Here is a 55,966-nt window from a genome sequence, read left to right on the forward strand (position 1 = left end):
CATTCCCGCTCCAGCCGCCGGCTCGACGGCACCCGATTGAGATAGCCGTAGATGTACAGCTTGAGCATAGTGCTGGGATGGTAACTCGGTCGGCCAGTGTCGAGTGGCTGGACACCGACGAACCCCAGCTTGCCGAGATCGAGACCGTCGACGAACACGTCGACCGCGCGGACCGGATTGTCCTCGCTCACATAGTCATCGAGCGACGACGGAAACAGCGTGCTCTGCCCCCGATCCACCCCTTCAACAAAGCGCTTCATCAGATGCCCCGCAAAATCGCAGGAAATCTTATCGCCCGAATCACAGCAAACAGAGCCTTTTCACACGGCCTGGGCCAAACCCGGAAGTACGCGTCACTTATTCGATCGGCACGCCGCGACAATCGCGTACAGCAGTTTCGCGACGCTGTACCCAATATCTTCCCGCGTTAAACCCATGCGCAGGATCACCAGCTTACGCGAGGGGATGATCGCGATCACCTGGCGGAGGTGTCCTTGCAACATGAAGCTGTCGTCCGGGAGGTTGAATCCTTGGCCCCGCGCCAACCAAACCCCTCCACGACCGTAGACCGGGCCATGCCCCTGGTCGGACGCTGGCACGGGTGAACGCATGTAGTCGACGAATCGCAGCGGCAAAAGCTGTTGGTCGTTCCATTCTCCACCCAAGCGTAAGAATTCGCCGAAACGCACCCAATCATGCGCATTGGCGTAGAGAAAGCCTTCGCCGAGGAATGTGCCTGACGGGTCAGATTCGAGAACGGCGCTGGTCATGCCCAAAGGCTTGAACAATCGCTCCCGCGGATAAGCGCGCGCGTCCGCGCCAATCGCGTTCTGCCAGAGCCGCGCCAATAGGACGGATGAACCGCCGGAATAATTGAACTTCGTTCCGGGTGCGGCAACGAGCGGGCGGTCCCTCGCGAAAGCGGCCGCGTCCCGCGCAAGACTCTCCAATCGTCCAGGGTCGGGAGAATCACCCTGATCTTCATTCCATTCCAATCCGCTTGTCATGGCCATCAGATCAGCCACCGAGATTTCCGCGCGCGCGTCGCCGGCCCATTGCGGAAACAGATTCTTCTTATCCAGCGAAAGTTTTCCGTCCTTGACCGCCACGGCCAAGGCGGCGTTCACGGTCTTCGTCATCGACCAGCCGAGTAAGGGGGTCGAAGCGTTGAAGCCTTCACCATAGGTCTCGCCAACAATGCGTCCGTCATGGACCACGACGATTGCGCGCATGCCAGGTCCCTGGAGCGCTGGATCGTTCAGCGCCGCCAGCAAACGCTTGTCATTGGACAATTCTACCCTCTCGCCGGCCGGCCAGAGCGCAGCGGACGTTGCTGGGGCCAAAGGCGGCGCGGTGCGGTCGGGGAGCTCGTCCTTTGAGACCAATGTGCAACCACGTCCCTCCTCATATTGGGCGTAGCGTTTGGCAAACAGGCCTCGATATGCCACCTCCACGCGCTGTTTGGCCGTGTCCACTCTGATTTTCATACTTTTGACGACACGAGGAAGCGCAAACTCCACGTCGGTTCCGATGACCGCAGCCGCGTCGCGTTTGCCCATCGGGCGGGATGAAGGTTAGCCAGACGCTGAATGCCAAAACGCCGAGAAGCACAATCGCGACAAGAACTTTTAGTTTTTTCAGAGCAAGACGCATGCTTCCCCGACTAGTCTCAAGCGGACGTTGACCACACGCATCATGGACGCCTTCTAAAAAACCTCAACTCAAAGTAGGACGGCTTCCAGTCGACCTTTCGCGGTGTCGAAGTTGGGTCAATTGCGTCGGTTCGGCCTGGGCCAAAGTGGCGTCCCGTTTACCACCCACGGCCGACATCAAAGCGTTGGCGGTAGTTGTCGCGATGGGCCTGAAACTGTTGCCTAATGGAAATCGGCCGGGGCAATCCGGACGAACGAAATCAAATCCTTGCCGGACACCCCGACTGACGAAGCAAAGCTCCGGCAAAACATGGCGCGGCAATGCAAGGCCATGGCCGCTGTCGGCCAGCCGATTGGCGCCGCGGGATGGGAACTCTAATGCGCAAGACGAGGTCCGATGGCGCCGGCCTTCGCTGTTGCGGAACCTCGATCTCGACAGAACATCGGATGAGCGAAACGTGGGGCCGCCATGGAACGAACGCGCCGCAGGCCCGATTCAAGCCACATCCTCTCCGGATTTGCGGCTCATTGCCACCCAAGTCTTTGATGACAAAGGGCTGGTTGAGAGTTGCGTCATGCGTAACCGGGAGACCAGGATGGGCAACCGCGCCGCAAAGTTCATTTCGACCCTCGTCGCCAGCATCATTGCCGGCGCGCCCTTGGCCGCGGTGTCGCAGAACGCGCCCACCGCATCGAGCACGGCCAATGCGGCTGCCGACTGCCTGGCAGCGCCGAAGGACGCCGCGCCGCAGGGGCAGCACTGGTACTATCGCCTCGATCGCACGACCAAGCGGAAATGCTGGTATCTGCGCGCCGCCGGCGACAAGGACAGCGCGAGGACCGCGCAGACCACACAGGCCACGAGCGATACACCGGCGGCAGATGCGCCGGCCCCGCAGCAGCAGCATGCGGTGCAGGACGCGCGCGCCGAATATCTGACGCCGCGGAGCGGCGTCGCCCCCAATACGCCGAACGCTCCTGCGCAAGCCGCCGCCGCGACACCGGTACAACAATCCGGGGACCAGGTCGCCGACGGCAACGCGCAGCAACCCGCGGGCGCCGCGCCCTGGCCCGATGTCTCCACAGCGTCCGCTCCACCCGCGCCGCCGCCGGCACCGACCGTTGTCGCGGCAGCCGCTCAGCCGAGCGCAAAGCCGTCAAAATCCCCGTCGCCCGTGGCGCTCGCTACGGCAGACAGCGCGACCGACAAGCCGACCGGTTCGGTCCAGATGCTGATGCTCGTGATCGGCGGCGCGCTGGCGCTCGCCGGGATCCTCGCCAGCCTCATCTACCGCTTCGCCGGCGCGCGCGTCCGCCTCCAGTCCGCCGACCGTCACGCACATTGGGGCGATTGGGAGGCGCAGAACCAGGACGGAAGCCGTGCGCCCTGGCTCGCTTCACAGCCGGCCGACGTCCGGCCGCCGCGCCCCGTCGACTTCGATGCGGCACGTCCGCAACCGACAAGACAGGTGACGAAACTTGCCGCGATCGGCCGCGAGATCGATCTGATCGAAGCACGCAAGCGGCGCGCTGCAGTCCCTGCCGCAGAACCTGTCGAGATCAAGCCGGCCGAGGTCGAGATCAAGTTGTTCGATCGGGCTGCTGCACCCAAGCTAGCCGCCGACGAAATTGGTGCGGATCGCGATGAGGCGCCGGCAGGCCGCGATCAGGATGCCGTCGACGTCGACCTCATCACGACGATGCTGGAGCAGCTGGCGAAGGAAGGGCCGCGCCTCTCGCGGCCTAACCTTGAAGCTGACCTTGCAAACTTCGCACGAAGCCTACGAGGCCAATCCGCCGCTCGCGCTTGAGGCGTTCGGCCTTCAGGATCGACTGCACCTCGGCGAAAGCCTCGTCGACGTCGCGGTTGATGACGATGTAGTCGTACTCGGCCCAGTGGCTCATCTCGTGGCTGGCGCGGCTCATGCGCTTGCGGATCACCTCGTCGGAATCCTGCGCGCGCGAGTGCAGGCGCTTCTCGAGATCGGCCGCCGAGGGCGGCAGGATGAAGACGCGAACCACGTCGACGCTCGCTTTCTGGTGCAGTTGCTGTGTACCCTGCCAGTCGATGTCGAACAGCACGTCCTGCCCGGCCGACAGTGCCGCCTCCACCGGAGCACGCGGCGTCCCGTAGAGATTGTCAAACACGGTGGCCCATTCGAGCAGTTCGCCCTGCTCCACCATCGTCTCGAATCTGGGCTTGCTGACGAAGAAATAGTCGCGCCCCTCGACCTCTCCCGGCCGCATCGCACGCGTGGTCGCCGATACTGACATCTTCAGGCCAGGCTCCCGCTCGAGCAACATCCGCGACAGCGTCGTCTTGCCCGCGCCCGAGGGCGAGGACAGCACGAACATCAATCCGCGCCGCTCGACACCGTCAGTTCCGTGACCGCCCGTCGTCATCGATCACTCCAGATTCTGGACCTGCTCGCGGAATTGCTCGACCACGTTCTTCATGGCCAGCCCCGTGTTGGTCAGCTCGATGTCGTTCGACTTCGAGCAGCAGGTGTTGACCTCGCGGTGAAACTCCTGCGCCAGGAAGTCGAGCTTGCGCCCGATCGGGCCGCCCTTGCCCATCAGCTCGCGCGCCTGCGCGATATGCGAGGCGATGCGGTCGAGCTCCTCGCGGATGTCGGCTTTAGTCGCGATCAGGATCGCCTCCTGCATCAGGCGATCGGCATCGAAACGATCAGAGGTGTCGAGCAGGGTTGCGATCTGCTCGGTGAGCCTGGCCTTGATCGCCTCCGGCTTGCGGCCGGGTGCGGCCTCGGCTTTCTTCGCCAGCTGCTCGATCTCGTCGACGCGCTGGGTCAGGATCTGCCCGAGCGACGTGCCCTCGCGCTTGCGCATCTCGACGAGATCGGCGAGCGCCTTGTCGAAGGCGTCGGCCGCAGCGGCCCGCGCGGCCTTGTCCTCCTCCTCGTCGCCGTCGGGCTCGGCGATCTCGACGACGCCCTTGATGGCGAGCAGGCCGTCGATGCTCGGTGCCACCGCGTCGACCCTGCCGGAGATCAGCGCAGCGGCCTTCAGGACCGCGTTGAGCACGTCCTCGTTGACGCGCACCGTGGCGGCGGCATTGGTGCGCTTGACGTTGAGATTGGCGTAGACGGTGCCGCGCGAGAGCAGCTCGCCGGCACGCTTCTTGGCATGGGCCTCGAGCTCGTCAAACCCCTGCGGCAGCCGCACCCTGAGGTCAAAGCCCTTGGCGTTGACCGACTTCAATTCCCATTCGAACGTGTACGGCCCGCTCGCGCCGTGGCTTCGGGCAAAGCCGGTCATGGACGACAGCGCCATCAGTTCAGATTCTCCAGGAACACGGGATTCGCGAGGCTATCAAGCCACGCGAATCTTAAGACTATTTTGCCGGAAAGTGGAATCCGCAATGTCCGCAGGCATGGTCTGCGAGACCTAGCGCTGGACCACCGGCGGCGAGGACTGCACCGCGCCCTGCCGGGCCGGCGCGGGATTGGCCGGGCGCGCCGCCGGCGGCTTCTTCTGCTGATTGGGCCGTGCCGGCGTGGTCGCAGTCGGCGTGTCGGCAGGTCCGGGCGCGGCGGCGGCCGGGGGCTGCGCGTCCTCGGCCGGCTCGACCGTGTCGTTCTGGATCTGCTTTTCCATCGCGCGCAGCTTCGCGACGTTCTTCTGGTGCGCGTCGTAGGTCTCGGTGAAGGCGTGCCCGCCGGTGCCGTCCGCGACGAAATAGAGGTCGCGGGTGCGGGCCGGGTTGGCGGCGGCCTCGAGCGAGGCGCGGCCCGGATTGGAGATTGGGCCCGGCGGCAGGCCCTCGATCACATAGGTGTTGTACGGCGAGGGCTGCGTGATCTCGCTGCGCTTGATTGGCCGGCCCAACGTGCCCTTGCCGCCGACGAGCCCGTAGATGATCGTGGGATCGGACTGCAGCTTGATCCGCTGCTTCAGGCGGTTGACAAACACCGCGGCGACGCGGCTGCGCTCGTCGGGCTTGCCGGTTTCCTTCTCGATGATGGACGCCAGCGTGACCAGCTGCTCCGGCGTCTTCACCGGAATGTCCTGATTGCGGCGCTCCCAGATCTCGGCCAGCACGCGCTTGTGCGCCTGCTGCATGCGCTGGATCACCTGCTCGCGCGTGGTGCCGCGTGGGAATTTGTAAGTCTCCGGCAACAGCGTGCCTTCGCGCGGCAGCTCGCGCACGCTGCCGGTGAAGATGTCGTTGTCGGACAGCCGCGCCACGATCTGCTCGGACGTCAGGCCCTCCGGAATCGTGACAGCATGCTGCACCACCTTGCCCTCGACGATGGTGGCGATGACGTCGCGCAGCGACGCGTTCTTCTGGAAGGAATACTCGCCGGGCTTGAGGTCCGAGCTCGCCTTCAACGCGGCGACGCTGGCGATGAACACCCAGGGATTGACGTCGGTCACGCCTTCCCGGTTCAGCGTCTCGGCGATGTCGCGCTTGCCCGCACGCTGCGGGATGTTGACGATCTTGTCTTCCCTTAGCGGCCCGGGTGCTTCCAACACCTGCCGGCCGTAATAATACACGCCGCCGGCGCCGAGCATGGCGATCAGCAGAAGCGTGATGATGGCGTTGCCGACGATCACGATCGGATTGCGCGCGCGGTCCGATCGCTTGGGCGGCGGCGGGAGCTGCTCGGGCTCGAGCGCGGCCCGCGGACTCCGGGGTGAAATGGGCGGCCTTTCACTCATCGAAACAACCTGAATCCTGCCGGTTCAATCGCGGCCCGACAATCGCTTGCCCTGCCAAAATGCACGCGCCCACGTCCATGACTATCGCCGAATACGGCAAAACGGTGGATTCGTCTCAAACGCAAACTAACTGGCCAAACGCCGGACGATTACCGACGCATTGGTACCGCCAAAACCAAAAGAGTTCGACAATGCGACGTTGACCTCACGCTGCTTCGCCTTGTGCGGCACGAGATCGATCGCAGTCTCGACCGACGGATTGTCGAGATTGATCGTCGGCGGCACGACATTATCGCGAATCGCCAGAATGGCGAAGATCGCTTCGATCGCACCGGCCGCGCCGAGCAGATGGCCGGTCGACGACTTGGTCGAGGACATCGCAACCTTGGAGGCGGCATTGCCAAGCAGACGCTCGACCGCGCCGAGCTCGATCTCGTCGCCGAGCGGCGTCGAGGTGCCGTGCGCGTTGATGTAGTCGAGATCGGACGGCGTCAGGCCGGCGCGCTTCAGCGCCGCTGACATGCTGCGGAAACCGCCATCGCCATCGGGCGACGGCGAGGTGATGTGGTAGGCGTCGCCGGAGAGGCCATAGCCGATCACCTCGGCGTAGATCCTGGCGCCGCGGCGCCTCGCGTGCTCGAGCTCTTCCAGCACGAGGACGCCGGCGCCCTCGCCCATCACGAAGCCATCGCGGTCCTTGTCATAGGGACGCGAGGCCTTCTCGGGCGTCTCGTTGAAACCGGTCGAGAGCGCACGCGCGGCGTTGAAGCCGGCAATACCGATGCGGCTGATCGGCGACTCGGCGCCGCCTGCGACCATCACGTCGGCATCGCCGAGCGCGATCAGGCGGGCGGCATCGCCGACCGCATGCGCGCCGGTCGAGCAGGCCGTGACCACCGAATGGTTCGGCCCCTTCAACCCGTGCGCGATCGAGACGTAGCCGGAGGCGAGATTGATCAGGCGGCCCGGAATGAAGAACGGCGACACCCGGCGCGGTCCGCGCTCCTTCAACAGGATCGCGGTATCGGCGATGCCGTTGAGGCCACCGATACCGGACCCGATCATGGTGCCGGTCGCGCACTTGTCCTCTTCGGTCTCGGGATGCCAGTTGGCATCGTCGAGCGCCTGGCCGGCCGCGGCCATGCCGAAGATGATGAAGTCGTCGACCTTGCGCTGGTCCTTCGGCTCCATCCACTTGTCGGGATTGAAGCTGTCGTTCGACCCGTCGCCGCGCACAACCGTGCAGGCGATCTTGGTCTGCAGATCGGAGACATCGAAGCTCTCGATCCTGCGCGCACCGCTTTCGCCGTTGAGGATGCGTTTCCAGGTCGGCTCGACGCCACAGCCGAGTGGCGAGACCATGCCGAGACCCGTGACGACGACCCGCCTCATATCCGAAAACTCCGCATCGAAAGATTCACGGCCAATAACAAGAAACCGGCTGACCGCTGCGAAGCGGCCCGTCCGGTTTCAATGTTGTCCCCGCGAAAATGAAGAGCCTTAGCTCTTCGCGTTCTTCTCGAGAAACTTCGTGGCGTCGCCGACGGTGAGAATCGTTTCCGCAGCGTCGTCCGGAATCTCGCAACCGAATTCCTCTTCGAACGCCATCACCAGCTCGACGGTGTCCAGACTGTCGGCGCCGAGGTCGTCGATGAAGCTCGCGTTGTCGACAACCTTCTCGGGTTCAACACCAAGGTGTTCGACCACGATCTTCTTAACCCGCTCGCCAATGTCACTCATTGCTTAACCTCGTGTTGTTCCCTGTAGACCCGACCCCCCGGGACGATACGAGCCGTCGTGGTCGTTTGACTGCCTTCGCTTACGAACTTTGAATTGGCCCATCCTAACCGATAAAGGCCCCGGCGAACGACGGCCAAAGGCTCCGCATCGCCAATATACAGGGTTTCAAAAACCTGCAATGGCGTTCTTTGCCCATCCGTTGAAGGTCCGGTTATCATACTTCAATTGCCTTGACTACAAGCCTCATTTCGCTCCGGAAACGGCCGTTTGCCGCATGCGGCACCGCCGTGACGGGCGGCGCGGCACGAGGCGTCAGATCATGGCCATGCCGCCGTTGACGTGGATGGTCTGCCCGGTGACATAGGATGCTTCGTTCGAGCTTAGGTAGACAGCGGCCGCAGCGATGTCCTCGGGTGTCCCCAGGCGGGCGGCCGGAACCTTGGTCAGAATCGTTTCGCGCTGCTTGTCGTTGAGCGCGTCCGTCATCGGCGTCTTGATGAAGCCGGGCGCGATGCAGTTCGCGGTGACGCCACGCTTGGCGTATTCGGCCCCTAACGTCTTGATCATGCCGATCAGGCCTGCCTTCGACGCAGTATAATTGCCCTGGCCGGGATTGCCGGTGACGCCGACCACCGAGGTGATGGCGATGATGCGGCCGAAGCGCTTGCGCATCATCAGCTTGGTCGCGGCGCGCGCCAGGCGGAAGGTCGCGGTCAGATTGACGTTGATGACCTCGTCCCAGTCCTCGTCACGGAGTTGCACGAAGAGATTGTCGCGCGTGATGCCGGCATTGGCGACGAGGATGTCGACCTGGCCCATCGCCGCTTCCGCAGCCGGCACCAGCGCCTCGACCTCGTCGGCCTTGGAAAGATTGCATGGCAGCACATGGGCGCGCTCGCCGAGCTTGCCGGCAAGCTCGTCCAGCACCTCTTTCCGCGTCCCCGATATCGCGACGGTGGCGCCCTGCGCGTGCAGCGCCTGCGCGATCGCGCCGCCGATGCCGCCGGTCGCGCCGGTGACGAGCGCCTTTCGGCCAGTCAGATCGAACATTGATGACTCCTCCAAAGCACGATCCGGAAAAGTGCGCAGCGGTTTTCCGGAAAGATCGTGCGTCAACTCAAGAACTCAAGCGCGATGACCATTCATCGCGCTTCAAGCCTGCTTCGCAGCGGCCAATGCATCCTTGGCGGCGGCAATATCGTTCGGACCGCCGACCGCAATGCCGACGGCACCGTCCGCAATGCGCTTGACGAGACCCGTCAGCACCTTGCCGGCGCCGATCTCGAAGAAGCGGGTGACGCCCTGCCCGGCCATATAGGCGACCGACTCGCGCCAGCGCACCGTGCCGGTGACCTGCTCGACCAGGCGGCGGCGGATCTCGTCGGGATCGCTGATGGCGCTCGCCAGAACGTTCGACACCAGCGGCGCCGCCGGCGCCTTGATCGTGACCTTCGCCAGCGCCTCCGCCATGGCGTCCGCAGCCGGCTGCATCAGCTTGCAATGGAACGGCGCGGACACCGGCAGCAGCATCGCGCGCTTGGCGCCCTTCGCCTTGGCAATCTCGACGGCGCGATCGACCGCGGCCTTGTCGCCTGAAACCACCACCTGCCCGCCGCCATTGTCGTTGGCGGCCTGGCAGACCTGCCCCTGTGCCGCCTCGCCCGCGACCTCCATGGCGGCCTCATAGTCGAGACCGAGCAGCGCAGCCATCGCGCCGGCGCCGACCGGGACGGCCTTTTGCATTGCGAGACCGCGCGTGCGAAGCAAGCGGGCGGTATCCGAAATCGTCAGGCTGCCGGCCGCGGCCAACGCCGAATATTCACCAAGCGAGTGGCCGGCAACGAAGGCCGCGTCTCGTCCCACGGAAAAACCAGCCTCAGCCTCTAGCACGCGCAGGGTGGCGATAGACACCGCCATCAGCGCCGGCTGGGCGTTCTCGGTGAGCTGGAGGGTTTCGGCCGGACCTTCCCAGATGATCGCCGTCAGCTTCTCCCCAAGCGCGGCATCGACCTCGTCGAACACGGCGCGTGCCACCGGAAAGGCGTCGGCCAGGGCCTTGCCCATGCCGACCGCCTGGGAACCCTGCCCAGGAAATGTGAATGCTGCCGTCATCGGCGCTCCCTGCTTGTCAGGCATGATCCCTCTCGAGAACCGGCAGCCGATTACGCACGGCCTTGGGCCATGGTTCCGGATCATGCTCCAAAGGGGGCCGTAGACACCGTCCGGGGCCGCACTGTCAAGCCGAGACGGGAACCTGAACCAGCATTCAACGGGGAATGCGCCCCTTAGAACCCGCCGGCAGTCTGGTTGGCATCGACCTCCGCCCCGGCCCGGGCGCGGCGCGCACTGTTGACCAGTTGCCCCGGCCGATCCTCGCGGTTCGGCTTTGCCGTCGCCAGCCGCAGCACCGCTGCGTAATTCGGCTGCACTTCCGTGCGGCCGGCGTACCGGCTCGCGCTCAGCAGGCGATGCACCTTCGGCAGATTGTAGCAAGGCACGTAAAACAACAGATGATGCTCGAGGTGATAGTTCACGTAGTACGGCGCGATGAACAGGCGCTCGAGAAAATTGGCATGCGTGGTGCGGGTGTTGCGCAAGGGGTCGTTGCTATCGGGGACGACAGCGTGCTCGGCGATGTTGCGGATGCGGGTGATGACCATCATCCAGGTCAGCAGCGGCACCAGCCAGAGCAGCGGATAGGCCCACCACACGCCAGCCGCAGCGAGCGCCGCAAACATGATCGCATTGACCACACATTGCGGGCCAAGCATCTCCCAGAAATGCGCCGCACGCTGCCGCCATGACCAGTCCTTTGGCCCGAGCGCGTTGAGCAGCTGTGCCTTGCGCTGCTGGTAGCCGGTCTGCCCGGTGATGTCGCGAATGAACTTGCGGCGATAGCTCAGCCTGGTGATCGGAAACGGCGCCGACAGCACGAGATCGGGATCGTCCTCCTGCTGGGTGCGCGCATGATGCTGAAGGTGGTAGCGCCGGTAGCTGCGCGTCTCCGCAAACAGCGGATAGGCGCAGAACCACTGGCTCAGCGCCAGATTGGTTTTCTCGTCGGCGGACAGGCAGCCATGTGCACCGTCGTGCATCAGGATCGCTAGCCCAAGCTGGCGCGAGCCGATGATGGCGACGGCAAGAATATAGGTCACCGGATTGGGCCACCAGGCGACCAGAGCGATGGCTCCAATGATCAACGCCCAGGCGTGCGCGATCAGTGCAGCGCCTTTCCAGGTCAGGCGCTGGCGCACCTCGGCCAATTGATCATCGGTCAGGAAATCGCGGGCACGAATGCGAAGCGCGGTCATGGCCTAATCCTCTCCATTCGAATTACTGGATGCGTCGCGCTCCTCGACGAGACGCAGGCGCCCGGTGTCTTCAGTGGATTTCGCCTGCTCGCCCAGCACGCGCAGCATCTCGGCGCAGAGCTCCTCGGGCGAACGGCCCATCGCATAGCCTTCGAGGATGACGCCGATGGCGACGGCCCAGAAGCGCCGCGAGCTTTCGTCGGGCGCGCGCAGGGAACGCCAGCCGTGCCGCTCGACCTGGCCCGCATAGGCGCGTGCGCCCTCGCTGTGCAGGCGCTCGATGGTCCGCTCGACCAGCGGTGCGAGATCCTGGCGACGACGCGTCAATGCCAGCGCTTCGGCGAAGAAAGCGACCGAATCGCTCGCCGTCACGGTCTCGGCCAGTGCGTGGGTGTAATCCCGGGGCGTGCGCGCCTTCAGCGCCGCCTGCTCGGTGGCGCGCGCCAGGTACAAGAGATCGCGGCAGGCGCATTCGACGAACAGCGCCTCCTTGGTGCGGAAGTAATAGGTGATCTGGCTCGGGAACGCGTCCGCGGCGGCCGCAATGTCGGTGATCGCCGTGCCAGATAGCCCCCGCTCCCGAAACAGCGGGCTCGCAGCATCCAAGAGCAGCGACCGCATCTTGCGGCCGGCCGAGCGCGTCGCGCGCACAGCGTGCTTGGGGTCGCCTGCTGCCTCTAGCGGCGCATCAGCCGACGTTTTCGCCATGGAGGTCCTCTTTGCTACTTATTTGTATGACATACAAACAAATAGATCAAGCCGGATGTGGTATGGGAGGATGAGTCTGACCTCGTCGCGCCGAGAGGATCTGGGTCGAAAATGCCCCCTCCACCTTGCAAAGCCGGCCAAAATCCGTATAAGGCGCGCATCCGCAGACCCCGGCCGGGAGCTGAACGGACGGTCTCAGCAAATCATTCGTGATTTTGGTGTGGCAGGGCCAGTCGGCCCGTCGTCCCGTGTTTCCGCCTTCTGAGCTTGATCCCAGAGTCCTTTCCGAAGGTCTCTTAAGGGTTTGACGCCGGGCGATGCGCCAACATGAGGAAAGGACGTCCATGCCTCTTTACGAGCATGTTTTTCTCGCGCGTCAGGACGCGAGCCCGCAGCAGGTCGAAGAGCTGACTGCGCAGATGACCGGTATCGTCGAAGGTCTCGGCGGCAAGATCACCAAGACCGAGAATTGGGGCGTGCGCTCCCTCACCTACCGCATGAACAAGAACCGCAAGGCGCACTTCGTGCTGCTCAACATCGACGCGCCGTCCGCGGCGATCGCCGAGATCGAGCGCCAGGAGCGCATCAGCGAGGACGTGATCCGCTATCTCAGCGTCCGCGTCGAGGAGCTCGAGGAAGGCCCGTCCGCGATGATGCGCAAGGCCGACCGTGATCGCGAGCGTGACGACCGCGGCGGTGGCTTCCGCGGCGAGCGTGAAGGCGGCTTCCGTGGCGACCGCGAGGGCGGTTTCCGCGGTGATCGCGGTCCGCGCCGTCCGCGCGATGAAGCTGAAACCACGGATGGGGAGTAAGACCAATGGCTGAAGCTGGTGCACGTCGCCCGTTTTTCCGTCGTCGCAAGAGCTGCCCGTTCACGGGCGCCAATGCTCCGAAGATCGACTACAAGGACTCCAAGCTCCTGATGCGTTACGTCTCCGAGCGCGGCAAGATCGTGCCGAGCCGCATCACCGCGGTGTCCGCGAAGAAGCAGCGTGAGCTCGCCCGCGCCATCAAGCGCGCGCGCTTCCTGGGTCTCTTGCCCTACGTCATTCGCTAACACGACCAATTCGATCGGCGGCCGCTGCGCCGCCGGTCGCTACGTTCTGATTCTGAACTCATAAGGCTTCCGGGCCGTCCGGTCGCCGATGGTTGGGGCAAACGACGCCTCTAACCGCTCGAAGGGAGCGGGACAGCTGATGATGGCCTTTGGACTGATAGCCCTGATCGCCGGCGCCGCGTCGGCCCTGATGTTCGCCTCGATCATCTCGGGCGCGCTGATCTCGCTCGTCCTGTTCTATCTCGCACCGCTGCCGCTGATGGTCGCCGCAATCGGCTGGGGACCGCTTTGCGCGAGCCTCGGCGGCATTGCCGCCGCGATCGGCCTCGGCGCTCTGTTCGGCCTGCCCTACTGCATCGCCTTCGCCGTCACGGTCGCATTGCCGGCCTGGTGGCTCGGCCATCTCGTCCTGCTCGGCCGGCAGGTCGGAAGTGTCGCGCCGGACGCCACCGCCACCGAACCACCGGCCGCGCCCGAGATCGAGTGGTACCCGGTCGGCCGCGTCCTGCTCTGGATCGCGGGCTTCGCCATGCTGACCACGATCGCCGCTCTGCTCACGCTCGGCACCGACGCCGAAACCATCACCGGCACGCTGCGGCGCGGCCTGATGCGCCTCCTCCGCGCCACCGACCCGCAGACCTCGGGCGAAGCCAGTCAGTTCGTCGACGCGCTGGTGCGCATCGCGCCAGCCGCCGCCACCATCATCGCGATGATGACGCTGACTCTCAACCTCTGGCTCAGCGCCAAGGTGACCGCGACGTCAGGCCGGCTTCGCCGTCCCTGGCCGGATCTGATGACGGCCGAGCTGCCGCCGATGACGCTGGTGGCGCTCTGCATCGCCCTCGCCCTCTGCTTCACTGGCGGGCTGCTCGCCATCGTCGCGCAGATCGCCACGGCCGCGCTGATGATGGGCTATGCGCTGACCGGTTTTGCCGTGCTGCATACGCTCACGCTCGCGCTGAAGAGCCGCACGTTCTGGCTCGGCTCGACCTACGCCATCGTCGTCGTGTTCGGATGGCCGGTGATCGCGATGGTGATCCTCGGCCTTGCGGATGCCGTGTTCGGCTTCCGCGAGCGCTTCCTGCGCAGCCGGCAGCCGCCACCACTGCCAACCCCCTAAGTCACCCGAAACTGAAACCTACAGAGCACTTCAAGAGGAGAACGAATATGGAAGTCATTTTGCTGGAACGCGTCAACAAGCTCGGCCAGATGGGCGAAGTCGTGAAGGTTCGCGACGGCTACGCCCGCAATTTCCTGCTCAAGCGCGGCAAGGCGCTGCGCGCCACCGCCGACAACCGGGCCAAGTATGACGGCATGAAGGCCGAGCTCGAAGCCCGCAATCTCAAGGCCAAGGGCGAAGCGTCCAAGGTCGCCGAGAAGATCGAGGGCAAGAACATCATCGTGATCCGCCAGGCCTCCGAGGCCGGCCAGCTGTTCGGCTCGGTCACGGTGCGCGACATCGTCATCGCCTTCGAGACCGACGGCGTCCATCTCGACCGCCCGCAGGTGCAGCTCGACGCACCGATCAAGACCATCGGCAAGCACACGGTCACCGTTGCCGTTCATCCCGAGGTCGAGGTCGAGATCACCGTCACGGTTGCCCGCAGCCAGGACGAGGCCGAGCGCATCAACCGCGGCGAGGACATCTCGACCCGCAACGAGGATCGCGATGCGGCCGCCGAGGCGATCGCCGCCGCCGGCGAGTTCTTCGATCCGGAAGCCCAGCACGAGGAGGTCGCACCGGCCCCGGCTGCGGAAGAGAAGTAAGCGAGGCATGTCGTTCCGGGGCGGTCCGCAGGACCGAACCCGGAACCTCGAGATTCTCAGGTGCGCAATTGCGCACCGGAGTTCTCGCTTCGCGAGCCCCGGAATGACGAAGATGATCAAAAGCCCGGCCGATTACGCGGCCGGGCTTTTCGTTTTGGCGGCGACGTCTTCGCTCAGCATCGCGATCGAGGCGAGCGCGGTGGCCGTATGCTTCTCGACACCGTCGCTGACGCAGAACACGTCGGCCGCGACCACGGAGACCTGACGGCCCGGCTTGATCACCCTGGCGCGGCAGATCAGCTTCTCGCCGACCGCGGGCGACAACAGATTGAGCTTGTATTCCGCCGTCAGCGCCGGCTGGCCGCGCGAGGTGGCGGCTGCGATCGTCGTGGCGTTGTCGACCAGGAAGGCGGTCACGCCGCCATGAAAGAAGCCGTGCTGCTGCAGTAGCTCCGGCCGGCGCTCCACGGCGATGGTGCAGGTGCCGCGCGACAATTCGGACAGCTCGGCGCCGACCAGGTTCATAAAGCCCTGCCGGCCGACATTGGTGTGGATGCGCTCGGCAATTGGCGCGAATTCCGGATCAGCGTCGGCTCGCATGCAGTCCTCTCCTCACTGCTTGTTGATGCGGTCGCATGGCCTTAGCGCACGATTGGCGCAGGCGATCAGCGTGTCGGCCTCAATTCGCGGATCGGTGCGGTCGCGCCCCGACAGGAAGGCGCGGCAGAATATCTGCGCCGGACCGATCAGCTGGCTGACGAACATCACCGGCGTCATCGGCAGAAGTTCGCCGCTTGCAACCAGCGGCGCGCGCCAGCGTTCAATACCTTCCGCAAGCCGTGCATTCTGTGCGCGCTGGGCGTCGCGCACATCCTCGCCCCATTCGCTGCGCGAGATCTCGAAGAGGTAGCGCGCCTCGCGCCGGCTGGTGACGACCCAGTCGAGATGCGCCCGGATCAGGCGATCGATGCCCTGCTCCGCGTCGGGGACGGGATCGAGCGCGGCCAGCACCGCGGCGTGATAGTGTCGCAAGACCTCCAGAAACAGCGCACCGGCGAGCTCCTTCTTCGAGCCGAAGACGTGAAAGAAGCTGCCATTGGAGGCGCGCGCCCGGGTGCGGATCGCGGCTACCGTCGCGGCTTCGAAGCCGACGCGGTCGAACACCATCAGCCCGGCTGCCAACAGATCGTCTCGCACGCTCGTCGCCATCGACGCCTCCTAGATCGCTACTCTAGAGTGTTACTCTAACCCTGGTCAATACGATGCGGAGGCCGCGATGAAGGCGGCCTCCGCATGTCGGTCCAAAGAACGTGGCGGGCTTTAGCGCGAGATCGGCGGTGCCGGCGGACCGGATGACTCGGCTGGCGCAGCGGGCGTGGCTGCAGCAGCGGCCGCGGGGGGTGCCGGCTCCTGCGGCGGCTTGGCCGCCGGTTCGGAGCTGGCCGCAGACGCGGCCGGCCTGGAAGCAGCCTCTTCCGCCGGCTTGGGCGCCGCCGGCTCGGCGGGCTTCGCGGCTACAGGTGCAGGCGGCGTCACCTGCGGGACGGGGTCGGATCGCAATGCCGGGGCGTCGCCGCCGCGCTGTTCGACCTTCGCGCTATCAGGCTTGGTCTCGACGGGCTTCTCGGATGCCTTGCCGCTATCGGGCTCGGTCTTGGCGGTGTCAGGCTTGACGGTCTCAGGCTTCGGCGCGCTCTTCTTGTCTTCGGCAGCCGGGGCGGCGGCATCGACCTTCGGGGCTTCCTCAGTCCCGGGCTTAGCGCGCCGCTTGCCTTTGCGTGCCTCGGGCGCGGCCTGTCCCTCCGGCTTCGCGCCGTCCTCGCTGGGCCGCGCAGCGCGCTTCTGGCGCGCGCCCTCCGCGGCCGGAGCGGTGCCCTCGCCCTCGGGCTTGGCGGCCTCTTGCGAGCGCTGGCGGCGGCCCTGATGCTCAGGCGACTGGCCCGGAGCGGTGCTCGCTTCCTTCTCCTTGGCGCCGTCCTTCTTGCCGTCCTTGGCCTGATAGCGGGTGTCGGTGGCACCATTCGAAACCAGGTAGGAGGCGAGGACGCCCGCCATGTCCGAACTCGTGGTGTAGTGCTGGCGCAGGAATCCCGGCAGCGAGCCCGGCGCCACGGATTTCAAAAGTCCGCGCGGGCTCTTGTGGCAGGCATTGCAGGTCTGCGCGAATAGCTGGGACGGGGTCTTGCCGGCCTCGAGGTTCGTCGCCTGCGCAAGAACGGAATCGGCCGCACCGAAGCCGATCAGAAGCAATACCGTCGCGAGGCTGAGCGCTCGGCTCGACATTTCCCATCATCTCCGTTGAATTTACGCGAATGCAGCCGGCATCCGGCGCGGCGGCGGCCACCTTTTAACCGATTGGGCCGCGAATGGAAGCAGGCTCCATGCGCAAGGATGTGGTTAAGCGGTTTTCGAATATCGGCTTTGAATACAGCGCAATACCGCAACCGGAACCGCCTCGCTAAATTTGAATGCAAACGCATAGGAACCGCTGCGGCGCCTGGGCGTCAGATATGAAGGCCGGGTTAGTCGCATCTTTCGGGTTCGCTCGAGAGGAAATGCCGATGGACCGTTTGTTGCGTCGATTCCTGTCTCAATTCATCCGCCGTGGGTCGCTGACGGTGACCAGCGCAAGCGGATCGAGGTTCACCGTCGGCGACGGCTCCGGCGAGCCGGTCGCGGTGCGCTTCATCACCACGGAGGCGGAACGGAAGATCCTCATCAATCCCGAGTTGGGGCTTGGCGAGGCCTATATGAACGGCGAGTTTGTGGTCGAGCGCGGCACCATAGCTGATGCCCTCGCGATCCTGCTCGATCAACCCGACCTATTGCCGCAGTGGGCAAAACCGTGGTGGCACCTGCGCTACCTGACGCGGCACCTGAAGCAGTTCAATCCGCGCTCGCGAGCCCGCAGCAACGTGGCGCACCACTACGATCTCGACGGCCGGCTCTATTCGCTCTTTCTCGATGCCGACAAGCAATATAGCTGCGCCTATTTTGAGACGCCCGAGATGTCGCTGGACGACGCGCAGCTTGCCAAGAAACGGCACATTGCGGCGAAGCTTCTCGTCAAGGACGGCCAGCGGGTGCTCGACATCGGCTCCGGCTGGGGCGGCCTCGGGCTCTATCTCGCCGAGATCGCGGGCGCCGATGTCACCGGCGTCACGCTGTCGACCGAGCAGTTGCAGGTCGCCAATGCACGCTCAGCCGAAAAGGGCCTGACGGGCTCGGCCAGATTTCTGCTCCAGGATTACCGCGACATTGACGGCAAGTTCGACCGCATCGTCTCGGTCGGCATGTTCGAACATGTCGGGGCAAGGTTCTACGAGGCCTACTTCCGGCGCTGTGCCGAACTGCTGAACGAGGACGGCGTCATGCTGCTGCACTCGATCGGCCGTTCGCAGGGCCCGGATTCGACCAATCCCTGGATTGCCAAATACATCTTCCCCGGCGGCTACATCCCCGCCCTCTCGGAGGTGCTGCCGGCGATCGAGCGCGCCGGCCTCTTGGTCTGCGACATCGAGATTCTGCGCCTGCACTACGCTGAGACGCTGAAGGCCTGGCGGGAGCGCTTCATGGCGCGGCGCGAGGAGGCCGTGCAGCTCTACGACGAGCGCTTTGCCCTGATGTGGGAATTTTATCTGGCGGCCTGCGAGATGACATTCCGCAAGCAAGCCATGATGAACTTCCAGATCCAGCTCACCCGTCGCCAGGGCGTGGTGCCGATGATCCGCGACTACATCCCGCGGGAGGAAGCCCGGCTGCGGGCTCGCGAAGGGGCGACCAAGCCCAGGCTCAAGCTGGCTGGTGAATAGGGCCGAGTCCCCCTCGTCAGAGGTCCTAGTGACGCAGGGTCGAAATCCGAAACGTCCGGAAAGAGGCCGTTAACGCCAGTTTTGCCCGCAGTTCCAGCAGGATCTCGGGTGCGACCGGCTGGCGGCGCACGTCAGGCCGTTCAGCGTGCTTCATGGCCGCGATCAACCCGGACAGCCAAAGGCGGCTGCCTGCCTCGCTTCGCCAATTCTGGTGCTGCCGTTCTGGCCGCATCGTTCGCCTCGTGTCCCTGTTGGCGGGGAATGGGACAATCGCCCGCCTGCTTGCCTGTTCCGGCATGACCCCGAAAGAATCCGGGGAGATGTGATCTGCTTCACATAAGTCAGGTCGGGCCTGGCTTAGACCGTCGCCATGAGCAAAGAGACCCGAACCTCATTTGACGTGCAGGACGACCTCCGCACCGATTACGCCCTGATCGCCACCGGCGTCGGGGCGGCCCTGGTTGCGCTGGTCTACCTCCTGCTGGTCTGAACCCGAGCCGAAGCCGGCGTGCGTCAATTTCGCGCGCTCCTCGATGAGTCTGCGCGCCAGTCGACTGGGTTCATGGGTTTCCGGATTTTTCCGTGGCGCGACCGCGGCCGCTTCCAGACGCACCGATTCCGCGAAAATCCCGTCAAGCGCGGCGCGTGCCGCAGCTGCCAATCATCCACCATTTTAACTGAGCGGTTGATAGCGGCCAGCTTTCGCTTCCGCTTTGGCTTGAGGCGGCGCTTTATCCCGGCCCCGCATCCGCCCAAGAAAATTGCTAAGCACGTCCGACCATGGCCCTGACTGATTCGAACGTTCTCAAACTCGCGCCCGATGCCGGAACTCCCGCCTACCGGAGCGCGCCGCACAATATCGAGGCGGAACAGAGCCTTCTGGGCGCGATCCTGGTCAACAACGACGCCTTCTACCGCGTCTCCGACTTCCTGGAGGCGAAGCATTTCTTCGAGCCGCTGCACCAGACCATCTTCGAGACCGCCGGCAGCCTGATCCGGATGGGCAAGATCGCGACGCCCGTCACGCTGAAGACGTTCCTGCCCGCCGATACCGATGTCGGCGGCATGACCATCGGACAGTATCTGGCGCGGCTTGCGGCCGAAGCGACCACCATCATCAACGCCCAGGACTACGGGCGCACCATCTACGACCTGTCATTGCGGCGGGACCTGATCGGCATCGGCGAGGACATGGTCAACGTCGCCTATGACGCGCCGGTCGATTTCGCGCCACGGGCGCAGATCGAGGACGCCGAGCGCCGGCTCTACGAGCTCGCCGAGTCCGGCCGCTATGACGGCGGCTTCCAGAAATTCTCGCAGGCGCTGACGGTCGCGGTCGATCTCGCTGCAAAGGCGTTTCAGCGCGACGGAAAGCTGTCGGGCATCTCGACCGGCCTGCGCGACCTCGACACCAAAATGGGCGGCCTGCAGCATTCCGACCTCATCATCGTCGCGGGACGTCCAGGCATGGGCAAAACGTCGCTGGCGACCAACATCGCCTACAACGTTGCCCAGGCCTATGTGCCGGAACTGCAGGCCGACGGCACCATGAAGGCCGCCAATGGCGGCGTCATCGGCTTCTTCTCCTGCGAAATGTCGGCCGACCAGCTCGCCACGCGTATCGTGGCCGAGCGCACCGGCATCCCCTCCTCCCACATCCGCCGCGGCGGCATCACGGAAGCCGATTTCGAGAAGATCCGGCAGGTCTCGATCGAGCTGCAGTCGCTGCCGTTCTATGTCGATGCCACCGGCGGCCTCTCGATCGCGCAGCTGATGGCGCGCGCCCGCCGGCTCAAGCGCCAGAAGGGCCTCGATCTCCTGGTGATCGACTACATCCAGCTCTTGTCCGGCTCGGGCAAGCGCGCCAGCGACAGCCGCGTGCAGGAAATCACGGAAATCACGACCAGCCTGAAGGCACTGGCCAAGGAGCTCAACGTTCCCGTGATTGCGCTGTCGCAGCTCTCGCGTCAGGTGGAATCGCGCGACGACAAACGGCCACAGCTCTCGGACCTGCGCGAATCCGGCTCGATCGAGCAGGACGCCGACGTCGTGCTGTTCGTGTTCCGCGAGGAATATTATCTCGCCATGAAGGAGCCGCGTCCCGGCACCGAGGAGCACGCCAAATGGCAGGCCGACATGGAACGCACGGTCGGCCGCGCCGAAGTCATCATCGGCAAACAGCGCCACGGCCCGACCGGCACCGTCGAGCTGCACTTCGATTCCTCGGTCACGCGCTTCGGCGACCTCGCGCATGACGGCCAGCTGCCGGATCGCAGCGACTACTAGAGTGTGCCCCGGGTTGAACGGCGCGGGCCTCTTGCGTAAAACGGCGCCATGACAATGGCGTCCGACCCGAAATCGATCCCGCAATCCGGCCCTCTCTCCGCGGAGGCCAATCAGGCTGCCGTGCTCGCGGCGTATGGCGGCGTGCTCACCGTCGATCTCGACGCGATCATCGCCAACTGGCGCAAGCTCGAGAAGACGGCGGTGCCGGCCGAATGCGCGGCGGTAGTCAAGGCCGACGCCTATGGCTGCGGCGCCGAGCAGGTCGCACGCGCGCTGAGCAAGGCCGGCTGCAAGACTTTCTTCGTCGCCACAATCGAGGAAGCACGCAAGGTGCGCGCAGCCGTTCCAGAGCCCACGATCTACGTGCTCGGCGGCTATTTCCAGAACACCGGCGAGCATTACGCCAAGATCAACTGCCGGCCCGTGATCGGCGATCTCAACGAGCTCGCCGAATGGGACGTGTTCTGCCGCCGCAGCGGCTGGACCGGGGGCGCGGCTGTTCACATCGACACCGGCATGAACCGACTCGGCCTGACGTTATCGGATGCGCAGGCCATCATCCCCCGCATCAATGCCGGCGATCACGGCATCACGCTGGTGATGAGCCATCTGGTCTCGGCCGAGCAGCTCAACAGCCCGGTCAATGCAAGACAGCTCGCGGCCTTCCGCAGCATCGCCAGTGAGTTCTCAGGCGTCCCGGCGGCCCTCGCCAATTCCTCCGGCATCTTCCTCGGCGCGCCCTTCCAGTTCGACCTGGTGCGGCCAGGAGCTGCGCTCTACGGCGTCAACCCGACGCCGGAGGCCGACAATCCCATGCAGCAGGTGGTCGACCTCAAGGCGCGCATCGTGCAGATCCGCAATGTCGAGCGCGGCGAGACCGTCGGCTATGGCGGCACCTGGACCGCGCGGCGGCCGACCAAGCTTGCGATCATCGCGGTCGGCTATGCCGACGGCTATTTCCGTGCCGCGAGCTCCAATGACGGCACCCGCGGCGCCGAGGTCATCGTTGCCGGCAAGCGCTGCCCTGTCGCGGGCCGCATCTCGATGGACCTGATCGCGATCGACATCACCGATCTGCCGCCGAACGCGGCACGGCGCGGCCATATGGTGACGTTGCTCGGCGACGGCATCACCGTCGACGAGCTCGCGCACCATTTCGGCACGATCGGATATGAAGTGCTGACCAGCCTCGGCCACCGCTATGCCCGTATCTACAAGGGCGGCAATGTGGAGGAGCCGGTGGTCAAGCCCGAACCCGTGCAAGCGGCCGCGCCCCCGCCGGTCGAGCAGCCCGCAAACCCACCACCACTGCCGAGCTAAGCGGCTCGTGCCCCGGACGCAGCGCAGTGCGCCGCGTTTCGCGGCGTAATGCGCTGCAGAGCCAGGGCCCATTTCTCCGCATCGTGCCGTGTCGCCTGGGTCCCGGCTCGGCGCCCGCATCGCATTCGCGCCGCGGCTTGTCCGGGACACGAGGTCTACTGCTTCTTCCTGCTGTCGATCGCCGTCTTGCAGGCAGCGCTGAGCTGGTCGCGCTTGCCGTTGAGGCAGGCAACGACGCGGCCGCCGCCCGGCGCGATGCCGGCGCAGAATTTGTCATAGTCCGCCTTGCACGCGCCGCGCGGATCGGACGATTGTGCCGATACGCCTCCGGAGAACGCGACGATGAGTGCGATGGCAACAAAGCTCAACTTGGACATTGTATCTCCGGTGACGGAAGGCAGGAGCCGCTAGCTCTACATGAAGATCGCGACATTCAACATCAACAACATCAACCGCCGCCTGCCCAATCTGTTGGCATGGCTGCGCGCAGCAAAGCCCGATGTCGTCGCACTTCAGGAGTTGAAGGCAAGTGATGGCGAATTTCCGGCGGGCGCCATCGAGAAGGCCGGCTACGGCGCAGTGTGGTGTGGACAAAAGACGTGGAACGGCGTCGCCATCCTCGCCCGCAACGTCGAGCCGGTGCTGACCCGCGATCGTTTGCCGGGAAAGCCTGACGATCTCGAAGCTCGCTACATCGAAGCTGCCGTGCGCGGCATCATCGTCACCAGCATCTATCTGCCGAACGGCAATCCGCAGCCGGGGCCGAAATTCGACTACAAGCTCGACTGGTTCGCGCGGCTGAGGCGCCACGCGAGAACCTTGATCAAGCAGGACCTGCCCGTGGTGCTCGCCGGCGACTACAACGTCGCGCCGACGGAAATTGACATCTACCCGACGCGCTCGTGGGACAAGGATGCGCTGATCCAGCCGAAGAGCCGCGCCGCCTTTGCCTCGCTGGTCGAACAAGGCTGGTGCGACGCGATCCGCGAGCTGCATCCGGGCCGGCGCATCTACACGTTCTGGGACTACAAGCGAAACCGCTGGCTGCGCGATGCGGGCCTGCGGCTCGATCATCTCCTTCTCAGTCCCGCCCTGGCCCCGCGTCTGGCGAGAGCCGGCGTCGACAAGAATATCCGCGGCGAGGACGGCGCCAGCGATCACGCGCCGGCGTGGGCGGTGCTTCGATGACGCTCACCACAAATTCCTGCCGTCGATCACGTTCACCGGCACGGCGTCGAGATCGAAATCGTCGAACAGGCGCGCATTGACGGCGACCTTGGGATTGTCGAAATCGGGCTTGCCGCTCGACCAGTCCGGCGACTCCGAATAGGTGCCGCAGCCGCAATTGGCGCAGAAATGATGTTTGACGGTGCGGCTGCCCCAGAGATAGGTCGCGACGTTCTCCGCCGGTGACAGCAACCGAAACTGCGCCGGTGTGTAATAGGCCCACAGTGCGCCGCGCTTCGCGCAGAGCGTGCAGGTGCAGCGCGTCACGCTCGAAGGCGCCTCCGTCACCTCGAACACCGTCTCACCGCAATGGCAGCTCGCCTCGATCGGCATGACCTACTCTCCCCGTTTTCAGGAGAGCTTCGTAGCCGGCACCTGCTGCCAACATGCTGTCAGCAGCATGGTTCGTCCCCGCACCTCGACATGGCTTCCGGGGCGGACCAACAAAAACACGAAAAACAACCCCATGCACAGTAGCCGGCCCTAGTCGATTCAATGCCTTAGCTGGCGCGTTATTGAAGCCGCCTTGCCCGCTTGCCGGCGAGGCGACCCGAACCCCTTGACCTCCGCGCCCTGGTCAGCATACTGGTCTGACCAAGATCAGACCAAGCGAGACGGGATGGAGCTCAAGCGAGGCACCGATGGCGAGAAGGGGTTCGAGAAGGTGTTCGCCTTCTTGCGCGAACGCCTGCTTGCGGGCTCCCTCAAGCCCGGCGACCGCCTGATCTCCGAGCGCGAGCTTGCCACCCTGCTCGGTGTCAGCCGGCCGATCGTCCGCGAGGCGCTGCGCGCCCTCACCGTGCTCGGCATTGTCGAGATTCGCGACCGCATCGGCACCGTGGTGACGCGGCCGGACGTCTCGGTGCTGAATGACTTCTTCACCTTCGCGCTGGCCCAGCAGGCCGACATGCTCGACGACGTCATGCAGGCGCGCGTCGCGATCGAATGCCAGGCGATCCGGCTCGCTTGCGAGCGTGCCAACATTGCCGATTTCGAGCGGCTCCAGCGCGCCCTCGCAAAGATCGGCGAGACGATCGACGAGGCCGATGCCGGCGGCTTGGCCGATTTCGACTTCCATCGCGCCATCGTCGTCGCCTCCCATTCCGAGACGCTGACGGTGCTGCACTCTTCGATGGCGGGCCTGCTGACGCATTCGCATCGCAGCCGCCGCGAACTGGTGCAGGCCTTCCCGTCAATGAAGACCTATCTGATCGACGATCACCGCCGCATCTTCGAAGCTATCATCGCGCGCGATCCGGAGCGCGCGGATGCGACGCTGCGCAAGCATTTTGCCATCGGCGACGAATACCGACGGCGCGCCGTCGTCGGCGATGTCGACAAGACCAGCGCCTCGGGCTGATCGCGGACGGCCAATCGATCAAGAAGCCATTCAAATAAGAAACGGACTGACAACATGGGACGGAACGACAAGGGCAATGTCGGCTTCATCGGCATCGGCACGATGGGACGGGAGATGGTGCGCAATCTCCTGCTGGCCGGCCACGCGGTCCGCGTCTTCGATCTGAACGACGCCGCGCTGGCCGACAGCATCAAGGAAGGCGCGACCCGCGCCAAGAGCCCTGCCGATGCCGCGCAAGGTGCCGACATCGTCATCACCGTGCTGCCCGACACGCCTCATGTCGAGGCGACCGTTTACGACGAGCACGGACTGCTGAAGTCCCCGCCTCCTGGCAAGCTGATCGTCGACATGAGCACGATCTCGCCGGTCGCCGTTCGCCGCATCCATGCCGACCTGCAAAAGGCCGGCGTCAGCTTCATCGACGCGCCGGTTTCGGGCGGCCCGGTGGGCGCCAAGAACGCCGCGCTCTCGATCATGGCCGGCGGCGATGCCGACGCCTTTGCCAAAGCCGAGCCGTTCTTCCGTGCGATGGGCACCACCATCACCCATGTCGGCGCGTCCGGCGCCGGCCAGACCGTCAAGCTCTGCAATCAGCTGATCTGCGGCATCAACATCCAGGCGATCTGCGAGGCGCTCGCGCTCGGCCGCGCCTCGGGCGTCGATCTCAATCTGCTGCGTCGGGTGTTGCTCGGCGGCTCGGCGGCCTCGTGGATGCTGGACAAGCTCGGCCCGTCCATGATCGCGGGCGATGTCAGCGCCGGCTTCCGCATCGATCTCATGCTGAAGGACCTCCGCCTGGTGCAGGAGCACGCGCAGGCACTGAACGTCCCCCTGCCCGGCACCGCGCTGGTGACCAGCCAATATGTCGATGCGCGCGCCCATGGCGAAGGCAGCAACGGCAACCAGGCGCTGTTCCGCGTCTATGACCGCATGACCAACCAGGTCACCGGCTGAACCTGAATGAGCCTCCAACTCGACTTTCCCGCAGTGCTGGAGCGTTGGCCAAGTTTCCTGGCCGGCGCTGCGCTCACGTTGGAGTTGGCATTCTTCGCGACCGTGCTCGGCGCCCTGCTCGGCACCGTCGCGGCAGTCGGACGCGGCACGCACAACGCGTTGATCGCGGGCGCCTGCAAGGTCTATGTCGAGACCATCCGCAACACCCCCCTCCTGGTGCAGATCTTCCTGGTCTATTTCGGCCTCGCCAGCCTTGGCCTGAAGTACTCCGCCTTCACCGTGGCGGTGGCCGCGCTGACGATCAATGTCGGCGCCTACACCGCCGAGATCATGCGGGCCGGCTTCGAGGCAATCCCGCGCGGACAAATCGAGGCTGCCGAGGGACTGGCGCTGTCGCGGCTGCAGATCTACTGGCACATCATCCTGCTGCCGGCGATCGAGAAGGTCTATCCCGCACTCACCAGCCAGTTCGTGCTCTTGATGCTGGCCTCTTCGGTCTGCTCGCAGATCTCGGCCGAGGAGCTCACCGCGGTCGCCAACTACATCCAATCGGACACCTATCGGGCATTCGAGACCTACATCATCGTCGCCGTGCTCTACGTCATCCTGTCGCTGGTGATGCGCGCCGGCTTCTGGGGCCTCGGCCTCCTCCTGTTTCCGCGCCGGCGCCGGCTCGGCACGCCGTTGTGAGATGAACATGGGCGGACATCTCAACATCAATCACCTGATGTTCCTCGGCCAGGGCGCGTTGTGGACCATTGGTCTGTCGCTGATCGCGCTGATCGGCGGCGGCATCGTTGGCTTCGCGATCGCGCTGGCACGGATCTCGCCGCTCAAAACTGTGCGGATTGCCAGCGGCGTCTATGTCCAGCTGATCCAGGGCACGCCGCTGCTCGTCATCCTCTTCCTCGGCTATTTTGGCCTCGCCGCCATCGGCCTCAAGGTCTCGCCGCTCGTCGCAGCCGGCGCCTCGCTGACGCTCTACGTCGCCGCCTATCTCGGCGAGATCTGGCGCGGCTGCATCCAGTCCGTGCCGAAGCCGCAATGGGAGGCCGGCGAGGGCCTGGCGCTGAGCCGGACCCAGCGCATGATGAAGGTGATCCTGCCGCAGGCGATCCGCATCGCGACGCCGCCAACCGTCGGCTTCATGGTGCAGATCATCAAGAACACCTCGCTCGCCTCCGTGGTCGGCTTCGTCGAGCTGATGCGCTCGGGCCAGATCGTCAACAACTCGCTGTTCGAGCCGTTCGCCATCTACGCCATCATCGCCGTCACCTATTTCGCCATGTGCTATCCCCTGTCGCTGTTCAGCCAGAGGCTGGAACGGCGGATGGGGCGTGGCGGGTCCAACCTCGCGCCAGCCTGACATGCAGCAAAACGCACCCTCCTCCGAACCGATCGTGTCGCTCCGCGACGTGCAGAAGAGCTTTGGCTCGCTTCGTGTGCTCGACGGCGTCTCCTTTGCCGTCGCGCGCGGCGAGGTGCTGGCGCTGATCGGCCGCTCCGGCTCCGGCAAGAGCACGGCGCTGCGCTGCATCGACCGCTTCGAGAAGGTCGACGGCGGCGAGATCGTCGTCTGCGGGCATCGCGTCGACCGTCCCGACGTGAACTTGCGCGCGCTGCGCCAGGACGTCGGCATCGTGTTCCAGAGCTACAATCTGTTTCCGCACCTCACGATCGAGCAGAACATCACGCTTGCGCCCTGCGCGGTGAAGGGCATGGCAAGCTCGCACGCCAAAGACCTCGCGCGAAAAGTGCTGGCGCAGGTCGGGCTCGAGGAGAAGCTGCACGCGTATCCCGAGCAGCTCTCGGGCGGACAGCAGCAGCGCGCCGCGATCGCCCGCTCGCTCGCGATGCAGCCCAAGGTCATGCTGTTCGACGAGGTCACCTCCGCACTCGATCCCGAGCTCACCGGCGAAGTGCTGAAGGTGATCGAGCAGCTGGCGGCCGACGGCATGACCATGGTGATGGTCACCCACGAGATGGGTTTCGCCAAGGGTATCGCCGACCGGATCGTGTTCATGCATCGCGGCAAGGTCCATGAGACTGGACCCGCCTCGATCCTGACGTCGCCGACCACGCCCGAACTCACGCAATTCGTGGGGACGGGAAACCTAAAATCATAACAGGGAGAGGAGAACCAAGATGACCAACAAGAAACTGCTGGGCACCGCCGCCGCGTTGTGCGGCCTCATCATGATGGCGGCAACGCCCGCGTCGGCCGATCTGCTGGACGACATCATGAAGGCGAAGAAGATCCGCATCTCGACGGACCTCGCCATCCCGCCCTCGGGCATGATGGACAGCAGCATGAAGCCGACCGGCTCGGACGTCGAAGTCGCGCAGCTGCTCGCCAAGGATTGGGGGCTCGAGCTCGAATTCATCCAGACCACCGGCGCGACCCGCATCCCTAACGTTCTGACCGGCAAGGCCGACATCATCATCTCGACCCTGTCGGTGACGCCGGACCGCGCCAAGGTGATCGACTTCACCAAGCGCTATGCAACGCTGCAATCCGATGTCGGCTGCCTGAAGTCGTCGCGGGTCAAGGACTGGCCGGACCTGAAGGACAAGTCAATCGGCGTCTCGCGCGGCACCACCCAGGACACCACCCTGTCCAACATGAAGGACAAGGATCTCAAGATCGCCCGCTACGACGACGACGCCACCATGGTGACGGCGGCGGTCTCGGGCCAGGTCGACTGCGTCGGCTCGTCCGCAACCATCATCAACCAGATCGGGGTGAAGAATCCCTCGCGTGTGTTCGAATCCAGGATTCCGCTGGCGACCTTCGACCTCGCCATCGGCCTTAAGAAGGGCGAGCAGCCTTTGATGGACAAGCTCAACGCCTGGATCACCGAGAACGTCAAGAACGGGAAGCTCAACGCGATCTACAAGAAATTCCACGGCGTCGATCTGCCGGCGGACATGCGCAGCTGAAACCAGAGAGACCCGTGACAGCCGCGTGCGGCTGTCACGGTCAATGCGAAATCAAGAAGGACATTACATGCGTCTCGTCATCGGATCCGACCACGCCGGCTGGCCGCTCAAGCAAACCGTCATCGATCACATCCGCAAGCTCGGCCACGACATCATCGACGTCGGCTCCTATGACGACAAGCCGGTGGATTTCCCCGACATCGCGCGCGCCGTGGCGCAGAAGGTGACGTCGGGCGAAGCGACACGCGGCATCATGGTGTGCGGCACCGGCGTCGGCGCTTCCATCGCCGCCAACAAGATGAAGGGCATCCGCGCCGCGGTCTGCCACGACGTCCATTCCGCGCATCAGAGCGTCGAGCATGATGATGTGAATGTCATGTGCATCGGCGCGCAGATCGTCGGCGCCTGGCTCGCCGTGGACCTGGTCTCGTCCTACCTCTCCGCCGAATTCTCCACCGACGAGGATTTCCGCCGCCGCGTCGAGAAGCTGCGCGTCATGGACGAGCAAGGCTGACGGCCTCTCCATGATCCTGGTGTTCGGATCGCTCAACATCGATCTGGTCGCGCAGGTCCCGGTCATTCCCGGTCCCGGCCGGACCGTGCTCGCCCCGTCCTACCAGACGCATTTCGGCGGCAAGGGCGCCAACCAAGCTGTCGCCGCCGCACGGATCGCAGGCCCAGGACACGTGCGCATGGCGGGCCGCGTCGGCCGGGACGGATTTGGCGATAGCGCGATCGAGAACCTTCGGGAAAATGGCATCGATACGGCTCTCGTCATCAGAGCCGACGAGCCGACCGGCTGTGCCTTCATCACGGTCGATCAGGCCGGCGAGAACGCGATCACGGTGGCAAGCGGCGCCAACTTGGCTGCGAGCGCCGGCGACCTGCCAGCCGAGCTCTTCAGGTCCGACACGGTGCTCATGCTCCAAATGGAGGTGCCGTTCGCACAGGCGCTGGAAGTGGCGCGCCGGACGAATTCGGCCTCCGGAACCGTCATCTGGAATCTCGCGCCGGTCCCGGAGAAGATGACGCGTGAGACGGTGACGGAGCTTCTCGCCGAGACCGACTATCTCCTCGTCAACGAGCACGAGGCGATCGACGCCGCGGCCGCTATCGGTCTCGCTCTATCCGATTTTGAAAGCGCCGCTGCGGACCTCGCCAAGGCTGGCGACCTCACCTGCATCGTGACCGCCGGTGCGCAAGGCGCCCTGGCGGTCGCAGCGGATGGATCCCGTTTGCGCGCGCCCGCCCCGCGTATCACGCCGATGGATACGACCGGGGCCGGCGACTCCTTCGCCGGCGCGTTTGCGACGGTGATCCACGAGAAAGTTCCGCTGCAAATCGCCCTCCAGGTCGGATGCGACGCGGCGGCCCAAAAGTGCCTCAAGCCCGGTGCGCAGGCCGGCATGCCGCTGCGGGCGGCGATCTCATCCCTCGCCTGAGGGCTGCGCTGCTGCCCACGCTCCGTCATTGCGAGCCACCGGGTCCGCGCGAAGCGCGGCCCCGGTGGCTCGCAATGACGAGTTGAAGCAGCTTTGCACGAAATCTGCGCAATGCCGTCTCGGCACAGCCCGGGACGATATCAACCATGCGGCAGTTGCATCCACCTCCAACACCGCTCCGGAATATACTCCTCTGATTCCGGGAGCCCTGCCCTTGGCCTTTCTCTTCGTCCTCAGCGTCGGCCTCATCGCCGGCACCATCTCCGGCATCGTCGGCACCGGCTCGTCGATCATGCTGATGCCGGTGCTGGTCTATGCCTATGGGCCGAAGGAGGCCGTGCCGATCATGGCAGTGGCGTCCGTGATGGCGAACTTTTCGCGGATTTTGGCGTGGTGGCGCGAGGTCGATTGGCGGGCCTGTGCGGCCTATTCGGTGACGGGCATTCCGGCGGCTGCGCTCGGCGCGCGGACGTTGCTGGCACTGCCCGCGCGCGCCGTCGATCTCACCATCGGCATCTTCCTGATCGCGATGGTGCCGGTGCGGCACTGGCTGGCGCGGCATGACCTCAAGGCCAATCTCTGGCATCTCGCGATCGGCGGCGCGGTGATCGGCTATCTCACCGGCATCGTGGTCTCGACCGGACCGCTCAGCGTGCCGCTGTTCCTATTCTACGGGCTGTCTAAGGGCGCCTTCATCGCCACCGAGGCGGCCTCCTCGCTCGGCCTCTACTTCGCGAAATCAGTGACCTTCGAGCGCTTCGGGGCGCTGACGGGCGACGTCTTCATCAAGGGCCTGATCGCTGGCTCCTCGCTGATGTCAGGCGCCTTCATCGCAAAGCGCTTTGTGCTGCATCTGAAACCGGACGTGTTCCGCCTGGTGATGGACGCGATCATGATCGCGGCCGGGCTCTCGATGCTGTGGAACGCGGCTCAGCTGTGAGACGGCCGCGGCTCAGGCGGCGAATTCCGGAGTGATCGATGGGCTGTCGGCGATGACGCGGCTCGCCGCCGCCGGCTGCCCGTCGAGCCATTGCAGCACGGCCTCGAGCGGCTGCGGCCGCTGATAGAGGAACCCCTGCCCGAGCCTCACGCCCATCTCACGCATGGCCTCGGCCTGCTCGGCGCGCTCGATGCCTTCGGCAATCAGGGTCAGTCCCAGCGTGCCGGCGAGCGATGCAATGACGCCGACGATCGCCTTGTCTTCCGCGCTGTCGGGAATCTCGCTGATGAAGGCTTTGTCGATCTTGACCTTGTCCAGCGGGAAGCGCCTGAGATGAGCGAGCGAAGAGTAGCCCGTGCCGAAATCGTCGAGCGCGATCGTAGCACCCAAGCGCCGCAGGCGATGCAGCGTTTCTGAGGCACTGGCGATGTTGTTGATCAGCGATCCCTCGGTGATCTCGAGCTCGAGCATCGATGCCGCGACACCGAAGCGCGCGCAGGTCGCGCGCAGCTCGGCTGCGAGCGAATGGTCGGCGAGCTCGGATGGCGGCAGATTGATCGCGATCCTGATATCCGACCTCCCGGCGGCGGCCAGACGTTGCAGCGCGCGGCATGCATCGGTCAGCACGTAGCGGGTGAGCCGCGCATTGTTGCCGCTGCGCTCGATCAGCGGCAGGAATTCGGCCGGGCCGATCAAGCCATGATCGGGATGGCGCCAGCGGATCAGCGCTTCCAGGCCGACGACCTCGTGGCTTTCGAGATCGACCTGGCTCTGGTACCAGACTTCGAACTGCCCTTCGGCGAAGCCGGTGGGAATGGCGAGCTCGAGATCCCTGCGGCGGCGATAGTCGCGCTGCAGCGCTTCGTCCAGCACGGCGACCGTGCCGGGCGCCTTGCTCTTGGCATGATAGAGCGCGATGTCGGCGAGCGTCGGCAGATGCGACAGCTCCGGATCGTCGGCACGGCGCACGGCAAGACCGATGCTGGCGCGCGGCACCACCTGCTTGTCGTGAAGCCGGATCGGTTCGGAAATGACGTCGAGCACCTGCTGTGCGAATGCCTGCGCCGCCTGTTCGTGGCTCACCTCGGGACGAATGACGACGAACTCGTCGCCGCCGAGCCGGGCAACCCAGTCCTCGGCTTCGACCGCGCGACGAAGACGTTGCGAAATCTGAACCAGGAACTCGTCGCCGGCCTCATGACCGAAGGTGTCATTGATGCCCTTGAAGTCGTCGAGATCGATGAAGCAGAACGCGACCAGCGTATCCGGCGAGCCCCCGTCCCGGCTTGCCACGACGAGCCGCTCGGTCAGGGAGCGGCGGTTCGGCAGCCCGGTGAGCGGATCGTGCGTCGCCATGTGCCCGAGCCGGTCCAGCGCCCTTGACGTCGTGTGCTGCATGGCGTTGAAGGCGCGCGCGAGCTGACCGAATTCGTTCGAGGACGTGACGTCCGCCGGATAGGCGCGGCCGTCCTGCTTGCTGCGCTGGATCGCCGACATCATGGCCGCCAGCGGCCTGCCGATGAAGATGTTGGCGGAGATCCGCATGGCGATCAGGGTCGCAAACGTCGCGAGCAAACCGACGACCAGCAGCAGCACCAGGCGGCTGCCTGCATCCGCGTACAGCGTCGTACGGGAATAGGCGATGGCGATGCGGCCGGCCTGAACGGCCATGTTGCCGTTGCTGTAGTGGATCGGCCGCGAGACCTCCGCCACCGACTGGCCTTCGGACCGCGCGACCACGCGGGCAATGGCGGCACCGGTATCGTCATAGACGGCCGCCGCCGCGATGGTCTCGTCGTGCATGATCTCGTTGAGCACGCCCGTGACCTGGTCGTAGCGCATCTTCCAGAGCGGCTCGGCGATCAGCTCGGCCCGGCTCTCGGCGACGCGGGCCATGCGGGCGTCGAGCTGCCTGACCTGCGACCAAAAGCTCGATGCCTCGACGCCGGCGGAGGCGAGCAGTTGCACCAAGAGCAGAACGGGCACGGTGGCCCAGATCATCGCGTGGACGACCGAGCGCAAGCGCGATGGCTGGTTGCAGTCCGGATCGGTCATCGCCTCATCCTTTGCGCATCAGTCCGCGACGCCTTCGGGAAGCGGCAGCGACGAGATGAGCGCATCGAGGGAGAAGTCATAGTGGCCGCAGCGCCCGGCCTTTGCCCGGAACCGCGTGAAGTCGATCCGGTCGAACGCCCGCGTCCTGATGAGGTCGCCGACCGAAGCGAGATTGTCGCGCGTGATCGCCGACGTCTTGACCTCGACGCGGGGCGAAACGGCTGCGAAATCGCAGCCATCGGCATAATCGCGCAGGAGCACAATCGACCAGCCGCCGAGCAGGAAATGCCCGCCGTCGGTCAGGAGCAGACGCCCCGTCCTGATCTCGCGCAGCGCGTCCTCTGACCAGTTGAGACCCACCACCTGGATGTTCCGACCGGGCACAAGGCCGGCAGCGATCACCGCGCGCAGCGCGCCGAGCGCCATAGGATCGTTTCCGGCCCAGATGCCGGCAGGCCGGATCTCCTTGCGAGCAGCCCAGCCCAGGTAGTTCGCCGTGACCCGCTCGGCCTCCGACTGCGTCCAGTTGGCGAACAGCAGCCGGTCCACCACGACATCAGGCGCGGCATCCACGGCGAGCTTGAGACCGGCGTTACGGGCGATCGAGGCGGGCGTGATCTCGTCGCCGCCGATGCCGAGAATGTGGATCTTGCCGTCGGGGCTCTGCCATTTCTCGGCACGCGCCGCCGCGATCAGCGCATTGGCCATCCGCGCGCCTGCGGTCTGAAGATCGGTCGTGATGTCGCCAAGCCAGCTCGTGAGCTTCTGACGCGGCGGTCCAAGACGCGCCACATCCTGGCCGATCAGCGTGTTCGAGAGCAGCAGCGTCTTGACGCCCGCAGCCTCGGCCGCCTCCAGGATCGGGACGGCGGCGGACTCCTCGTTCGACAGGATGAGGAAATCGGGCTTTTCGGGACGTGCCACCACGCCGAAGCCGAGCTCCTGCATGGTGCGGTAATTCCGCTCGCTGGTCAGCACCTCGACGCGCGCGTCGAGCTTGCGGCCGGCGGCCTGCATGGTCTGCGCGACCATGTCCCAATAGACCTCGCCGGTCTTGCCGGGATTGACGAAGACGATGTCGAGGGGCTTGGCAAGACTACGGCCGGCGGACGCGAAAACGCCGCAGGCCATGCCCGCAGCGAGCAGTACTCGCAGGAATCTCGTCATTTCTCTTCGCCGCCCCCCAATTGGTTCCGAGGTTGGACCCGCGTCCGCTAACATTTGGCAAAATCCAAGCGGGCACCGCAGCGCAGAGCTAATGAAAGGTATATCTACCGTTCCGAATTGAGATCATTGAAGCACGGCGATCGACCCGCCATTCCGTGCTATCAGCAAATCTGAAACTCCCGACTCGCTGTCCCCATGGCCAAATCCACCCTCTCCTTCGTCTGCCAGAACTGCGGCGCGGCCTATAACCGCTGGCAGGGCAAATGCGAGTCCTGCGGCGAGTGGAATACGCTCGCGGAAGAAGACACCAGCGGCAGCGTGCCGGTCTCGATCCGCTCCAAGCGCAAGGGGCGGACGTTCGCGCTGGAGAGCCTCGCCGGCAAGAGCCCGGATGCGCCGCGCCTGTCCTCGGGGATGACCGAGCTTGACCGCGTCACCGGTGGCGGCTTCGTTCGCGGCTCGGTGCTGCTGGTCGGCGGCGATCCCGGCATCGGCAAGTCGACGCTGCTGACGCAGGCGACCAGCCTGCTGGCGCGCACCGGCCACCGCGTCGTCTACATCTCCGGAGAAGAGGCGGTCGCCCAGGTGCGGCTGCGCGCCGAGCGGCTCGGCCTGTCGGACGCGCCGGTGCAGCTCGCCGCCGAGACCTCGGTCGAGGACATCGTCTCGACGCTGTCGGAGGGCGCGGTGCCCCGCCTGATCGTGATCGACTCGATCCAGACCATGTGGACCGACACGGTGGAATCCGCGCCCGGCACGGTGACCCAGGTGCGCGCTTCGGCGCAGGCGCTGATCCGCTTCGCCAAGAAGACGGGAGCGGCCATCATCCTGGTCGGCCACGTCACCAAGGACGGCCAGATCGCCGGTCCCCGCGTGGTCGAGCACATGGTCGACGCCGTGATGTCATTCGAAGGCGAAGGCTCACAACAATTCCGCATCCTGCGCGCCGTGAAGAACCGTTTCGGCCCGACCGACGAGATCGGCGTATTCGAGATGACGGGCCTGGGCCTGCGCGAGGTCACCAACCCCTCCGAATTGTTCCTGTCCGAGCGCGATCTCGGCACGCCCGGCACCGCAGTCTTTGCGGGCATCGAGGGCACGAGGCCCGTTCTGGTCGAATTGCAAGCGCTGGTGGCCCCGACCTCGCTCGGCACCCCGCGCCGGGCCGTGGTCGGCTGGGATCCGAGCCGGCTCTCGATGGTGCTGGCGGTGCTGGAGGCCCATTGCGGGGTCAAGCTGTCCGGCCATGACGTCTATCTGAACGTTGCGGGCGGCCTGCGCATCAACGAGCCGGCGGCGGATCTCGCCGCTGCCGCGGCGCTGGTGTCATCCCTGGTTAATGCGCAGTTACCGACCGATGCCGTCTATTTCGGCGAGATCTCGCTCTCCGGCGTGGTGCGCCCGGTGGCGCAGACCCCGGCCCGGCTGAAGGAAGCGGCAAAACTGGGCTTTCAGCGCGCCGTGCTGCCCGAATCGGCACGGGGCGAGACCGGCGGCGATGCCGGATTGTCGCTGAATGCGGTCAACAGCCTGACGACCTTGGTGGCCGAGATCGCCGCCCGCGGCTCCCGCCGGGGCGAATCGAACCCACCGGCAGAGAAAAATGCCACACCGGCAAGATTCCGCCGTGGAGAGGGCTAGGCGGAGGTGACGCCGGAGGCCCTCGCCGCTATACAGCCGTCACAAAAGCAGCATGGGATTGCGTGGTTGCGGCCTTGCCGGGAACGCCGTCTGCCCTTCTTTTAGGGCAGCGGCCAAACACCGATTCGCTGAGCGCCTTTGAGAGTACGAGCGGACCAGACCAGCCGATGCCAGTAACCATCCTCGACCTGATCCTGCTCGGTGTGATGCTGATCTCGGGCCTGCTCGCCATGGTCCGCGGCTTCATGCGGGAAATCCTGTCGATTGCGGCCTGGGGCGCGGCGGCAATCGTGACGCTGTACTCGTTCTCGAAGCTGCTGCCGACCGCAAAGACCTATTTCAACAACGACACGGTGGCGAGCGTGGTCGTGGTCGCCGGCGTGTTCGTGGGCACGCTGATCGTGGTCTCCGTGATCACGGTCCGGATCTCCGACATGATCCTGGATTCGCGCATCGGCGCGCTGGACCGCACCCTCGGCTTCCTGTTTGGCCTCGCTCGCGGGCTTTTGATCGTCGTGGTCGCCTTCCTGTTCTTCACCTGGCTGGTGCCGGACAAGCAGCGCCCGGACTGGGTCACGGGGGCGAAATCCCGTGTCGTGCTCCAGGGAACCGGGGATTGGCTGATGGCCCTCTTGCCCGACGACCCCGAGAACACCATCTTGAAGAGATTCAAGAAAAACAAACCAGATGATGATCAAGCTGAATCCGAGCAGCAGCCTTCGGGCAGTGGCGACGGATACAGCAAATCTGCTCGTGACGGCATGAAAAAGCTGATCGAGAAACCTGCGGCGCGTTGATAGAGCCCTAAAGAGAGGCGCGGACGAGATGCGACACCCTGACCAGGACGCCCAACTTGATCTCGATCCAAATGCCGGCAAGGGGCCGGCCGCGCTGGAGCTTCAGGACGATCTGGAAGGCGATACGCTGCGCGAGGAATGCGGCGTCTTCGGCATCTACGGTCACCCTGATGCGGCCGCCATCACCGCGCTCGGCCTTCACGCCCTCCAGCACCGCGGCCAGGAGGCCGCCGGCATCGTCTCCTACGACGGCAGCCGCTTCCACTCGGAACGCCGCCTCGGCCTCGTCGGCGACACCTTCTCCCGCCGCGAGGTGATCGACCGCCTGCCCGGCAATATGGCCGTCGGCCATGTCCGCTATTCCACCACCGGCGCCACCATCCTGCGCAACGTGCAGCCGCTGTTCGCCGAGCTCAATGCCGGCGGTCTTGCGGTCGCCCATAACGGCAACCTCACCAACGGCCTGACGCTGCGCCGCGAGCTGGTGCGCCACGGCGCCATGATGCAGTCGACCACCGACACCGAGGTGATCCTGCATCTCGTCGCGCGCTCCAAGCGTGCCCGCTTCATCGAGCGCTATATCGACGCGCTGCGCGAGATCGAGGGCGCCTATGCGCTGGTCTCGCTGACCAACAAGAAGCTGGTCGGCGCGCGCGATCCACGCGGCATCCGCCCCCTGGTTCTCGGCGAGCTCGACGGCTGCCCGATCCTGACCTCGGAGACCTGCGCACTCGACATCATCGGCGCGCGCTTCATCCGCGACATCGAGCCGGGTGAAGTCATCGTGTTCGACGAGAACGGCCAGGACATCCACAAGCCGTTCCCGCCGATGGCGCCGCGTCCCTGCATCTTCGAATATATCTATTTCGCCCGTCCGGATTCCATCGTGCACGGCCGCTCGGTCTACGAGGTCCGCAAGGCATTCGGCGCGCAGCTCGCCCGCGAGAGCCACGTGCCGATCGATGTCGTCGTGCCGGTGCCGGATTCCGGCGTGCCCGCCGCGGTCGGCTACAGCCAGTATTCCGGCGTGCCGTTCGAGCTCGGCATCATCCGCAACCATTATGTCGGCCGCACCTTCATCCAGCCGACGCAGGCGATCCGCGAATCCGGCGTGCGCATGAAGCACTCGGCCAACCGCGCCGCGATCGAGGGCAAGCGCATCATCCTGATCGACGACTCCTTGGTGCGCGGCACCACCTCGAAGAAGATCGTGCGCATGATGCGCGATGCGGGCGCCAAGGAAGTGCACTTCCGCCTCGCCTCGCCCCCCATCCTCTATCCCGATTATTACGGCATCGACCTGCCCGATCGCGGCGGCCTCCTGGCGGCGACGCATTCGCTGGAGGAGATGCGCGAGATCATCGGCGCCGACTCGCTCGCCTTCCTGTCGATCGACGGCATGTACCGCGCCATGGGCGAGCCCGGCCGCGACCCCGCCAATCCGAAGTTCTCGGATCATTGTTTTACCGGCGCCTACCCGACCCACCTCACCGACCAGACTCAGACCGAGCCGCAGCCGCGGCAGCTGTCACTGCTGGCGGAGGCGAGCTGACGGCTCGGCTGTCGTTCCGGGGCGCGCAAAGCGCGAACCCGGAATCTCGACGTCGTCTTGTAAGCTCTGGATTCCGGGTTCGATGCTTCGCATCGCCCCGGAATGACGCTGTGTGGGGGCTTGTCCCGGCCGTCCACGGCTGTAAAACCCCGCCATGACAAAGCCTCTCGCCAATCGCATCGCTCTCGTCACCGGCGCCTCGCGCGGCATCGGCTATGCCACCGCCATCGCGCTTGCCAAGGCGGGCGCGCATATCGTTGCGGTGGCGCGGACGCAGGGCGGGCTGGAAGAGCTCGACGACGAGATCCGCAAAGATGGCGGCAGCGCCACCCTGGTGCCGCTCAACCTCACCGATTCCGACGGCATCGCGCGGCTCGGCGCCGGCCTGCACGGGCGCTATGGCAAGCTCGACATCCTCGTCGGCAATGCCGGCGTGCTCGGCCCCTCCTCGCCGATCGGCCATATCGAGCTGAAGACCTTCAACGACGTGATGGCGGTGAACGTCTCCGCGAACTTCCAGCTGATCCGCTGCATGGAGCCGCTGCTCAAGCAGTCCGATGCCGGACGCGCCGTGTTCATCACCTCGGGCGCCGCCAACAAGGCCACAGCTTACGTCAGCCCTTATGCCGCCTCCAAAGCTGCGCTGGAAACATTGGCTCGCGCCTGGGCGCAGGAGACTGCAAACACGAACCTACGCGTCAATCTGTTCAACCCCGGCCCGGTCCGCACCCGCATGCGCGCGACTCTCATGCCCGGCGAGGATCCGGAAACGCTCGACACGCCCGAGCAGGTCGCCGAATTCATCGTGCCGATGTGCGCGCCCGACTGGAGCGAGACCGGCAAGTTCTACGACTACAAGACCCGCACCTTGATGAGCTTTCGCGCGCCGGCCTGATGCCTTCCCGATTGACTGCCTGCGCAATTGGTACCAAGCCGTCGGTAGCATTCGACGCGCTGAAATAGCGTCTCAACGCATTTTTCTCAAAAGTTAACCGGCGGATGACGCCAAGACGCAGTCTCATCCGGCTTTAGGCGCATTGCCGCAAACCGCGGGACACGGTAGAGCCATCGACAGGAACAAGGCTCCGCAAGAGAGCTGTCCGCATATTTGACAATGGAGGAAACTTTCATGACGACAACGTTCGCACGCCGCTCCGCGGCCCTTCTGGCCTGCGCCGCCTTCGGTATTGCAACATCTGCCTACGCGCAGGACAAGACCGTCAAGATCGGCGTGCTCAACGACATGTCGAGTCTCTATGCCGACATCGGCGGTCCGAACTCGGTCGCGGCGGTGAAGATGGCGGTCGAGGATTCCGGCCTGAAGGCCAAGGGCTGGACCATTGAGGTCCTCTCCGGCGATCACCAGAACAAGCCCGATATCGGCGTCAACATCGCCCGGCAATGGATCGATGCCGACAAGGTCGACGCCATCGCCGACACGCCAAGCTCCGGCGTTGCGCTCGCGGTGAGCAACCTCGTCAAGGAAAAGAACTCGGTGCTGCTCAATTCGGGTGCGGCCACCGCCGACCTCACCGGCAAGGCCTGCACGCCCAACACCGTCTCCTTCACCTACGACACCTACATGCTCGCCAACGGCACCGGCAAGGCGCTGACCAAGGCGGGCGGCGATAGCTGGTTCTTCCTCACCGCGGATTACGCGTTCGGCCATGCGCTGGAGCGTGACACCAGCGCCGTCGTCACGGCCACCGGCGGCAAGGTGCTCGGCGGCGTCAAGCACCCGCTGAACACGGCGGACTTCTCCTCCTTCCTGCTCCAGGCGCAGTCCTCCAAGGCCAAGATCATCGGCCTTGCCAATGCGGGCGGCGACACCACTAACGCGATCAAGCAGGCCGCCGAGTTCGGCATCGTCTCTGGCGGTCAGAAGCTCGCCGCGCTGCTGCTGTTCATCAACGACGTGCATTCGCTCGGCCTGAAGACCGCGCAGGGCCTGACCTTCACCGAATCCTTCTATTGGGATCTCAACGACCAGACCCGCGAATGGTCGAAGCGCTTCCAGAAAGTCTCGCCCAAGGGCTCGATGCCCTCGATGACGGTCGCGGGCCTCTATGCCGAGATCCTGCATTACCTGAAGGCGATGGAGGCGCTCGGCGGCAATCCGCATGACGGCGCCAAGGTCGTCGCCAAGATGAAGGAGCTGCCGACGGACGATCCGCTGTTCGGCAAAGGCCCGCTGCGCGAGGACGGACGCCGCCTGATTCCGGCCTATCTGTTCGAGGTGAAGAAGCCCGAAGAGTCGAAGGGACCGTGGGACTATTATAAGCTGGTCGCCACCATTGCGCCGGAAGATGCGGCCAAGCCGCTCAAGGACAGCGACTGCCCGCTGGTGAAGAAGTGACCGCGTAGCGGGCATCACGGGATGGTGCGCTCGGGACCGCGAAGCGCGGCCCGGAGCACCAGACCCGGGACCTCGAGATTCCGGGTCTGGTGCTAGCGCACCAGCCCGGAACGACGGTGACCACCCAGCGTCCGCACCGCGATCGCCACGCACACCACCATCAGCACCGCTGCGAGCAGGAACGGCGCGCCGGGCAGATGCAGCGGCGCGCTGGCGCCGATGAAATAGGAAAATGTCAGCGTGAACAGGAACGGGCCGACGAGCTGCGACACGCTCTGCACGCTCGCAGTCGCGCCCTGCAACTGGCCCTGCTGATCGGGCGCGACCAGCCGCGTCATCAGCGATTGCGAGGCGGCCCCCGAGATGCCCCACAGCGCCAAAATGGGAATGCCGAGCCAGGACAGTGGTCCGGTCGGCGCAGCGCCCAAGACCACGAAGCCGAGCGCGCCACAGCACAGGCCCAGCAGCAGTGCGTTTCGTTCGCCGAGCGCGCGCACGATCGGGCCGATCGCAAGTCCCTGCACGACCATGGCACAGATGCCGACCATGGCGAGGGTCAGGCCTACCGTCTTGGAATCCCAGCCATAGCGATAGGTCGCATAGAGCACGAAGGTCGAGGGCAGCACGACATGCGCGACCTGCGCGATGAAGTTGACGACCGACAACGCGGCGAGCACCGCGTTGGATCGCAACAGGTGCAGCGCCCCGATCGGATTGGCACTTCGCCAGCGGAACGGCGCGCGCTTGTCGGGCGCGAGCGATTCCGGCAGGACGAAGAGCCCATAGAGCGCATTGGCCAAGCTCAGGGCCGCCGAGGCCCAGAACGGCAGGCGCGGATCGATATCGCCGAGCAAGCCGCCGAGCGCTGGGCCTAAGATGAAGCCGGCGCCGAAGGCCGCGCCAATCCTGCCGAAGACCGCCGCGCGCCGTTCCGGCGGCGTGATATCCGAAATGTAGGCGAACGCCGTCGAGATGCTGGCCGAGGTGATGCCTGATATCACGCGGCCAATGAACAGCCACACAAGAGACGGCGCCAGTGCCATCAGCACGTAGTCGGCCGCGAGCCCAAAATTCGACAGCAGCACCACGGGCCGGCGCCCGAAGCGATCCGACAGCGCGCCGAGCAGGGGCGAGAACACGAACTGCATCAAGGCCCAGGCGGTGCCGAACAGGCCGAAGATGCGGGCCGCGTGCGCGGTGTCGTTGTCGACGAAGCTCTCGATCAGCTTCGGCAGGATCGGCATGATCACGCCGAGCGCGAGCATGTCGAGCAGGATGGTGACGAAGATGAAGGCGACCGCGCCGCGCCGGGCCGGCGCAGCACTTGCCGCTACCGTCTCGCAGGCACCGTCACTCACGACGGCCGCTTGCGCTTGTGCGCGAAGGGATTGGCCTTCTCGCGCAAGGTGATGCGCACCGGCGTACCCGGCAGATCGAAGGTCTCGCGCATGGAATTGGTGAGGTAGCGCAGATAGGATTGCGGCACCGCGTCCGCGCGCGAGCAGAACAGCACGAAGCTCGGCGGGCGCGCCTTGTTCTGCGTGATATAGTTCAGCTTCAGCCTGCGACCGGACACCGCCGGGGGCGGGTTGGCCTGGATCGCCTGCTCGAACCAGCGATTGAGCGCGGCCGTGGGCACGCGCCTGTTCCAGACCGCATAAGCGTCTTGGATCGCCTGCATCAGGCGGTCGATGCCCTCACCCATCAGGCCTGAGACGGCGACGATCGGCACGCCCTTGACCTGCGGCAGCCAATGGTCGGCATCCCGGCGCAGGCCCGAGATCGCGCCGCCGCCCTTGGTCTCCATCAGATCCCATTTGTTGACGGCGAGGACGACCGCCCTTCCCTCGCGCTCGATCAGATCGGCGATGCGCAGATCCTGCTCCTCGAAGCGATTCTGCGTGTCCATCATCAGCACGACGACTTCGGCAAAGCGCACCGCGCGCAGCGCGTCCGCAACCGAGAGCTTCTCCAGCTTTTCCTCGATGCGCGAACGCCGGCGCAGGCCGGCGGTATCGAACACGCGGAAATCGCGGCCCTTCCAGTTGATCTCGACCGCAATGGAATCGCGCGTGGTGCCGGCCTCCGGGCTGGTCAGCAGGCGCTCCTCGCCGAGCAGGTGGTTGATCAGCGTCGACTTGCCGGCATTGGGCCGGCCGACGATCGCGACCCGGATCGGACGCGTCGCGGCCTCCTCCTCGGAGAGCGGTTCGTCGTCCTCGGCCTCGTCTTCGTCGATGGGCTCCGGCATCAGCTTGGCCAGCGCATCGTAGAGCTCGCCCATACCTTCGCCATGCTCGGCCGAGATCTGGATGGGATCGCCGAGGCCGAGCGCGAAGGCTTCCATCGCACCGGCATCGCCATGCTTGCCCTCGCTCTTGTTGGCGATGAGCAGCACCGGCTTGTTGGCCTTGCGGGCGAAATCGGCGAAGGCGCGATCGGTGGGCGTGAGGCCGATGCGGGCATCGATGACGAAGAACAGCGCGTCGGCCTGCGCGATCGCGGTCTCGGTCTGCTCCTGCATGCGCGCGGTCAGCGAACCCTTGGCGCCCTCGTCGAGGCCGGCGGTATCGATGATGGTGAACTGGAGGTCGCCGAGCGTGGCCTCGCCTTCGCGGCGGTCGCGGGTGACACCCGGCAGGTCATCGACGAGCGCGAGCTTCTGCCCAACCAGGCGGTTGAACAGCGTCGATTTGCCGACATTGGGCCGGCCGATGATGGCGATCGTGAAGGACATCGGTCATTCGTGCGCTGCGAAAGCCGCGCCTGTCAATGCAACGGAAAAATTAGCGCGAGAAGCTGCCGCTCGGCAGCGGCGCCGGGAAAGCGCTCTGCGATTGCTGCTGGGTGGTCTGGGCCGGTTGCGCCTGCTGGACCGGCTGATCCGGCGGCGGTGCGGTGGTGCGCTTACGGACGATCTTGTGCTTGGGCGGCGGCGCGGCCGTGGCTGGTGCGGCGTCCGGCTGGACCTCGCCATCGACCTCGCCCGCGGGCGCTTCAGCCGGCGCGGCTGCTGCTGCGGCGGGCTGCTTGGTGTGCTTCGCCTTGGCCCCCTTCGCCGGCTTGGCCGGTTCCGGCGCAGGCTCCGCGGGCAGGGCCGCGACGGCAGGCGCGCTCGGATCGGGCTGCTGCTGCGCGCCCCTGTACATTTCTTTCGGGACGCCCTGCTCGAGGCCGGGCACGCCCTCCGGGAACACCGGCTTGCGGTCGCCCGGCAGCTTCTTCTTGGTGTCGAGGAAGTCGAGCATGTCGCTTGGATCGAAGCTGGAGCAGCCGCCCAGGACGCCCATGAAGGCGATCAGGACGGCGGCTGCGATCAAGCGTGGCGTGCGGCGCATCTTGTGTCTCGTCTCAAGTCAGAGGGCCGTCGTCAGCTCTTGGCAACGGGCGGCAGCAGGGCCTGGAGCGCCTCGGCGCGCGAGCGCAGGCCGGGCGGCGTTTCGCCGTCCCCGTCAATCGCCGCGAGCCATTTGCGGGCTGCGGTCATGTCGTTGTTGCGCCAGGCCGACAGCGCCAGCATCTCGCGGGCGCTGTGGCGGAAAGTCGATTTCGATTTCGGCGCCGCGGAAGCTTCCAGCCGCTGCTGTATGTCGGCGTAGCTGGCGCTGTCGAGCAACAAGCCGGCGGCACGGATCTTCGCGAGATCCTGCCACTCGCCGCCAACGCCGCGATCGGCGGCAATGTCGTCATACATCTTCGCGGCGGCCTTGGGATCGCGGCTCGCGGCCTCGGCTGCAGCACGCAGCCGCGCCAGGGTGCGATAGCCGGACGGAGCCTTGGCGGCGAGCTCGCTGAAGGCCTTCTCGGCGTCCTCGTGCTTGGCCTGCTCGGACAGCTCGACCGCCTTCTCGAAGGCGGCGCCGGCCTCGGCGGCCTTCTTCGCCTCCAGATATTGGTAGCCGCGCCAGCCACCGACAGCGGCCACGACCAGCACCATCAGGGCGATGAAGTAGATCGAATACTTGTCCCACAGCTTCTTGAGCTGTTCGCGACGTACTTCCTCGTCGACTTCGTCAAATAATTCAGACACTTATGCTAATCCCATGCCCGTCCGGGTGCGCGCGCCAAAGCGTTCGCGTCAGGAATCCCGTCCCCGTGTGGCGGCGAGGTACCCTAACGATATGGCGGTGGCAAGGCAAAGCGAGCCCGATCAAGGCGTTAACCGCCCGGGAGACCCCGGTGGCCGCCTGCCCGCTCAGGTTCCGAGGCGCTCCCGCAGCTGCCGCTTCAGCACCTTGCCATTGGCGTTGCGCGGCAGCGGCTCCGATGTGATCGCCATGGTCTCGGGGACCTTGTAGTCGGACAGCCGCTCGGCGCACCAGGCGCGCAAGTCGGCGTCGGTCACGGATGCGCGCGTCACGACGACCGCGTGGACGCGCTCGCCCAGCACCGGGCAGGCCCTGGCGATGATCGCGCTTTCGATCACCGCGGGATGGCCAGCCAGCACGGATTCGACCTCGGCCGAATAGATCTTCAGGCCGCCGCGATTGATCATGTCCTTCTGCCGATCGAACACGCGGACAAACCCCTCCGCGTCGACCGAGCCGAGATCGCCGGAGTGCCAGAACCCACCGGTGAAGCTTTCGGCCGTGGCCTTCGGGTTGTTCCAGTAGCCGTTGATGACCGAGGCACTCTGGATCCAGAGCTCGCCGATCTCGCCGCGCGGCAGCTCGCGCCCGTCCGTCCCCACCGCAATGATGCGCGCGCCGGGACACGGCAGGCCGACGCTGTCGATATGGCTCTCCGTCAGCTCGCCCGGCATGATGGTCGAGGGCGACGTCGTCTCGGTCGCGCCGTAGCAGTTCATCAGCGTCAGGCCAGGAATCTTCGCCTTGAGCTTCTCGATGGTCGCGACCGGCATCGGCGCGCCGCCAAAGCCGCCGATGCGCCAGCTCGACAGATCGTAGCTGTCGAAATCCGGCTGCAGCAGGCAGAGATTGTACATCGCCGGCACCATCACGGTGTAGGTGACGCGCTCGCGCGCAGCGAGCTTGAGATAATCGGCCGCCCTGAACTCCGGCATGATGATCAGCGCGCCGCCGCAGCGGATCATCGTCGTGATGTTGGCGACGACGCCGGTGACATGGCCGAGCGGCACCGCCGCGATCGAGCGGTCGGCTTCCGTCAATTGCAGGCAGGACACGAACACCATCGAGGAATGAACGATGTTGCAATGGGCCAGCATCGCGCCCTTCGGCTTGCCCGTCGTGCCCGAGGTGTAGAGGATCATCGCGGTGTCCTCCTCGCCCGTCTCGACCGGCGCCGGAGCCGGAGGATTGTCGGCGAGCACTCCGAAACGCGACAGAGCCGGATCATCGTCGATGGCAATACGGTGGATTACATCGGGCACATCCTGCGCATCGGGCAGCCGCTCGGCGAGCGCGGCTTCGTGGATCAGGATCTTTGCGCCGCAATCGGTCAGTACATAAGCGATTTCCGGCTTCTGCTGGCGCGTGCTGAGCAGCACCGTCACCAAGCCCTCATGCGCGGCGGCGAACAGCAGCAGCGGAAATTCGATGCGGTTGCCGAGCAGGATCGCGACGCGGTCGCCGCGCTGCAATCCGAGCTTGCGAAATCCCGCGGCGATCCGACTGGCGCGCTCCACCGCCTGTTGCCAGCTCAGGCGGATGCTGCCTGCGATCAGCGCTTCACCTTGGGGATTACGGGCGCAGGCATTGGCGATCATCGACCAGAGGCTCAATGGCCGGTCGCAGAACGCCGGCACCACCCGATCGGCAAAGCGGGCCTCGAGCCGCATCGGCGGGATCTGAGATTGCGACCAGTCCATCGGAATGCCCTCGGCTTGTTGCTCTTATTAGCTTCCGCGCATGGACATCCGGGTCTTGTGCCGACCGGCTAGACCCCGATCACGGGAACGCCGATCACGACGGGATGGAACGCGAAGGCCAGTGCCAGGTAGGCAACGACGCCAACCGCGACCGCGATCAGATCGTTGGTGACGCCGCCGACCGGGATGGGCGGGCCGCCGCCGTCGGTGCGATGCTTGAGCGTAACGCGGTCATACACCGCCCAGGCGAGGAACGAGCCGAACAGGATGATGGAGCCGAGATCGCCATTGGCCAGGAGATGCGCGGCCGCCCACAGCTTGATACCGGCCAGCATCGGATGCTTCAGCGTCGCATAGATCCGGCCGCGCAGATATGACGCCACGACCAGGATGACCGCGGGCAGCATCAGCGCGAGCGTGATGTGCTTCATCGCCTTCGGTGGATACCAGACGTCGATCCAGCCGGAGCTGCGATAGTGGGCAAAGCCCCAGATGATCAGCGCCAGCCCCGCCAGCGAGACCAGCGAATAGAGGATCTTGTAGGTCCCCTCGCCCAGCCTCGCGATCGCCTCTGCCCGCGCCTTTCGTTTCGTCGTGAAAATATGGGCCGCGAAGAACAGCACCAGCCCCAGGATCATGACCAGCAGACCCACGACATCCTCCCCTCAAGCAGCCCCCGCCTGAGGTAGCATCGATTGGCCGATGGTCGCAACTCTCACACCTCATGGTGAGGAGCGCGCCCTTGCGCGCGTCTCGAACCATGCAGGCCCGGCTGCCACTCATCCTTCGAGACGCGCGTGAAGAACGCGCTCCTCAGGATGAGGAGACAGAGCTGTGCTACCTCGCAAGCTCGCGATTGTCGACATAGCGGATCGCGATCGGTCTCCCGGCCAGCGCGCCGCCGAGTCCGCCCGTGAATTTCAGCGGCAGGCAGGCCTTCAGCGATGAATTGATCGCGTTGAGGTAAGTGATTCGGGTCTCCGAGGGGACGCCCGCCGTCGCGAAGGTCAGGCGCGGTGGACCGATCAGGCCGCCGGCCTTGTTGAAGCTGAAGCGCACCGACATCTGCATGCCCTCACGCGCATTGTTCGATGGCGGCGACCAGCAGCTGCGCAGCTCGGCAAAGAGATCGCCGATCGTGTCGAGATCGTGATCTGGCTTGCGGTATTTGGCGCGGTCGGCGTCGGACGGCACGCTTTCGATCGTGAGCTGGAGGTTCTGGCCGTAAGGGTAGTCGATCTCGGGAATACAGGGACCGGGCTCGAGCGGGCTGCAATAAGACGGCGTGCAGGGCCGGCCGTCGAGCACGCTGCACGGCTCGTGCGAGAACGGGATCGAATTGATCTGCCGGGGCCGCGCGTCGGCGGCCGATACCGCTAGCAGGAGAAAGATGAGGATGCCGCGCCACATGATGCGAGCTCGTAGGGTCACACGAGCTGAAGGTGGCATTGCCTCCAACAACGTCAAGCCTGCGGCCGTTCACGTGGTCGCGTTCAGGCATACTGTCGTCGCCCGGCTTGACCGGGCGACCCAGTACTCCGAGACGTCTGTGATTGAGCCGAGGGGCCGCGGCGTACTGGATGCCCCGGTCAAGCCGGGGCATGACAGAGAGTGGGTGGCTGCAGAGCCGAGGACGTGGCTATCAGCGAGGCTCTCTACCCTTTCTTCTTGACGTCCTTGACGTTGGTGAACTCGATGCCCTCGGCGCGCTCCCTGGTGTAGCCGAGGTAGAACTCGTTCCGGGCGAGATACACGGGATCGCCGTCCACGTCGTCCGCGATGCTGGAGGTGTTGGCGGCGATGAAGGTGTCGAGCTTCTTGCGGTCCTCGGAGGAGACCCAGCGCGCCAGCTGGAATTCGCTGACCTCGAACTCGACCGGGAGCGAATATTCCGCCTCCAGCCGCGCCTTGAGCACGTCGAGCTGGAGCGCGCCGACCACACCGACCAGCGCCGGCGCACCGTCGCGCGGACGAAACACCTGCACCACGCCCTCTTCCGACATCTGCTGAAGCGCTTCCTTCAGCTTCTTCGCCTTCATCGCGTCGGTCAGTCGGACGCGGCGGACGATCTCCGGCGCAAAGCTCGGCACGCCGACGAAATTGAAATCCTCGCCATCGGTCAGCGTGTCGCCGATGCGCAGCGTGCCGTGATTGGGAATGCCGACGACGTCGCCGGCAAAGGCTTCGTCCGCGACCGATCGATCCTGCGCGAAGAAGAATTGCGGGCTCGACAGCGGCATGCTCTTGCCGGTGCGTACCAGCTTGGCCTTCATGCCGCGGCTGAGCTTGCCCGAGCACAGGCGCGCGAAGGCGATGCGGTCGCGGTGGTTTGGATCCATGTTGGCCTGGATCTTGAACACGAAGGCGCTCATGCGGGGATCGGTTGCCTCGACCTTGCGCTGGTCGCTGTCCTGCGCGCGCGGCTCAGGCGCGAACTTGCCGAGGCCTTCCAGCAGGTCGCCGACGCCGAAATTGCGCAGCGCGCTGCCGAAATAAACCGGCGTCAGATGGCCTTCGCGGAAGGCCTCGAGGTCGAACGGCTTTGACGCCTCGGTGACGAGCTCGAGTTCGTCCTTCACGGCAGAAACGTCGAGATCGGCGTTGAGCTTGGCGAGCTCTTCGATCTCGATCTCAAGCGCCGCGCCGGTCTTGGCGCCGCCGCCTTCGAGCAGGCGCACGCCGCCATTGACGACGTCGTAGGTGCCAAGGAAGTCGCGGCCGCGGCCGACCGGCCAGGTCATCGGCGTGGTGTCGAGCGCCAGCGTCTTCTCGATCTCGTCGAGCAGCTCGAACACGTCGCGGCTCTCGCGGTCCATCTTGTTGATGAAGGTGATGATCGGAATGTCGCGCAGGCGGCACACCTCGAACAGTTTTCGGGTGCGCGCCTCGATGCCTTTGGCGGCGTCGATCACCATCACGGCGGAATCGACCGCCGTCAGCGTGCGATAGGTGTCTTCCGAAAAGTCCTCGTGGCCCGGCGTGTCCAGCAGGTTGAACACGAGGCCTTCGAACTCGAAGGTCATCACCGAGGTCACGACCGAAATGCCGCGCTCGCGCTCGATCTTCATCCAGTCCGAGCGGGTGTTGCGCCGCTCGCCCTTGGCCTTGACCTGGCCGGCCAGATTGATGGCGCCGCCGAACAGCAGCAGCTTCTCGGTCAGCGTGGTCTTGCCGGCGTCGGGGTGGGAGATGATCGCAAAGGTCCGCCGCCGCGCCACTTCAGCGGCAAGCGGGGAACGGGCCGGCGATTCGGCTGTGGTGGTGGCGATGTCGGACATGGCGGGAGCGTGTGGCAGGGAAAGCGGGCCTTATCAAGCCTCATTTGGTGATTGCGGAGCCCTTCGGCCAGCCCCATATCGGCGCTTGGATATATCAGCCCTGGGGAGGACGGCCTCCCCCGTCCATCAGTACATCAGCCGCGGGGACGACCCTGCCTGGAATGGAGCGTCGTCGTGGCCTGGAGCATCCTGTTTGTCGCCGGTCTTCTCGAGATCACCTGGGCGATCGGCTTGAAATACACCGAGGGCTTCACCAAGCCTGTTCCGTCCGTGATCACGCTGGCGGCCATGGCCGGCAGCGTCATCCTGCTCGGGCTTGCGCTCAAATCACTTCCCGTCGGAACCGCCTATGCGGTCTGGACCGGCATCGGCGCGGTCGGCACTGCGACGCTCGGCATCTTCCTGTTCGGCGAGCCGGCAACGGCCTTCCGTCTCGCCAGCATCGCCCTGATCGTCGCCGGGATTGCCGGGCTGAAGCTCGTTACCTGACGATCTGGACCCCCCACCAGGTCAGCGCCGCGACGATCGCCGAGGCCGGGATCGTGATCACCCAGGCATAGACGATCGAGCTGGCGACGTTCCAGCGCACTGCCGAGACGCGGCGGGCGGCGCCGACGCCGATGATCGCACCGGTAATGGTGTGGGTGGTCGAGACGGGAACGCCGAGATAGGTCGCCATGAACAGGGTCGCGGCGCCCCCCGTCTCGGCGCAAAAGCCCTGCATCGGCGTCAATTTCGTGATGCGCAGGCCCATGGTGCGGACGATGCGCCAGCCGCCCATCAGCGTGCCCAGCGCCATCGCCGCCTGGCAGGACAGCACCACCCAGAACGGCACCGAGAATTCGCTGCCGAGATGGCCTTGCGAATACAGCAGCACCGCGATGATGCCCATGGTCTTCTGCGCGTCGTTGCCGCCATGGCCGAGCGAATAGAGCGAGGCGGAGGCGAATTGCAGGATGCGGAAGGCACGATCGACCGCGAACGGCGTCGAGCGCACCGAGGCCCAGGACACGATCGCCACCAGCATCATTGCGAGCAGGAAGCCGACCAGCGGCGACAGCACGATCGCCAGCACCGTCTTGGATAATCCGCTCCACACCGCGGCCGAAATCCCCGCCTTGGCCATGCCGCCGCCGACGAGCCCGCCGATCAGCGCGTGCGAGGACGAGGATGGGATGCCGAGCGCCCAGGTCACGAGGTTCCAGACAATGGCCCCAACCAGCGCTGCGAAGATCACCTGGGCGTCGACGACCGCGGGATCGATGATGCCGGTCCCGATGGTCTGCGCGACATGCAGCCCGAACACCAGGAAGGCGATGAAATTGAAGAACGCGGCCCAGAATACCGCGAATTGCGGCCGCAGCACGCGGGTCGAGACGATGGTCGCGATCGAATTGGCGGCGTCGTGCAGGCCGTTCAGGAAATCGAACAGCAGCGCGACGGCGATCAAGCCGACCAGGACGGGAAGACCCAACGCGGCATCCACAGCGCAGCCCTGCCCTAGACTTGCTCGATGACGATGCTGTTGATCTCGTTGGCGACGTCGTCGAAGCGATCGGCCACCTTCTCCAGATGGTCGTAGATCTCGACGCCGACGATGAAGTCCATCGCATTGCCGTCGCGATGCTTGAGGAACAGCTCCTTCAGGCCGATGTCGTGGAGATCGTCGACCCGGCCCTCCAGCTTGCCGAGCTCTTCGGTGATGGCGGTCAGCATGGCGACGTTCGGGCCGATCGATTGCATCAGCGGCAGCGCACGCCCGACCAGATTGGCGCATTCGATCAGGAGCCCACCGATCTCGCGCATCGGAGGCTCGAAGGCGCGAACCTCGAACAGCATGACCGCCTTGGCCGTCTGCTGCATCTGGTCGATGGCATCGTCCATCGAGGTGATCAGGTTCTTGATGTCGCCGCGGTCGAACGGGGTGATGAAGGTGCGGCGCACCGCCGTCAGCACCTCACGGGTGATGTTGTCGGCGTCGTTCTCGAACTGGTTGACGCGCTGGCAATAGACCGGCGTCTCCTCGCCCCCATTGAGCATGCCCTGGAGCGCGATCGCGCCCTGGATCACCGTCTGGGCATGCCGGTCGAACAGGTCGAAGAACCGTTCTTCCTTGGGCAGGAACGCACGAAACCATCGCATCATGGAGATAGGCTACCGGTTGGAAATGGCCAGGCCCCGAAGGGGCCGTCATAAAACTGTCATAGACCATTTTCGATCCGCGCGCGTGTCATCTCACGGCCGCGGAGCCGGATCATCCACCGCTTTCAGTCGGTCGGTAAACCGATTTTAAATCAGCTACTTAGAGCGATCGCCGCAAGTAATGCGCGATTTCGCCGATGACGCCGCGGCGGAAGGTGAGCACGCAGATCACGAAGATCGCGCCCTGGATCACCGTCACCCACTGGCCGAAGCTCGCCAGATATTGCTGCATGGCGATGATCACGAAGGCGCCGACCACGGGGCCGAAAATGGTGCCGAGACCGCCGACCAGCGTCATCAGCACGACCTCGCCCGACATCGACCAGTGCACGTCGGTGAGCGAGGCGTTCTGGGCCACGAACACCTTCAGCGCTCCGGCGAAACCGGCCAGCGTGCCGGACAGGACGAAGGCCAGGAACTTGTACTGGTCGGTGCGGTAGCCGAGCGAGATCGCGCGCGGCTCGTTTTCGCGGATCGACTTCAGAACCTCACCGAACGGCGAGTTGATGATGCGGAAGATCAAGAGGAAGCCGGCGAGGAAGCCGACCAGCACGACGTAATACAGAACCGTCGGCTTGGAGAGGTCGAGGACACCGAACATGTGTCCTTGCGGAATGCCCTGGATGCCGTCCTCACCATGGGTGAAGGGAGCCTGGAGATAGATGAAGTACAAGAGCTGCGACAGCGCCAGGGTGATCATCGAGAAATAGATGCCCTGGCGGCGGATCGAGATGTAGCCGGTCACGATCGAGAGCACGAAAGCCGCGGCGATGCCGACGAGGATGCCGAGCTCCGGCGGCAGCCCCCACACCTTCAGCGCATGCGCGCTGCAATAGCCGGCTGTCCCTAAGAACATCGCGTGGCCGAACGACAACAGGCCGCCATAGCCGATCAGAAGATTGAAGGCGCAGGCGAGCAGCGCAAAGCACAGCGCCTGCATCACGAAGAACGGATAGACTCCCGTGAAGGGCACCGCCGCCAAGAGCAGCGCCATCACCACGAACACAATCATCTCGTCGCGCATCGCACGCGGGGTTGCAGGCAGGGTATCGTCCGTCAGGGTTGTCATCTCAGGCCGCCCTTCCCGTCAATCCCGTTGGCTTCACCAGGAGCACCAGCACCATCAGCACGAACACGACGGTGTTTGAGGCCTCGGGGTAGAAATACTTGGTCAGGCCCTCGATCACGCCGAGCGCAAAGCCCGTGATGATGGAGCCCATGATCGAACCCATGCCGCCGATCACCACCACCGCGAACACGACGATGATGAGGTCGGCGCCCATCAGCGGGCGCACCTGGTTGATCGGGGCCGAGAGCACGCCGGCGAGCGCCGCAAGGCCGACGCCGAGACCGTAGGTCAGCGTGATCATGCGCGGCACGTTGATGCCGAAGGCGCGCACCAGCGTCGGATTTTCAGTGGCGGCGCGCAGGTAAGCGCCGAGCTGCGTCTTCTCGATCAGGAACCAGGTGGCAAGGCACACCACGAGCGAGAACACGACGACCCAGCCGCGATAGACGGGTAAGAACATGAAGCCGAGATTCATGCCGCCCCTGAGCTGATCCGGAATGGCGTAAGGCAGTCCCGAGGAGCCGAAGTAGTTCTGGAATACGCCCTGCACGATCAGCGCGATTCCGAAGGTCAGCAGCAAACCATAGAGATGATCGAGCCCCGTCAGCCACTGCAGCATGGTCCGTTCCAGGATCATGCCGAAGATACCGACGATGATGGGGGCCAGCAGCAAGGCCCACCAGTAATTGATGCCGCCGAGGTTCAGCAGGAAATAGGCGACGAAGGCGCCCATCATGTAGAGCGCGCCATGGGCGAAATTGATGATGTTGAGCATGCCGAAGATCACGGCAAGCCCGAGACTGAGCAGCGCGTAGAACGAGCCGTTGATCAGTCCCACCAGTAGCTGAGCGTATAGAGCCTGCATCGATCCCGCACCCGGTCCCTTCGGCGTTCCTCAACAGCAGGCCGGCACCGTTGCGCACCGGCCCGCATCGTCACCGTTACTTCTTCACCAGCGGACAGGCGCTCTCCGACAGCGGCCGGAACGCTTGGTCCGCCGGGGTCGTGCCGATCAGCTTGTAATAGTCCCACGGCCCCTTGGATTCCTCGGGCTTCTTGACCTCGAAGAGATAGGCGGGATGAAGCTTGCGGCCGTCCGCGCGGATCGTGCCCTTGCCGAACAGCGCGTCGTCTGTCGGCATTTCCTTCATCTTGGCCACGACCTTGGCGCCGTCATGCGGGTTGCCGCCCATCGCCTCCAGCGCCTTGAAATAGTGGAGCAGGCCCGAATAGACGCCGGCCTGCACCATCGAAGGCATCGCCTTGTTCTTCATGCGCTCGGAAAAGCGTTTGGAGAAGGCGCGAGTGCCGTCATTCAGGTCCCAGTAGAAGGTCTCGGTGAAGTTCAGTCCCTGCGCTACCTTCAATCCGAGCGCATGGACGTCGGTTATGAACAGCAGGAGCCCCGCGAGCTTCTGGCCGCCCGATACGATGCCGAACTCCGCCGCTTGCTTGATCGTGTTGGTGGTGTCGCCGCCGGCATTCGCCATGCCCACGATCTTGGCCTTCGACGCTTGCGCCTGGAGCAGGAAGGAGGAGAAATCCGCCGTATTGAGGGGATGCTTGACCGTGCCAATCACCTTGCCGCCTGATTTCACGACCACGGCGGTGGTGTCACGCTCGAGCGCATGGCCAAAGGCGTAGTCTGCGGTCAGGAAGTACCAAGTGTCGCCGCCGGCCTTCACCAGCGCTTGCCCCGTGCTATTGGCCAGCATGTAGGTGTCGTAGACCCAGTGGATCGTGTTCGGCGAGCACTGGGCGTTGGTCAGGTCGGACGTCGCCGCGCCCGTATCGATCAGAATCGAATTCTTCTCCCTGACGACATTGTTGACCGCGAGCGCCACGCCCGAGTTCAGCACGTCCATGAAAATGTCGACCTTCTCGACATCGATCCACTGCCGCGCAATCGCAGTCCCGATGTCCGGCTTGTTCTGATGGTCGGCCGAAATCAGGTCGATCTTCCAACCCTTCGCAGTCAGGCCGGCATCCTCGATGGCCATCTGCGCCGCCAATGTCGAGCCCGGCCCGCCGAGGTCGGCATAGAGCCCGGAATTATCGGTGAGCACACCGATCTTGATGGCCTTGTCCTGCGCCATCGCCGCGCTCGTTGCCGCGAGCGCAATGGCGGTGCCGAGCAACATTGCTGAAATGATCCGTTTCATGGTCGCTCTCCAATACCTTCTCTTTATGCTCATCAGTTAAATTCAGGCCCGGCGCTCAGACACCGAGGTAGGTGTGGAGCTTGTCCATGTTAGCGGCAAGCTCGGCGTTGGAAAATCCGTCAATGATCTTGCCGTGCTCGACCACATAATAGCGATCGGCGACGGTGGAGGCGAAGCGGAAGTTCTGCTCGACCAGGAGGATCGTGAAGCCCTCCTTCTTGAGCCGCGCAATGGTGTGACCGATCTGCTGGATGATCACGGGCGCAAGGCCCTCGGTCGGCTCGTCCAGCATCAGGAAGCTCGCGCCGGTGCGCAGGATGCGTGCGATCGCGAGCATCTGCTGCTCGCCGCCCGACAGCTTCGTGCCCTGGCTGTTCAGCCGCTCCTTCAGGTTCGGAAACAGGTCGAAGATCTGATCGAGCGGCAGTCCGCCCTCGCGAACGACCGGCGGCAGCATCAGATTCTCGCGGACGTCGAGGCTGGAGAATATCCCCCGCTCTTCCGGGCAGAAGGCGATGCCCATCCGCGCGATCTTGTCGGAGGTGGCGCGGATGATCTCCTGGTCGTTGAACTTCACCGAGCCGGAGCGCTTGCCGATGATGCCCATGATCGACTTCAGCGTGGTCGTCTTGCCGGCGCCGTTGCGCCCGAGCAAGGTGACGACCTCGCCCGCGTTCACGTCGAAGTTGATCCCGTGCAG

General features: G+C 65.0%; 56 protein-coding genes and 1 pseudogene (1 of these 57 cut by a window edge). 24 read left to right on the forward strand and 33 right to left on the reverse strand.

The annotated features are described in order from the left end of the window. Window positions 1-260, reverse strand: a 260-nt coding sequence (locus YU9_RS0118565; protein ID WP_036017504.1) for a transposase, incomplete at its 3' end; no start/stop codon positions are given. A gap of 93 nt (window positions 261-353) precedes the next feature. After that, window positions 354-1,559 carry a serine hydrolase gene (locus tag YU9_RS41815; protein ID WP_051380432.1) on the reverse strand — a complete coding sequence of 402 codons (1,206 nt, stop codon included), beginning with the start codon at window positions 1,557-1,559 and terminating at the stop codon, window positions 354-356. 689 nt (window positions 1,560-2,248) lie between these two features. On the opposite strand from YU9_RS41815, the gene YU9_RS0118575 reads away from it, so the two are divergent. Beyond that, on the forward strand, window positions 2,249-3,463 hold the full coding sequence (locus YU9_RS0118575; protein WP_027574171.1) for a hypothetical protein: 1,215 nt from the start codon (window positions 2,249-2,251) through the stop codon (window positions 3,461-3,463). Here the strand turns inward: YU9_RS0118575 and gmk are convergent. From gmk to YU9_RS0118620, 9 genes are all read right to left on the reverse strand, one after another. Beyond that, window positions 3,396-4,055 carry a guanylate kinase gene (gene gmk, locus YU9_RS0118580; protein WP_027574172.1) on the reverse strand — a complete coding sequence of 220 codons (660 nt, stop codon included), beginning with the start codon at window positions 4,053-4,055 and terminating at the stop codon, window positions 3,396-3,398. The two genes, YU9_RS0118575 and gmk, sit on opposite strands and share 68 nt — an antisense overlap. Before the next feature lie 3 nt (window positions 4,056-4,058). Then, window positions 4,059-4,946, reverse strand: a complete 888-nt coding sequence (locus tag YU9_RS0118585) for a YicC/YloC family endoribonuclease (RefSeq protein WP_027574173.1) — start codon at window positions 4,944-4,946, stop codon at window positions 4,059-4,061. Window positions 4,947-5,060: 114 nt separating this feature from the next. Beyond that, window positions 5,061-6,335, reverse strand: coding sequence for an endolytic transglycosylase MltG (mltG, locus tag YU9_RS0118590; protein WP_027574174.1), 1,275 nt, complete (start codon window positions 6,333-6,335; stop codon window positions 5,061-5,063). Between the two features lie 126 nt (window positions 6,336-6,461). Further along, window positions 6,462-7,727 carry a beta-ketoacyl-ACP synthase II gene (gene fabF / locus YU9_RS0118595; RefSeq protein ID WP_027574175.1) on the reverse strand — a complete coding sequence of 422 codons (1,266 nt, stop codon included), beginning with the start codon at window positions 7,725-7,727 and terminating at the stop codon, window positions 6,462-6,464. A gap of 108 nt (window positions 7,728-7,835) precedes the next feature. Continuing rightward, window positions 7,836-8,075, reverse strand: a complete 240-nt coding sequence (locus YU9_RS0118600) for an acyl carrier protein (protein WP_008551805.1) — start codon at window positions 8,073-8,075, stop codon at window positions 7,836-7,838. Window positions 8,076-8,387: 312 nt separating this feature from the next. Continuing rightward, a complete protein-coding gene (gene fabG, locus YU9_RS0118605) occupies window positions 8,388-9,125 on the reverse strand; it encodes a 3-oxoacyl-[acyl-carrier-protein] reductase (protein ID WP_027574176.1) in 738 nt (245 codons plus the stop codon). 102 nt (window positions 9,126-9,227) lie between these two features. Beyond that, window positions 9,228-10,187, reverse strand: a complete 960-nt coding sequence (fabD, locus tag YU9_RS0118610; protein WP_027574177.1) for an ACP S-malonyltransferase — start codon at window positions 10,185-10,187, stop codon at window positions 9,228-9,230. 173 nt (window positions 10,188-10,360) lie between these two features. After that, window positions 10,361-11,386 (reverse strand): fatty acid desaturase family protein, encoded by a 1,026-nt coding sequence (locus YU9_RS0118615; RefSeq protein WP_027574178.1) that lies wholly within the window; start codon window positions 11,384-11,386, stop codon window positions 10,361-10,363. Between the two features lie 3 nt (window positions 11,387-11,389). After that, window positions 11,390-12,094, reverse strand: coding sequence for a TetR/AcrR family transcriptional regulator C-terminal domain-containing protein (locus YU9_RS0118620; protein WP_027574179.1), 705 nt, complete (start codon window positions 12,092-12,094; stop codon window positions 11,390-11,392). Window positions 12,095-12,438: 344 nt separating this feature from the next. On the opposite strand from YU9_RS0118620, the gene rpsF reads away from it, so the two are divergent. From rpsF to rplI, 4 genes are all read left to right on the forward strand, one after another. Continuing rightward, on the forward strand, window positions 12,439-12,906 hold the full coding sequence (rpsF, locus tag YU9_RS0118625; RefSeq protein WP_025035823.1) for a 30S ribosomal protein S6: 468 nt from the start codon (window positions 12,439-12,441) through the stop codon (window positions 12,904-12,906). Window positions 12,907-12,911: 5 nt separating this feature from the next. Further along, a complete protein-coding gene (gene rpsR, locus YU9_RS0118630) occupies window positions 12,912-13,151 on the forward strand; it encodes a 30S ribosomal protein S18 (RefSeq protein WP_007592020.1) in 240 nt (79 codons plus the stop codon). Window positions 13,152-13,290: 139 nt separating this feature from the next. Then, complete coding sequence (locus tag YU9_RS0118635; protein ID WP_027574180.1) at window positions 13,291-14,271, forward strand: hypothetical protein; 981 nt, start codon at window positions 13,291-13,293, stop codon at window positions 14,269-14,271. 47 nt (window positions 14,272-14,318) lie between these two features. Then, complete coding sequence (gene rplI, locus YU9_RS0118640) at window positions 14,319-14,918, forward strand: 50S ribosomal protein L9 (protein ID WP_027574181.1); 600 nt, start codon at window positions 14,319-14,321, stop codon at window positions 14,916-14,918. 132 nt (window positions 14,919-15,050) lie between these two features. On the opposite strand, the gene YU9_RS0118645 is transcribed toward rplI, so the two are convergent. The 3 genes from YU9_RS0118645 to YU9_RS0118655 form a co-directional block, all read right to left on the reverse strand. Then, window positions 15,051-15,518: a PaaI family thioesterase gene (locus YU9_RS0118645; protein ID WP_027574182.1), complete on the reverse strand. Its 468-nt coding sequence runs from the start codon at window positions 15,516-15,518 to the stop codon at window positions 15,051-15,053. Window positions 15,519-15,530: 12 nt separating this feature from the next. Beyond that, complete coding sequence (locus tag YU9_RS0118650) at window positions 15,531-16,127, reverse strand: TetR/AcrR family transcriptional regulator (protein WP_027574183.1); 597 nt, start codon at window positions 16,125-16,127, stop codon at window positions 15,531-15,533. 111 nt (window positions 16,128-16,238) lie between these two features. Then, window positions 16,239-17,201 carry a hypothetical protein gene (locus YU9_RS0118655; RefSeq protein WP_027574184.1) on the reverse strand — a complete coding sequence of 321 codons (963 nt, stop codon included), beginning with the start codon at window positions 17,199-17,201 and terminating at the stop codon, window positions 16,239-16,241. 278 nt (window positions 17,202-17,479) lie between these two features. Between YU9_RS0118655 and YU9_RS0118660 the strand changes: the two genes are divergently transcribed. Continuing rightward, window positions 17,480-18,730: a cyclopropane-fatty-acyl-phospholipid synthase family protein gene (locus tag YU9_RS0118660; protein WP_027574185.1), complete on the forward strand. Its 1,251-nt coding sequence runs from the start codon at window positions 17,480-17,482 to the stop codon at window positions 18,728-18,730. Window positions 18,731-18,755: 25 nt separating this feature from the next. Here the strand turns inward: YU9_RS0118660 and YU9_RS50785 are convergent, their stop codons facing one another. Further along, complete coding sequence (locus tag YU9_RS50785) at window positions 18,756-18,884, reverse strand: hypothetical protein (protein WP_256375913.1); 129 nt, start codon at window positions 18,882-18,884, stop codon at window positions 18,756-18,758. 626 nt (window positions 18,885-19,510) lie between these two features. On the opposite strand from YU9_RS50785, the gene YU9_RS0118675 reads away from it, so the two are divergent. Next, window positions 19,511-21,016, forward strand: a complete 1,506-nt coding sequence (locus YU9_RS0118675; protein WP_027574187.1) for a replicative DNA helicase — start codon at window positions 19,511-19,513, stop codon at window positions 21,014-21,016. Between the two features lie 54 nt (window positions 21,017-21,070). Continuing rightward, entirely contained in the window at window positions 21,071-22,336 is a 1,266-nt protein-coding gene (gene alr / locus YU9_RS0118680) for an alanine racemase (RefSeq protein WP_027574188.1), read from the forward strand. A gap of 155 nt (window positions 22,337-22,491) precedes the next feature. On the opposite strand, the gene YU9_RS0118685 is transcribed toward alr, so the two are convergent. Further along, window positions 22,492-22,713: a cysteine rich repeat-containing protein gene (locus YU9_RS0118685; protein ID WP_027574189.1), complete on the reverse strand. Its 222-nt coding sequence runs from the start codon at window positions 22,711-22,713 to the stop codon at window positions 22,492-22,494. A gap of 40 nt (window positions 22,714-22,753) precedes the next feature. Between YU9_RS0118685 and YU9_RS0118690 the strand changes: the two genes are divergently transcribed. After that, window positions 22,754-23,524: an exodeoxyribonuclease III gene (locus tag YU9_RS0118690; protein ID WP_027574190.1), complete on the forward strand. Its 771-nt coding sequence runs from the start codon at window positions 22,754-22,756 to the stop codon at window positions 23,522-23,524. A 3-nt stretch (window positions 23,525-23,527) separates the two neighbouring features. Here YU9_RS0118690 and YU9_RS0118695 read toward each other — a convergent pair whose 3' ends face one another. Then, a complete protein-coding gene (locus YU9_RS0118695) occupies window positions 23,528-23,896 on the reverse strand; it encodes a GFA family protein (RefSeq protein WP_027574191.1) in 369 nt (122 codons plus the stop codon). Window positions 23,897-24,182: 286 nt separating this feature from the next. Between YU9_RS0118695 and YU9_RS0118700 the strand changes: the two genes are divergently transcribed. From YU9_RS0118700 to YU9_RS0118740, 9 genes and pseudogenes are all read left to right on the forward strand, one after another. After that, window positions 24,183-24,923: a FadR/GntR family transcriptional regulator gene (locus YU9_RS0118700; protein ID WP_027574192.1), complete on the forward strand. Its 741-nt coding sequence runs from the start codon at window positions 24,183-24,185 to the stop codon at window positions 24,921-24,923. A 33-nt stretch (window positions 24,924-24,956) separates the two neighbouring features. Next, window positions 24,957-25,877: pseudogene (locus tag YU9_RS0118705) on the forward strand (NAD(P)-dependent oxidoreductase); the annotation flags it as partial. A 6-nt stretch (window positions 25,878-25,883) separates the two neighbouring features. Beyond that, a complete protein-coding gene (locus YU9_RS0118710) occupies window positions 25,884-26,567 on the forward strand; it encodes an amino acid ABC transporter permease (protein ID WP_027574194.1) in 684 nt (227 codons plus the stop codon). A 7-nt stretch (window positions 26,568-26,574) separates the two neighbouring features. Next, on the forward strand, window positions 26,575-27,243 hold the full coding sequence (locus YU9_RS0118715; protein ID WP_027574195.1) for an amino acid ABC transporter permease: 669 nt from the start codon (window positions 26,575-26,577) through the stop codon (window positions 27,241-27,243). A 1-nt stretch (window position 27,244) separates the two neighbouring features. Then, complete coding sequence (locus YU9_RS0118720) at window positions 27,245-28,003, forward strand: amino acid ABC transporter ATP-binding protein (RefSeq protein WP_027574196.1); 759 nt, start codon at window positions 27,245-27,247, stop codon at window positions 28,001-28,003. A 19-nt stretch (window positions 28,004-28,022) separates the two neighbouring features. Next, the gene (locus tag YU9_RS0118725) at window positions 28,023-28,817 is read left to right on the forward strand and encodes a transporter substrate-binding domain-containing protein (protein ID WP_027574197.1); all 795 of its coding nucleotides are present in this window, start codon (window positions 28,023-28,025) and stop codon (window positions 28,815-28,817) included. A gap of 67 nt (window positions 28,818-28,884) precedes the next feature. Next, window positions 28,885-29,331 carry a ribose 5-phosphate isomerase B gene (gene rpiB / locus YU9_RS0118730; RefSeq protein WP_027574198.1) on the forward strand — a complete coding sequence of 149 codons (447 nt, stop codon included), beginning with the start codon at window positions 28,885-28,887 and terminating at the stop codon, window positions 29,329-29,331. Window positions 29,332-29,341: 10 nt separating this feature from the next. After that, window positions 29,342-30,259, forward strand: coding sequence for a ribokinase (locus YU9_RS0118735; protein ID WP_027574199.1), 918 nt, complete (start codon window positions 29,342-29,344; stop codon window positions 30,257-30,259). Between the two features lie 214 nt (window positions 30,260-30,473). Further along, window positions 30,474-31,199 carry a sulfite exporter TauE/SafE family protein gene (locus YU9_RS0118740; protein ID WP_027574200.1) on the forward strand — a complete coding sequence of 242 codons (726 nt, stop codon included), beginning with the start codon at window positions 30,474-30,476 and terminating at the stop codon, window positions 31,197-31,199. A 12-nt stretch (window positions 31,200-31,211) separates the two neighbouring features. Here YU9_RS0118740 and YU9_RS0118745 read toward each other — a convergent pair whose 3' ends face one another. Both YU9_RS0118745 and YU9_RS0118750 read right to left on the reverse strand, forming a co-directional pair. Continuing rightward, window positions 31,212-33,254 (reverse strand): bifunctional diguanylate cyclase/phosphodiesterase, encoded by a 2,043-nt coding sequence (locus tag YU9_RS0118745; RefSeq protein ID WP_027574201.1) that lies wholly within the window; start codon window positions 33,252-33,254, stop codon window positions 31,212-31,214. A gap of 18 nt (window positions 33,255-33,272) precedes the next feature. Further along, window positions 33,273-34,421 (reverse strand): ABC transporter substrate-binding protein, encoded by a 1,149-nt coding sequence (locus YU9_RS0118750; RefSeq protein WP_036017493.1) that lies wholly within the window; start codon window positions 34,419-34,421, stop codon window positions 33,273-33,275. 195 nt (window positions 34,422-34,616) lie between these two features. On the opposite strand from YU9_RS0118750, the gene radA reads away from it, so the two are divergent. The 5 genes from radA (at window position 34,617) to YU9_RS0118775 (ending at window position 40,767) form a co-directional block, all read left to right on the forward strand. Beyond that, window positions 34,617-36,062, forward strand: a complete 1,446-nt coding sequence (gene radA / locus YU9_RS0118755) for a DNA repair protein RadA (protein ID WP_027574203.1) — start codon at window positions 34,617-34,619, stop codon at window positions 36,060-36,062. A 167-nt stretch (window positions 36,063-36,229) separates the two neighbouring features. Beyond that, window positions 36,230-36,859 (forward strand): CvpA family protein, encoded by a 630-nt coding sequence (locus YU9_RS0118760; RefSeq protein WP_027574204.1) that lies wholly within the window; start codon window positions 36,230-36,232, stop codon window positions 36,857-36,859. A gap of 28 nt (window positions 36,860-36,887) precedes the next feature. Beyond that, window positions 36,888-38,411: an amidophosphoribosyltransferase gene (gene purF, locus YU9_RS0118765; protein ID WP_027574205.1), complete on the forward strand. Its 1,524-nt coding sequence runs from the start codon at window positions 36,888-36,890 to the stop codon at window positions 38,409-38,411. Between the two features lie 154 nt (window positions 38,412-38,565). After that, entirely contained in the window at window positions 38,566-39,306 is a 741-nt protein-coding gene (locus YU9_RS0118770) for an SDR family NAD(P)-dependent oxidoreductase (RefSeq protein ID WP_027574206.1), read from the forward strand. Between the two features lie 234 nt (window positions 39,307-39,540). Further along, entirely contained in the window at window positions 39,541-40,767 is a 1,227-nt protein-coding gene (locus YU9_RS0118775) for an ABC transporter substrate-binding protein (RefSeq protein WP_027574207.1), read from the forward strand. A 92-nt stretch (window positions 40,768-40,859) separates the two neighbouring features. Here YU9_RS0118775 and YU9_RS41820 read toward each other — a convergent pair whose 3' ends face one another. The 8 genes from YU9_RS41820 to YU9_RS0118815 all read right to left on the reverse strand — a co-directional run bounded on the left by YU9_RS41820 (window position 40,860) and on the right by YU9_RS0118815 (window position 49,833). Further along, window positions 40,860-42,125 (reverse strand): TCR/Tet family MFS transporter, encoded by a 1,266-nt coding sequence (locus YU9_RS41820; protein WP_036017496.1) that lies wholly within the window; start codon window positions 42,123-42,125, stop codon window positions 40,860-40,862. Further along, window positions 42,122-43,504 (reverse strand): ribosome biogenesis GTPase Der, encoded by a 1,383-nt coding sequence (gene der / locus YU9_RS0118785; RefSeq protein ID WP_027574208.1) that lies wholly within the window; start codon window positions 43,502-43,504, stop codon window positions 42,122-42,124. Before der ends, YU9_RS41820 begins: the two co-directional genes overlap by 4 nt. A 49-nt stretch (window positions 43,505-43,553) precedes the next feature. Continuing rightward, on the reverse strand, window positions 43,554-44,105 hold the full coding sequence (locus tag YU9_RS0118790; protein WP_027574209.1) for a hypothetical protein: 552 nt from the start codon (window positions 44,103-44,105) through the stop codon (window positions 43,554-43,556). A gap of 32 nt (window positions 44,106-44,137) precedes the next feature. Beyond that, a complete protein-coding gene (locus YU9_RS0118795; RefSeq protein ID WP_027574210.1) occupies window positions 44,138-44,797 on the reverse strand; it encodes a tetratricopeptide repeat protein in 660 nt (219 codons plus the stop codon). A 165-nt stretch (window positions 44,798-44,962) separates the two neighbouring features. Beyond that, window positions 44,963-46,555, reverse strand: a complete 1,593-nt coding sequence (locus YU9_RS0118800) for a class I adenylate-forming enzyme family protein (protein ID WP_027574211.1) — start codon at window positions 46,553-46,555, stop codon at window positions 44,963-44,965. A gap of 68 nt (window positions 46,556-46,623) precedes the next feature. Beyond that, window positions 46,624-47,208, reverse strand: coding sequence for an NnrU family protein (locus tag YU9_RS0118805; RefSeq protein WP_027574212.1), 585 nt, complete (start codon window positions 47,206-47,208; stop codon window positions 46,624-46,626). A gap of 184 nt (window positions 47,209-47,392) precedes the next feature. Then, complete coding sequence (locus YU9_RS0118810; protein WP_027574213.1) at window positions 47,393-47,965, reverse strand: hypothetical protein; 573 nt, start codon at window positions 47,963-47,965, stop codon at window positions 47,393-47,395. 245 nt (window positions 47,966-48,210) lie between these two features. Next, a complete protein-coding gene (locus YU9_RS0118815; RefSeq protein ID WP_027574214.1) occupies window positions 48,211-49,833 on the reverse strand; it encodes a peptide chain release factor 3 in 1,623 nt (540 codons plus the stop codon). Between the two features lie 174 nt (window positions 49,834-50,007). Here YU9_RS0118815 and sugE point away from each other — a divergent pair, with 174 nt between their 5' ends. Next, window positions 50,008-50,322 carry a quaternary ammonium compound efflux SMR transporter SugE gene (gene sugE, locus YU9_RS0118820; protein WP_027574215.1) on the forward strand — a complete coding sequence of 105 codons (315 nt, stop codon included), beginning with the start codon at window positions 50,008-50,010 and terminating at the stop codon, window positions 50,320-50,322. Here the strand turns inward: sugE and YU9_RS0118825 are convergent. The 6 genes from YU9_RS0118825 to YU9_RS0118850 form a co-directional block, all read right to left on the reverse strand. Further along, window positions 50,315-51,319 carry an inorganic phosphate transporter gene (locus YU9_RS0118825; RefSeq protein WP_027574216.1) on the reverse strand — a complete coding sequence of 335 codons (1,005 nt, stop codon included), beginning with the start codon at window positions 51,317-51,319 and terminating at the stop codon, window positions 50,315-50,317. The genes sugE and YU9_RS0118825 overlap by 8 nt on opposite strands. A 14-nt stretch (window positions 51,320-51,333) precedes the next feature. Next, window positions 51,334-51,978 (reverse strand): DUF47 domain-containing protein, encoded by a 645-nt coding sequence (locus tag YU9_RS0118830; protein WP_027574217.1) that lies wholly within the window; start codon window positions 51,976-51,978, stop codon window positions 51,334-51,336. A 157-nt stretch (window positions 51,979-52,135) separates the two neighbouring features. Then, the gene (locus YU9_RS0118835; RefSeq protein WP_027574218.1) at window positions 52,136-53,104 is read right to left on the reverse strand and encodes a branched-chain amino acid ABC transporter permease; all 969 of its coding nucleotides are present in this window, start codon (window positions 53,102-53,104) and stop codon (window positions 52,136-52,138) included. Window position 53,105: 1 nt separating this feature from the next. Next, window positions 53,106-53,969: a branched-chain amino acid ABC transporter permease gene (locus YU9_RS0118840; RefSeq protein ID WP_027574219.1), complete on the reverse strand. Its 864-nt coding sequence runs from the start codon at window positions 53,967-53,969 to the stop codon at window positions 53,106-53,108. Between the two features lie 76 nt (window positions 53,970-54,045). Beyond that, window positions 54,046-55,266, reverse strand: a complete 1,221-nt coding sequence (locus YU9_RS0118845; protein ID WP_027574220.1) for an ABC transporter substrate-binding protein — start codon at window positions 55,264-55,266, stop codon at window positions 54,046-54,048. Between the two features lie 55 nt (window positions 55,267-55,321). Continuing rightward, on the reverse strand, window positions 55,322-55,966 hold the 3' portion of the coding sequence (locus YU9_RS0118850; protein WP_027574221.1) for an ABC transporter ATP-binding protein. The gene runs 102 nt beyond the window's last position; the window shows 645 of its 747 coding nt (coding positions 103-747); its start codon lies off the right edge, out of view — the gene reads right to left on this strand; it ends in the stop codon at window positions 55,322-55,324.

This window comes from Bradyrhizobium sp. WSM1743 (assembly GCF_000473065.1).
Classification (GTDB): domain Bacteria; phylum Pseudomonadota; class Alphaproteobacteria; order Rhizobiales; family Xanthobacteraceae; genus Bradyrhizobium.

Bases quoted from the DNA above. Each gene is read 5' to 3' on its own strand.
- YU9_RS0118715 (WP_027574195.1), top strand. From the start codon at position 26,575: ATGGGCGGACATCTCAACATCAATCACCTGATGTTCCTCGGCCAGGGC.
- YU9_RS0118840 (WP_027574219.1), bottom strand. From the start codon at position 53,969: ATGCAGGCTCTATACGCTCAGCTACTGGTGGGACTGATCAACGGCTCG.
- purF (WP_027574205.1), top strand. From the start codon at position 36,888: ATGCGACACCCTGACCAGGACGCCCAACTTGATCTCGATCCAAATGCC.
- YU9_RS0118815 (WP_027574214.1), bottom strand. From the start codon at position 49,833: ATGTCCGACATCGCCACCACCACAGCCGAATCGCCGGCCCGTTCCCCG.
- fabD (WP_027574177.1), bottom strand. From the start codon at position 10,187: ATGACGGCAGCATTCACATTTCCTGGGCAGGGTTCCCAGGCGGTCGGC.
- YU9_RS0118620 (WP_027574179.1), bottom strand. From the start codon at position 12,094: ATGGCGAAAACGTCGGCTGATGCGCCGCTAGAGGCAGCAGGCGACCCC.
- rpiB (WP_027574198.1), top strand. From the start codon at position 28,885: ATGCGTCTCGTCATCGGATCCGACCACGCCGGCTGGCCGCTCAAGCAA.
- YU9_RS0118585 (WP_027574173.1), bottom strand. From the start codon at position 4,946: ATGGCGCTGTCGTCCATGACCGGCTTTGCCCGAAGCCACGGCGCGAGC.
- YU9_RS0118615 (WP_027574178.1), bottom strand. From the start codon at position 11,386: ATGACCGCGCTTCGCATTCGTGCCCGCGATTTCCTGACCGATGATCAA.
- YU9_RS0118575 (WP_027574171.1), top strand. From the start codon at position 2,249: ATGGGCAACCGCGCCGCAAAGTTCATTTCGACCCTCGTCGCCAGCATC.
- radA (WP_027574203.1), top strand. From the start codon at position 34,617: ATGGCCAAATCCACCCTCTCCTTCGTCTGCCAGAACTGCGGCGCGGCC.
- YU9_RS0118770 (WP_027574206.1), top strand. From the start codon at position 38,566: ATGACAAAGCCTCTCGCCAATCGCATCGCTCTCGTCACCGGCGCCTCG.
- YU9_RS0118675 (WP_027574187.1), top strand. From the start codon at position 19,511: ATGGCCCTGACTGATTCGAACGTTCTCAAACTCGCGCCCGATGCCGGA.
- YU9_RS0118700 (WP_027574192.1), top strand. From the start codon at position 24,183: ATGGAGCTCAAGCGAGGCACCGATGGCGAGAAGGGGTTCGAGAAGGTG.
- YU9_RS0118775 (WP_027574207.1), top strand. From the start codon at position 39,541: ATGACGACAACGTTCGCACGCCGCTCCGCGGCCCTTCTGGCCTGCGCC.
- YU9_RS0118725 (WP_027574197.1), top strand. From the start codon at position 28,023: ATGACCAACAAGAAACTGCTGGGCACCGCCGCCGCGTTGTGCGGCCTC.
- YU9_RS0118645 (WP_027574182.1), bottom strand. From the start codon at position 15,518: ATGCGAGCCGACGCTGATCCGGAATTCGCGCCAATTGCCGAGCGCATC.
- YU9_RS0118600 (WP_008551805.1), bottom strand. From the start codon at position 8,075: ATGAGTGACATTGGCGAGCGGGTTAAGAAGATCGTGGTCGAACACCTT.
- der (WP_027574208.1), bottom strand. From the start codon at position 43,504: ATGTCCTTCACGATCGCCATCATCGGCCGGCCCAATGTCGGCAAATCG.
- YU9_RS0118745 (WP_027574201.1), bottom strand. From the start codon at position 33,254: ATGACCGATCCGGACTGCAACCAGCCATCGCGCTTGCGCTCGGTCGTC.
- fabF (WP_027574175.1), bottom strand. From the start codon at position 7,727: ATGAGGCGGGTCGTCGTCACGGGTCTCGGCATGGTCTCGCCACTCGGC.
- alr (WP_027574188.1), top strand. From the start codon at position 21,071: ATGGCGTCCGACCCGAAATCGATCCCGCAATCCGGCCCTCTCTCCGCG.
- fabG (WP_027574176.1), bottom strand. From the start codon at position 9,125: ATGTTCGATCTGACTGGCCGAAAGGCGCTCGTCACCGGCGCGACCGGC.
- gmk (WP_027574172.1), bottom strand. From the start codon at position 4,055: ATGACGACGGGCGGTCACGGAACTGACGGTGTCGAGCGGCGCGGATTG.
- mltG (WP_027574174.1), bottom strand. From the start codon at position 6,335: ATGAGTGAAAGGCCGCCCATTTCACCCCGGAGTCCGCGGGCCGCGCTC.
- YU9_RS0118710 (WP_027574194.1), top strand. From the start codon at position 25,884: ATGAGCCTCCAACTCGACTTTCCCGCAGTGCTGGAGCGTTGGCCAAGT.
- YU9_RS0118685 (WP_027574189.1), bottom strand. From the start codon at position 22,713: ATGTCCAAGTTGAGCTTTGTTGCCATCGCACTCATCGTCGCGTTCTCC.
- YU9_RS41815 (WP_051380432.1), bottom strand. From the start codon at position 1,559: ATGGGCAAACGCGACGCGGCTGCGGTCATCGGAACCGACGTGGAGTTT.
- YU9_RS0118800 (WP_027574211.1), bottom strand. From the start codon at position 46,555: ATGGACTGGTCGCAATCTCAGATCCCGCCGATGCGGCTCGAGGCCCGC.
- YU9_RS0118655 (WP_027574184.1), bottom strand. From the start codon at position 17,201: ATGTCGAGCCGAGCGCTCAGCCTCGCGACGGTATTGCTTCTGATCGGC.
- YU9_RS0118735 (WP_027574199.1), top strand. From the start codon at position 29,342: ATGATCCTGGTGTTCGGATCGCTCAACATCGATCTGGTCGCGCAGGTC.
- YU9_RS0118695 (WP_027574191.1), bottom strand. From the start codon at position 23,896: ATGCCGATCGAGGCGAGCTGCCATTGCGGTGAGACGGTGTTCGAGGTG.
- YU9_RS0118720 (WP_027574196.1), top strand. From the start codon at position 27,245: ATGCAGCAAAACGCACCCTCCTCCGAACCGATCGTGTCGCTCCGCGAC.
- YU9_RS0118660 (WP_027574185.1), top strand. From the start codon at position 17,480: ATGGACCGTTTGTTGCGTCGATTCCTGTCTCAATTCATCCGCCGTGGG.
- YU9_RS0118845 (WP_027574220.1), bottom strand. From the start codon at position 55,266: ATGAAACGGATCATTTCAGCAATGTTGCTCGGCACCGCCATTGCGCTC.
- YU9_RS0118790 (WP_027574209.1), bottom strand. From the start codon at position 44,105: ATGCGCCGCACGCCACGCTTGATCGCAGCCGCCGTCCTGATCGCCTTC.
- YU9_RS0118835 (WP_027574218.1), bottom strand. From the start codon at position 53,104: ATGACAACCCTGACGGACGATACCCTGCCTGCAACCCCGCGTGCGATG.
- rpsR (WP_007592020.1), top strand. From the start codon at position 12,912: ATGGCTGAAGCTGGTGCACGTCGCCCGTTTTTCCGTCGTCGCAAGAGC.
- YU9_RS0118760 (WP_027574204.1), top strand. From the start codon at position 36,230: ATGCCAGTAACCATCCTCGACCTGATCCTGCTCGGTGTGATGCTGATC.
- YU9_RS0118635 (WP_027574180.1), top strand. From the start codon at position 13,291: ATGATGGCCTTTGGACTGATAGCCCTGATCGCCGGCGCCGCGTCGGCC.
- YU9_RS0118650 (WP_027574183.1), bottom strand. From the start codon at position 16,127: ATGGCGACGAGCGTGCGAGACGATCTGTTGGCAGCCGGGCTGATGGTG.
- YU9_RS0118690 (WP_027574190.1), top strand. From the start codon at position 22,754: ATGAAGATCGCGACATTCAACATCAACAACATCAACCGCCGCCTGCCC.
- rplI (WP_027574181.1), top strand. From the start codon at position 14,319: ATGGAAGTCATTTTGCTGGAACGCGTCAACAAGCTCGGCCAGATGGGC.
- rpsF (WP_025035823.1), top strand. From the start codon at position 12,439: ATGCCTCTTTACGAGCATGTTTTTCTCGCGCGTCAGGACGCGAGCCCG.
- YU9_RS0118830 (WP_027574217.1), bottom strand. From the start codon at position 51,978: ATGATGCGATGGTTTCGTGCGTTCCTGCCCAAGGAAGAACGGTTCTTC.
- YU9_RS0118750 (WP_036017493.1), bottom strand. From the start codon at position 34,421: ATGACGAGATTCCTGCGAGTACTGCTCGCTGCGGGCATGGCCTGCGGC.
- YU9_RS0118810 (WP_027574213.1), bottom strand. From the start codon at position 47,965: ATGTGGCGCGGCATCCTCATCTTTCTCCTGCTAGCGGTATCGGCCGCC.
- YU9_RS50785 (WP_256375913.1), bottom strand. From the start codon at position 18,884: ATGAAGCACGCTGAACGGCCTGACGTGCGCCGCCAGCCGGTCGCACCC.